Below are 57671 nucleotides of genomic sequence, written 5' to 3'. Positions count from 1 at the left end.
CGAGCAGGGTCCGCTGGCCAAGACCGAACTGATCCTGGTAGGCCGCCCGCACGCGGCTGGTGGTCTCGGCGTATTCACGCGCGGTCGGGGTTTGCTTGCGTGCATTGGTCATGGCGTTCCAGGCCAGGCTGAGGTTCTCGTTGAGGGTCCGCAGGGCATTGTTGCGGATGTCTATGGCCTGGTTGATCTTGTGCGCATCGGACTGCAGGCGCGCCTTGTCGCTGCCGCCACGGAACAGGTTGTAGCTGAACTCGACGCCGGCCTGCCAGTCGTTGTTGTCGTGGCCGCGCTGGCCGGCCGTGTTGTTGTTGGCGCCAGTCGCCAGCACAGCGTCCAGGCGCGGGTAGAAGGGGGACTTGGCCACTTCGTACTGCTGCTCGGCGGCCTGTACATCGGCCTGGGCCGACTTCAGGTAGGGGTTGTTCTCCAGCATGCCCTGGCGTGCATCGCCGAGGTTGGTTGGCATTTCGCCCTTGATGGTCACGGGGGTTTCCAGCTCGTCCGGCATGCGCCCGACCACGCTGAAGAAATTGGCTTCGGCGTCGGCCAGGTCGACTTCGGCGGTGTCCAGATTGTTCTCCGCCAGGGCCCGACGGGCGCGGGACTGGTCGAGGTCGGCAGTGCTGCCGACACCACGCTCGCTGCGCAGGCTGATCTGATCGTTGACCCGCAAGTGCGCCTGCAGGTTGTTTTTGGCCAGGGTCACCAGCTCACGGCGCTTGAGCACCTCCAGATACACCTCGATGGCGCGCAGGGCCACGCTCTCGGCTGTGGCCTGGGTGTAGTAGGCGCGGGAGTTCACCACCGCTTCGGTGCGGCCCACCTCGTTCGGGGTGTTGAAACCATCGAACAGCATCTGCCGCAGGCGCAGTTCCGACTGGGTGTAGTTCAGGGTTTCGGTGTTGTGGTTGCGCGTGCCGTCGGCGTTGAAGCCCCGGGTGTTGGTGTTATCCGAACGTTGCCGTCCGTAGCCGGCCAACAGGTCCACGGTGGGAAAGTATCCTCCGCGGGCGAACTTCACATCCTCATCGGCCGAGAGGCGGCTGTTGCGGCTGGCATGGATTTCCGGATGCTGGTCCACGGCGCTCTGAACGGCCTCCGCAATCGACATCGCCTGGGCATTAGCGCAGGCCATGGCCAATAGAATCGCACTGGTGATGGGGGTCAAAACGCGCATGGAGTACTTCTCCCTGGTCTCTAATAAGATCCTCGATCGCCAAAAAAATGACGAAAATTGAGGGTCAAACCGTTTCATGTTTGTAACAACAGAGCTAAGAACATTTAGCGGGCCAGCTAAGAAGATTTTTTCATAATTCTTATGCTGAAAAAAACTTATGCGCTCCAAGAAATCCGGGACATTGTTCTATGCAAGTCGTCCGTGGAAATGGCGCTAGGGTGCGATTTCTCGGGCATCGAAGAAAGTTCCAGCTTTTTTGCAGCATAGGGCACGGATGTAGCGGAGGGGATGGAGGCGAAGCGAAATTTGGCGACATTTTTTTGGCATAGTCCCAGAAGGCCATTACGCTTTGCCGCGTTCTCCGGGGATCACCGGGAAAGGCTTTGATTTCGTTGAAATCCGCGCTTCCCGCCAGGTAACCGGGGTAATCGCTTCGATGCGCCTGCATCGAGTGGTTCACGCAACAGCCTGCGCGCTTTGACCTGCGAAAAACACTTTGGCAGTGGAGGCGTGCGCTCATGGCTAAGTCAGTCGGTGTGGTCAGCAAGGTGGTCGGCCAGGTGTTTGCAGTGGGTGGCGACGGCACTCGTCGCCTGGTGGTCGAAGGCGACCGCCTGTTTGTCGGCGAGCAACTGGAGACGGGAGCCGCGGGAGCCGTGGCCGTGCGCTTGCACAACGGCGCCGAATTGACCCTGGGGCGTGGCAGTAGCTTGGAAATGACGCCTGACCTGCTCGCCAACCGCGCTGGACATGTGCAGACAACGGACACGGTGACCCCGAGCGAGGCTCAGCTCACCGATGTCGAGCGCTTGCAGCAAGCCATCGCCGCAGGTGCCGACCCGACCGAAGCAGGCGAGGCGCCGGCAGCTGGGCCTGGCGATGGCGGTGCGCCGGGAGCCTTGGGGGGAGGCCACAGCTTTGTGCTGTTGACCGAGGTGGCTGCCCGCGTCGATCCCGTGATCGGCTTTCCCACTGCAGGCTTCAATGGCATCCCTGAACTGGCGAACCGTTACCTGGGCGTGCCGGGCAACGGCAGCGGCAGCGAGGGTGTGTCTGTGTCTCCGCCGACAGTGGATCACCCAGTCAGCTTGCAGGGGTTGGAAGTCGCGCCCGCCGAGCTGATTCTCAACGAAGCCAACCTGGCCCAGGGCTCAGCCAGTGATCCGGCGGCCCTGACTCAAGTAGGCACCTTCACGGTCGTGGCTCCTGACGGGGTATTCAACCTGAACGTCGGCGGCATCAATGTGGTCACCGGCGGGGTCGTTACCGGGGTGGGGCAATCCATCACCACTGGGCTTGGCAATATTCTGACCATCACCGGTTACGATGCGGATACCGGGGTGGTCAGCTACAGCTACACCCTGACCGGCACCCAGGCGCACGCGACAGCCGGCGGAACCAACGAGTTGGCCGAGCACTTTGCTGTCCAGGTCAGCGACAGGGACGGTGATGTGGCCAGCGGTACGTTGGATGTCATCATCATCGACGATGTGCCTAAGGCTGTGGATGACACCAATGCCGTCACGGCCACCGAGCAGCAACTGACGTTGACCGGCAATGTCTTGGCCAACGACGTACAGGGCGCCGACCGTGTGCCCACCGGCCCGATCACGGCAGGGACCTTCGTCGGTACTTACGGCACCCTGGTCCTGGCGGCCGACGGGTCCTACACCTACACCCTCAACACCAACGATCCGGACTTCAAGAACCTGCACGGTGGCGGCAGTGGGGTGGAGCATTTCACCTACACCCTGAAGGACGCCGATGGCGATACCAGCACCGCGACACTGACGCTGAACATCAGCAACCTCGACGATCCGGTGACCCTTGATGGCCTGGATGTGAAGGGCGGTGAGCTGACCGTCTACGAGAAGCACCTGGGCGATGGCAGCAGCCCCGATCTGCCGGCCTTGACCCAGAACGGCACCTTCACGGTCACCGCGCCGGATGGCCTGCAGACCTTGACGGTTGGCGGTATCACGGTGGTCAGCGGCGGTGTGGCGGCAGGCTTCCCGCAATCCGTTACCACAGCGCTGGGCAATACCCTGACCATCACCGGCTACAACGCGACCACAGGTGTGGTGAGCTACAGCTACACCTTGACCGATAACGAAACGCACCCCAATGCCAATGGCGCCAACAGCCTGGGCGAAAGCTTCAATGTGGTTGCCACTGATACTGATGGCAGCAGTGCCAGTGGCAGTCTTGACGTCAACATTGTCGACGACGTGCCCAAGGCTGTGGATGACACCAATGCCGTCACGGCCACCGAGCAGCAACTGACGTTGACCGGCAATGTCCTGAGCAATGACGTACAAGGCGCCGACCGTGTGCCCACCGGCCCGATCACGGCAGGAACCTTCGTCGGTACATACGGCACCCTGGTCCTGGCGGCCGACGGGTCCTACACCTACACCCTCAACACCAACGATCCGGACTTCAAGAACCTGCACGGTGGCGGCAGTGGGGTGGAGCATTTCACCTACACCCTGAAGGACGCCGATGGCGATACCAGCACCGCGACACTGACGCTGAACATCAGCAACCTCGACGATCCGGTGACCCTTGATGGCCTGGATGTGAAGGGCGGTGAGCTGACCGTCTACGAGAAGCACCTGGGCGATGGCAGCAGCCCCGATCTGCCGGCCTTGACCCAGAACGGCACCTTCACGGTCACCGCGCCGGATGGCCTGCAGACCTTGACGGTTGGCGGTATCACGGTGGTCAGCGGCGGTGTGGCGGCAGGCTTCCCGCAATCCGTTACCACAGCGCTGGGCAATACCCTGACCATCACCGGCTACAACGCGACCACAGGTGTGGTGAGCTACAGCTACACCTTGACCGATAACGAAACGCACCCCAATGCCAATGGCGCCAACAGCCTGGGCGAAAGCTTCAATGTGGTTGCCACTGATACTGATGGCAGCAGTGCCAGTGGCAGTCTTGACGTCAATATTGTCGATGACGTGCCCCAGGCGTATGCCGACGAAGCCACTGTGGTCGAGGGGGGTACGGTCAGCGGTAACGTCCTTTACAACGATGTGCTCGGGGCAGATCAGGCCGGTACCAGTAATGTCGTGGTGGGGGCCCGTGCTGGCTCCGATACCTCGACCTCGGCCATTGGTTCGCTGAACACTGGCATCGCTGGGTTATACGGCACCTTGACGATCGATGCGGCGGGCAACGCGGTCTATCAGGCCAACCCGAACGCCGTGGCACCCCCGGGGGCCATCGATGTATTCGTCTACACCATCCGTGATACGGACGGCGATGAGAGCACCACGACCATCACGATCAACGTCAAGGACTGTTCGTTGATCGCAGGCCAGGACAGCGACGTCACCGTCTACGAAAAAGCCCTGGACCTGTACCAGGACGGCAACGACCTGGCGGCTGGCAACGTGACCGGCAGCGATCCGAGCTCGACCGGCGAAACCGCCTCCGGGACCCTGGTCGGTTCGGTCACCGGTGGTGTCGGTGCATTGACCTACAGCCTGGTTGGCAACGCCACGGGCCAGTACGGACAACTCCAGCTCAATGCCGACGGCACCTACACTTACACCCTGACTTCTGCGCCGAAGACCCCAGGCAGTGCCAACGATGGTGCCAACACCCTGACCGAGAGTTTCACCTACCTGGTCAAGGACTCATTGGGCAACTCGACCACCAGCACCATCGTCATCAACATCGTCGACGACGTACCGAAGGCCTATTCCGATGTGGCGACAGTCGTCGAAGGCGGAACTGTCAGCGGCAATGTGCTGGACAACGACATCATCGGTGCCGACGTGCCGAGCAACGGCAACGTGGTGGTCGGCGTGCGCGCCGGTTCGGACACCTCGACCTCGGCCATCGGTTCGCTCAACACCCAGGTCATTGGCCAGTATGGCTACCTGACCCTGGATGCCCAGGGCAATGCGGTCTACCACGCCAACCCCGACAGCGTCTCCCATGCCGGCGCCACCGACGTATTTGTCTATACCATCCGCGATGCTGACGGCGATGAGAGCACCACGACCATCACCATCAACGTAAAAGACTGTTCGTTGATCGCAGGCCAGGACAGCGACGTCACCGTCTACGAAAAAGCCTTGGACCTGTACCAGGACGGCGACGACCTGGCGGCTGGCAACGTGACTGGCAGCGATCCGAACTCGACCGGCGAAACCGCCTCCGGCACCTTGGTCGGCTCGGTCACCGGTGGTGTCGGTGCATTGACCTACAGCCTGGTTGGCAACGCCACGGGCCAGTACGGACAACTCCAGCTCAATGCTGACGGCACCTACACCTATACCCTGACTTCTGCGCCGAAAACCCCAGGCGGTGCCAACGATGGTGCCAACACCCTGACCGAGAGTTTCACCTACCTGGTCAAGGACTCATTGGGCAACTCCACCACCAGCACCATCGTCATCAACATCGTCGACGACGTACCGAAGGCCCATTGCGATGTGGCGACGGTGGTGGAGGGCGGAACCGTCAGCGGCAATGTACTGGACAACGACATCATCGGCGCCGACGTGCCGAGCAACGGCAACGTGGTGGTCGGCGTGCGCGCCGGTTCGGACACCTCGACCTCGGCCATCGGTTCGCTCAATACCCAGGTCATTGGCCAGTATGGCTACCTGACCCTGGATGCCCAGGGCAACGCGGTCTATCACGCCAACCCCGACAGCGTCTCCCATGCCGGCGCCACCGACGTATTTGTCTATACCATCCGCGATGCCGACGGCGATGAGAGCACCACGACCATCACCATCAACGTCAAGGACTGCTCGTTGGTCGCCGGACCGGACTGCGACATCACCGTCTACGAAAAAGCCCTGGACCTGTGCCAGGACGGCAACGACCTGGCGGCTGGCAACGTGACCGGCAGCGATCCGAGCTCGACCGGCGAAACCGCTTCCGGCACCTTGGTCGGCTCGGTCACCGGTGGTGTCGGTGCATTGACCTACAGCCTGGTCGGCAACGCCACGGGCCAGTATGGTCAGATCCAGCTCAATGCCGACGGCACCTACACCTACACCCTGACCTCTGCGCCGAAAACCCCAGGCGACAGCCAGGCCGAGAGCTTCACCTACAAAGCTACTGACTCGCTGGGCAACTCCACCACCAGCACCATCGTCATCAACATCGTCGACGACGTACCGAAGGCCCATTGCGATGTGGCGACGGTGGTGGAGGGCGGAACCGTCAGCGGCAACGTGCTGGACAACGACATCATCGGCGCCGACGTGCCGAGCAACGGCAACGTGGTGGTCGGCGTGCGCGCCGGTTCGGACACCTCGACCTCGGCCATCGGTTCACTCAACACCCAGGTCATTGGCCAGTATGGCTACCTGACCCTGGATGCCCAGGGCAATGCGGTTTATCACGCGAATCCCGACAGCGTCTCCCATGCCGGTGCCACCGACGTATTTGTCTATACCATCCGCGATGCCGACGGCGATGAGAGCACCACGACCATCACCATCAATGTGAAAGACTGTTCGTTGAGCGCCGGTAGGGACAGCGGCCGGCTCAGTGCCGAGCCCATCACATTCGACACCCTGTTTGCGGAAAATGGAGCGGGTTTCACGGTAGGTGGCCCGGTACCGACAGTGGCTTTCAACGGGACCGGCAGTAACAGTGTCAATCCGTTCAAGGACCTGCCACGCAGCGCGTTCGTCGGGGTTTCCGGCTCGATGAGCGCGGCCCTGTTCGTCGCTGGCTACCTGGGGGCGGTGAGCAACAGCAACGCCCATGATGATGTGCTGACAGTCGCCTTGCGCAAGGGCGAGACCCTGACCCTGGATCACAACCGTCTTGACGGCAATATGGTCATGGAGTGGAAGAGCGCGACCGGCACCTACCAGGGCATCGCTGAGGGCGGCAGCTTCACCGCCAGCCATGACGGGCTTTACAGCATCCACCTGATCAACGTCAGCGACAGTTCCGGCGACAACGCCCCGGAGAGTTACAACTTGAGCATGTCGATCAACTACGCCAACGCCGCGAGCGAGGTCGATAACGGCAGCTACGGCGTCCGTGACAGCCACGTCGGTGCTGGCTCCGGCAATGGCAGCACCAACCTCCAGGCTGCTGGTACCCTCAACGGTACTGCAGGCGACGATGTGCTGTTGGCGGGTGCTGGCGACGATACCCTCGAAGGGGGCGTTGGCCATGACGTGCTGATCGGCGGCGATGGAGATGACAGCCTATATGGTGGCGAGGGGGACGATCTGCTGATCGGTGGTGCTGGCAACGACCTGCTCGATGGCGGCGCGGGCATCGACACCGCCAGCTACGCTTCGGCCACCAGTGGCGTGACGGTCAACCTCAACACTGTTGGCCCGCAGAACACGGGGGGCGCCGGTACCGATACCCTGACAGGCATCGAGAACCTGATTGGCTCCAACTACGACGATACCCTGATTGGCAATGGCGGCGACAACCTGCTCAACGGCGGGTTGGGCAATGACATTCTCAATGGTGGAGGCGGCAATGACATCCTGATCGGTGGCCCAGGCAACAACACCCTGACCGGCGGCAGTGGCAACGACACCTTCGTCTGGCAGCAGGGCAATAGCGGACACGACCTGGTCACCGATTTCACACTAGGGAGCGACCGCCTGGATCTGTCGCAACTGCTCCAGGGCGAAAACGCCACGAGCGCATCGCTGGATGACTATCTGCACTTCAAGGTCACCGACAATGGCGTCAACGTGGTCTCGACCATCGAGGTCAGCGCGGTGGCAGGGTCCGCACCGACCCAGACCATCGATCTGGCGGGTATCGACCTGGCGCAGCACTATGGGGTGACAGCCGGTGCCGGGGGGCTGATTTCTGCGGGGCAGGATACGGCGACCATCATCAATGGCATGCTCAATGATCATTCATTGAAGGTGGATACGGTGTGACGGGTGGCGCGGTAAATCATGCGGCCGGCGTAGGCTCCTACACGGGTACCTGTGGGGAGCTGGCGAAGCCTGCGATTGGGCCGCATAGCAGCCCTGTTGGCCTTAACTGACTGGCATTGATCGCATGGCTCGGGTTTTTCGTGGATGAGGGTAGTGCACGCCTGTGCTACTGGCGGTTACTCGAGCCCGTGGCGTTGTTTCCAGTCTCCCGGGTGCACCACGTAGCCGAACAAGGCGTGCCCGCCATACACAAGCTCTGTGCCTTCGGGAATCCATAGCATCTGCCCAGGTTCGACCTGGTATAGCTGGCCATTGGCTTTGAGTTCGAAACAACCTTCGATCACGAAGATGACTTCGTCATACAAGAGGGTCCAGGCTACTTCGGCGCCTTCCCAGCGGGCGAAGCCGACCCCCAGGTGGGGCGACACTTCGTTGCTCAAGGCGCGTGCGACCGAGGCTTGCCCGGGAGGTCCTCCGCGATGGTTGAAATCCAGGTCGCGATGATCGACCAGCCGGACTGGCCCCTTGCTGCTGAGCGTGTGCGTCATAGCTCACTCCTGCTGTTCCAGGCCGCCCAGCGGATCCGTGTACGTACGCCCAGGCCGAGCAATGGCTCCGGCGGGTTGAGCGAGGGCATGCCGGTCACCGCGCGAATGTCTTGCAAGTGCTGCGAATCGGCGCCAACCGCCATGTCTGCCAGCAGGCTGCCGGAGATGGTGCCCCAGGCCGCCCCCACACCGTTGTCGCAGGCGGTCGAGAACACGCCGCTTTCCAGTTCGCCAAAGTAGTTGGTGAAGTTGCGCGAGATCGCGTAGGCACCACCCCAAGTGTGAGTGAAGGGCACATGGGCCAATTGCGGATAGCGGGCCAGCAGGACCTTTTGATGCGATGTGCGAATGCGCTGGCGAGTGGCCTCATTGACGCTGTTGCCATACCTCGGTACGTGTTTGTAGGTATTGCGGATAATCAGTCGGCGGTCTTGGGTCATGCGTACTGTGGTGCCTGCATGGTCGGCGGGGGTCAGGCCCCAGTCCGGTTGGATACCGGTGGCGTCCATTTCCTCCTGGGTCAGCGGGCGGGTCCAACTGGCGAAGGTCATCACCGGTAACAGGCGGTTGCGCAGGTAGCCGAATTCCTGGGTGAAGATACTGGTCGCCAGCAACAGACGTGGTGTGCGCACTTGGCCCTCGTCACCCTGGAGCAACCATTGACCCTGGGCATCGCGGTGCAACTGGTGGATCGGCGACTCCTCGAGCAGCTCGACATTGTTCGGCAGCGCAGTGCCCAGGCCGCGAACCAGCGCTGCAGGCTGCATCAGGTAGCAGCCGGGGGTGAAGATTGCCCGGCTGTAGTGACGGGTGCCGAGCACCGTTGCCAGCTCGTCGCGTTCGACGCAACGGAAGGGCTCGCCCAGTTCGCTCATCAAGCGCTCGAAATGCTGCAGGTAGGCCAGTCCGCGTGGTCCGACGGCACCTTGGTACTTGCCCGCATGGGACCACTGGCAATCGATCCGGTGTTGCTGGACCAAGCCTTGCAATTGCGCGATTGCGGCGCGGTTCAGGCCTAGCAGGCGTTGCTTGTGGGCAGGGTCAGGGTGTTCCAGGGCCATCTTGTGCGGTAGGTCGATGACGAAGCCGGAATTACGTCCTGAGGCGCCATAGCCCACGCGCTGGGCGTCGATCAGCAGGATCCGCGCGTGGGGCAGGTGCTCGGCCAGGCGGCGGGCGGCAGCGAGGCCGGCGAAACCCGCCCCGATCACGGCGTAGTCGGCCTGCTGCCGGCCTGTCAGGCGCCTGGCGGGAGCAGGTGGGGGCAAGGCGGCATACCAGCCGCAATCAGGGTCATCGTGTGGCAACTGAATCGCGTGGTTATTCATTGTCGTTTGTACTCAGGCCGCATGCGTTTGAGAGTTCTGGCAGCGCTGCAACCAGGCGCTACGTTTTTGTTGTGCCTGGCGGCCCAGCAGGACGAAGCCGCGCAATGCTCCGGCGCCGTCGTGGTATCCGGCATGCAGTCCATCGTCGGTCGTCTCGACGTGCCACGCGCCGGGACAATCGGCAGGCGCGGCCAGTAGGCAAAGCGGGGCGGCAGGTGTCTTGACCGTGACCGGCATCAGCGGATAGCGCACAGGTGTCGGTCTACCCACCAGTGTCTGCGCCAAGGCTTCGATCCCATGATTGATAGGTGCAAGATAGGGCAGCAGTTGACCGTCGACCTCGATGCAATCGCCCAAGGCAAACAGGCCTGCCTTGGAGGTTTGCAGGTACTCATCGACCTTGATCCCGCGCCCGCACTCCAGTCCGCAGGCTGCAGCCAGGTCCTGGTTGGGCCGCAACCCGACCGCCGAGAGCACCAGATCAGCGTTCAACTGTTCACCGTTGGCCAGGGTCAGCGCGAAACCTTCGGCGTCGCGCTCGATTCGGCTCAAGGTGGTCTGCAGGTGCCAGCCCACCCCGAGGTCACTGAGCGCCTGTTGCAAGTGCATTCCGGCAGGGCGTGGCAGCAGGCGCTCCATGGGCCATGCGCCGAGGCCAATGACTTGTACGTCGAAACCACTGCTGGCCAGGTCGTTGGCGAACTCGCAGCCGATCAGGCCATCACCCAGGATCGCGATGCGGCGTACATTCTCGAGCTGCGCACGGAACGTCTGATAGTCATCCAGATTGTTGACGCTGACCAATGCATCTGCGCACCCCTCGATGGGCAACCGGATCGGCGCCGCGCCATTGGCCAGCACCAGTTGGCCGTAGGCCATTTCGCCGATGTTGGTGTATAGCCGCCGGTTGTCGGCGTCGATGCGCTCGACCTGGCAATAGGGGTATACACGGATACCCAGGCGCTGCTCCATTGCCAGCGGGCTGTCGCTGACCAGGGCTTCGGCGTTTCGGCCTTGGGCCAGGGCGATGGACAGCGAAGGCTTGGAGTAGACATGTCCGGATTCGCGCGTCAGTACGCGTATCTCCAGCTCAGGGTCCTGCTTGCGCAAGGCTTGAGCCAGGCCATAGCCGGCATGGCCACTGCCGATGATCACCACCGGACCGGCCGGGCACGCGGGTGCAGTCGGCTGAGGCAGCGTGGCTACAGTGAGTGCGACAGTAGGTGCCACAGCGGTCGCTGGCTCGCTGATTTCGATCATCTCGAAATCAGCCTTGCCGACCTTGCAGTCGGGACACAGCCAGTCCTGTGGCACATCTTCCCAGCGTGTGCCCGGCGCGATACCGTCGTCAGGCCAGCCCAAGGCTTCGTCGTAGATCAGCCCACAAATGATGCAGAGCCATTTTTTCATGATCGTCGCCCCTCACTCGCCTTGGATACGCAGCGCCAGGTTTTTGGTGCGTACATAGCTGTACAACGCTTCCTGGCCCTTCTCACGACCGAAGCCGGACAGGCCTACGCCACCGAAGGGCGTCTCGATGCCGCCGGCGAACCACTCGTTGACGAACACTTGTCCGGCACGCAGGCGCCGTGAGCAGCGCAGGGCGCGGTTGAGGTCCTGGGTGAAGACGCCCGCCACCAGACCGAAGTCGGTGCCATTGGCAAGGGCGATAGCTTCTTCCTCAGTGTCGAATGGCAGGATCGCCAGCACTGGACCGAACACTTCGCTGCGAGCGATTTCCATGTCCGGGGTCACCCCGCTGAACACCGTCGGCTGCATGAAGTTGCCAGGCAACCCAGCGACCGCCTCGCCTCCGGCGACGGCGGTAGCACCCTGTTCCTGGGCTCGTTGACACATGGCCTGGATGCCTTGCAGTTGAGCGGAGGAGATCACCGGCGTCAGTTCGGCATCTTCGGCGCCGGCGCCGATACGCAGGCTGCGTGCCAAGGCAGCAACCTGCTCGACCACCTGGTCGTGGATGGAGCGCTGCACCAACAGGCGCGACATCGCCGAACAGACTTGCCCAGCATTGAAGAAGATGCCGCTGCGCACACTGGCCAGCAGTTGTTCGCGGTCAGCGTCGGCGAACACCAGCGCTGCCGACTTGCCACCCAGTTCCATGACGCTGGGAACAGCATTGTCCGCAGCCGCGCGTAGAATGCTCTGGCCGGTGGGCACGGAGCCGGTGAAGACGATCTGGTCCACTTGCTTGTGTGCCGCCAGGTAGGCTCCGACCTCACGGCCCCGGCCACACAGCAGGTTGACCGCGCCGCTTGGCAGTCCAGCGCGTTCGATGGCCTGCATCAGTACGCACAGGCCCAATGGCGAAAGCTCCGGCGACTTGATCACCACTGCGTTGCCGGCGGCCAGCGCCGGGGCGAGGGAGCGTGCGCAGATGGAGACGGGGAAGTTCCACGGCACGATCTGCAGCGAGACGCCCATTGGGTCATAGACGGTAAAGTCCATGTAGCCGTTGCCCAGGGGGATCGAAGTGCCTTCGATCTTGTCGGCCATGCCGGCGTAGTACTCGAAATAACGTGCTGCCTCGATGAATTCGTCCTGTGCATCACGCAGGGTCTTGCCATTCTCCGCGCACAAGATGCGCGCGCCTTCCTCAGCCACAAGGCGAATCTGTCGGGCGATCTCCAGCAGCCAGGCCACTCGCTGGGCGGGCCGTACCTGGGTCAGTTCACCGCTGTCGGCGCAGCGGCGGGCCGCCAGCAGCGCGCGTTCGGCGTCGGCAACGCTGGCCTGGGCCATGGTCGCCACGGGTTGGTTGTTGGCCGGGTCGAGGATGGTCAGGCGCTGGTCGCTGTCGATCCACTGTCCGTCGATGTGGTTAAGCCAGTGTGGGATATTCATCGGATTCTCTCCTGCTCAGGCTTGCGTGGCGCTGTCGAGCAACTGGCGTGCGGCCCACTTGTGGAAGTAATGGGTTGGCTGGTCCATTTCTGGCGAGAAGGCGCCACCGTTGTATCCCGGTGAGCTACGTCCTTGTTGCATGCCCTCGACCGAGGCGATGTCCTCGGCGAACACCACCCGCCAGGACTCCATGACGGCCTTGCGCGCAGCGTCGTAGCGAGGGTCCAGAGCCTCATCGCCGACATAGAACAGGCGCAGGTGCTCGATGGTTTTGCCCGGGGCAACCGGCTCGAGCATCATCGCGAAGGCGTGGTCGGCCTGGATGCCAAGCAGCACGTTGGGGAAGAAGGACACGTATTCGGCGTTGCGCATACGGTCGGCCGGCCAGGAGGGGAAGGTCGGCAGGTGCGTGCCAGCCACATCCGACAGGTTGTAGGCATGGCTGCCTTGGCCGGCGAATTGGTCGAACATGATGTTGTAGTGGTCTTCCAGACGCGAATAGCTGTTCAGGCTCGGGTGTACCCAGGGCAGGTGATAGGCTTCGCAGTAGTTCTCCACCGCCAGTTTCCAGTTGCACTTGACCTCGATGGCCATGGCGCCGCTGTTGGACTCGCGCCGCAGCGAGCCCATGCCGTCGAGGCCAAGGAACTGAGTCCAGCGTTCGGTCAGTGGTGCCAGCGCGTCTTCCAAGGCAGGCGCATCTCCGGACAGATTGATGAACACCATGTCCATCCAGATCGCGCTGCGCAGCGGCTTGAGGCCATGCTTCTCGCAGGCGAAGCGATCGTCCTTGTGCTGGTTGATACCCCCCACGTGCGGGGTACCGCGCAAGGCGCCGTTGAGGTCGTAGGTCCAGGAGTGATAGGGGCAGCGGATCATGCCCTGGATGGTCCCTGCTTGCTGTACCAGCTTGACGCCACGATGGCTGCAGACATTGTGGAACACCTGCACCAGGCCTTCGCGGTTGCGCATCATCAACAACGGCAGGCCCATGAAGTCGACGGGCTTGACGTAACCATTGACGGGCAGATCCGTCGCGAAGCCGATACAGGCCCAGTTCTTGCCCAGCACCTGATCGCGATCCAGCTCGAAATAGCGTTGCTCGGTATAGAAATCGTTGGTCAGCCCATGAGCTTGATCGATGGGGGCCAGGACGGTTTCCAGGGTGTGCACGGGGATGAGGTTGGCGATGCCCATTATTGTTGTCTCCAGATCGCACGGTTGATCGGCCTTGGCGGCCTTTGGCTGGGACGATTCTTTCGGTCTGGATGGGCGGGCGACAAACGATTTTTCAAACGCTATTAATGAGAAAAAGTCATTTATTACCAAGAGGCTTTTGCTGGTATGGCCCCGGGGAATAATGCTTTTCCGCTCATGCGTTTTCCTCATCAATTGATGAGATTAAATGGTTTGTTGCCGCCTGGGTGCTCACTCATTGTTGGCGCGCAATTCCGCATTGCAGATAACAAAAACCCCCGTTCGGCGCTGTACTACAACAACAAGGGAGATAGCCGATGCGTGCAAACAGTGGCCTGTTCAAGGGCCTCAATCCAACCGTGACCATGGTGTCGGTCGCGATAGTCGTTGTCTTCGTGCTGCTGTGCGCAGTCAAGGGCGACCAGGCTGCGCAAGTCTTCAAGACCGCTTCCGACGCCATTCTCGACAACTTCAAATGGTTCTACCTGGCCTTGGTCAGCAGTCTGCTCGTCGTTTTGCTGACGATCGCCAGCAGCCGCTACGGCACTCTCAAGCTGGGACGCGAGAACGACACGCCGGAGTTCAGCTTCGGTGCCTGGATCGCCATGTTGTTCAGTGCTGGCATGGGCATTGGCCTGATCTTCTGGTCGGTCGCAGAGCCTGTCCTGCACTACGCCAGCAATCCCTTCACACCAGGGCTCAGCGACGAGGCGGCCACCGTGGCCATGCGCCTCACCCTGTTCCACTGGGGCCTGCACCCTTGGGCGATCTTCACCATGATTGGCCTGGGCCTGGCGTACTTTGCCTACTGCAAGGGCTTGCCGCTGGCGCTGCGGTCGATCCTCTATCCGCTGATCGGCGAGCGTATCTATGGGCCTATCGGGCACGTGGTGGATATCCTCGGCGTGGCCATCACCGCGTTCGGGGTCTCACAGTCACTGGGGCTGGGCGTGGTGCAGATCAACACCGGACTGAACCAGGTATTCCAGGTGCCAGTGAGCATCAGCCTGCAATTGGCGATCATCGCTGTGGTCAGCGTGATCGCAGCGATATCCCTGGTAGCGGGTGTCTCCAGAGGCATGAAACGGCTTTCGACGCTGAACATGTGGCTCTCCTTCGCTTTGATGCTGGTGGTGCTATGGATTGGTCCGACCCGCTACATCCTCAACTTCGTGTTCGAGGCCGCCGGTGATTACGCCCAGCACATCGTTGGCCTGAGCTTCTGGACCGACACACAGGCAGACAGCCAGTGGCAAAAAAGCTGGACCGCCTTCTACTGGCCGTGGTGGATGACCTGGGGGCCCTTCGTCGGGCTGTTCATCGCGCGGATTTCCCGTGGCCGTACCATTCGTGAGCTGATCGTCGGTGCCTTGCTGGTACCGACCTTGGTGACCATCCTGTGGATGGCGGTGTTCGGCGGCGCGGCTCTCAAAGACGAACAGCAGGCACGTCAGGCCCATGCCCTGCAAGCGGTTGCCGAGCAGAGCGAAGCGGCCCCCTTCACCGGAGGCAGCATTCTCCAGGCCACGCAGAAAGAAACCACGGCAGCCATGTTCACATTGCTTGAGCGTCTCGACGGGCCGGCTGTGGGCGCACTGCTGTGCGTGATCGTGTGCTTGCTCCTGGCTGTGCATTTCGTTACTGCGGCGGATGCTGGAACCCAGGTGCTGTGCATGCTCAATTCGGTGGGCAGTATCAACCCACCCAACTGGATACGCGTGCTTTGGTGTTTCCTCGAAGGTGCCATCGCCGCCGGGCTGCTATTGGCCGGCGGACTGGCAGCGATCCAGATGGCCAGCATTGTCGTTGGTCTGCCCATTGCCTTGTACCTGCTGGTGACGGGCTACAGTCTGTTGCGTAGCCTGCGCGCCGATACCGTCGGCACCGCTCAGGAACTGCTGATACGTCCGACTGCCAACGACACCTTGATTGACGGTCGAAGCAGGGACCAGAGCAGCCTCTCGGCGCTGGCATCCACAAGAGAGCTGGCATGAATCCGTTGGAACAGCTGGATGTAGAACGCCGTCATCGCTCACTGGCCACGGCCCAGTGGCGTCCGATGAGTATTGACGGCAAGGTGCTTGAGGGCGTGCAGTGGGCGGCCCTGGCCAGCACGGCCAGTTGGCTCGGTTACTGGATGAAAATGACACCGGGCAGCAGCTCGGTTCCCCATCGGCATACGGCGCTGGAGTTGCTCTTGGTGCTTGAAGGGCAGGTCGCAGACAGCGATGGTCGGTGCTTCGAGGCGGGTGACAGCCTGGTCTATGCCGCAGGTTCCGAGCACTGGTTGCACTCGCCAGAGGGATGTGTGCTGCTGGTCGTCGAGTCCGCGCCAGCCGTCCTTGGCTGAGCGACGACCTCAGGCGTCGACTGTTTCTGGCACATGGGCCATCAACCATTGCCGGAAGCGGTTGACGCTTTGCCGGTTACCTGACCGCCCCAGGGGTTCGAGCAGGCAGAACTGCGCATCAGTGTGCAGTTGAGCCGTCATTGGCCGTACCAGCGCGCCGGTCTGCAGATGGTTGTCGACCAGGTTCGACCAAGCCAGGGCGATGCCCTGGCCGGCCAGCGCTGACTGGATCAGCATCGAATAGCTGTTGATGTTGATTCGCCGCCGGGGTTGCGGTGCCTGGTGACCCAGGCGCTGGAACCATTCCTGCCAGCCGATCCAATCGCTTTGCGGATCCTCCAGCCATAACCAGGTGCAATCCCCCAGGTGCGCCGGCTCACTGAGGTCGGGATGCTGCGCCAGGTAAGCTGGGCTACAGACTGGGAATATCTCTTCGCGGAACAGCGGCGTGACTTGCACGTTCTTGGGGGGAGTACTGCAGTAATACAGCGCCAGGTCGCAGTCCAGCCGTGAAAAATCGCTGATCTGGTCCGTCGCGATGATCCGCAGGTCGATTTCCTCGTTCTCTCGTTGGAAGACCGACACCTTCGGCAGCAACCACAAAGAGGCCATCGCCGTGCTGGTGATCACCGTCACTTGCTGGGCGCCGCGCCAGTGACGAATCCCTGCCGTGGCGTGGGCCACCTGTTGCAGCGATTCGCGTACGGTTACGTAGTACTGGCCGCCGGTGGTGGTGAGATTGATTTCCCGGGTGGTGCGGGCGAAAAGTGCTTTGCCGAGGTAATCCTCAAGCACGCGGATCTGGCGGCTGATCGCGCCTTGGGTAACGTTCAGCTCCTTTGCCGCCAGGGTGAAACTCAGGTGGCGGGCGGCAGCTTCGAACGCGACCAGGCTATTGAGCGGTGGCAGCGGTTGCAGTTTCATCAGGTTCGATCACTGTTGTTATTGGTCTGTGTGCACGCAGTCTGGCCCGCGACCGACGGGGCGGACCGAGGAAAGGGTAATCGAAAGGGGGGAGGGTAAGGGAAGTGAAATCGGTGGCGTTCCGTCGCCCGATCAGCCCGGCCGCTTCAAGGTCTTCTGCTTGAGGATATACAGCGTGACCAGCACCGCGCTGGTCAGCATGAACGCCCGCGCCCAGGGCAGTGGCACGAGGTAGCAGGACAGGCTGATGCTCGCCCACATCAGGCCGATGGCGTAGACCTTGCCCCTGAGCGGGATGCCGTCGCCGCTCAGGTAGTCACGGATCCATGGCCCCAGGCGCGGGTGGTTGACCAGCCAGTGGTGGAAGCGCGGTGAGCTGCGGGCGAAGCAGGCAGCCGCCAGGAGCAGGAATGGGGTGGTCGGCAGCACCGGCAGGAAGATCCCGAGCACCCCCAGCGCGACGCTGAGCCAGCCGATGGCCAGCAGCAGGTAGCGCATGCCGGGCTCAGTGGTGGCGCGGCTTGAGCAGTGCCGGTTTCTCGTCAGGGGCGTGCAGCAGCAGGTACAGGGCGGTCAGCGCTTCGGGGATCTGCACGATCATGTCGTCCTGCAGGTTGGCGTTGCTCGCGATGTCGGCGAACTCTGGTTGTTCGTCGAACAGGCCCGAGCCCACCATGATCGGCAGGAGCATCTCGCTGACTTCTTCCTCGGCGTTCTCGAACCAGGCCTCTTCACGCAGGAACACGCCTTCCATGAAGCCGATGCACCAGCCGCGCAGGTCGGAGTCGTCCGGCTCCTCGCCCAGGTCGAGGTCGCATGGCAGTTCGAATTCCTCGTCGCTGGCCAGTTGGCGGGCGATATGCGCCTTGAGCTGAGCCAGGGTAGTCTCGATGGCCAGGCGTTCGGTGTCGTCCTTGTAGTGCGGCTCTTCAGCGAACAGGGCGTCGATCCATTCGCGCTCTGGAACGTCCTCGGAACAGATCGACAGCGCGGTCAGGTAGCCATGGGCGGCAACGTAGTCCAGCGCTTCTTCGTGCAGCTCGTCAGCGTCGAGGAAGGCTTGCAGGCGGGTCAATTGCTCGGCGAAGGACATTACAGGGCTACCTTGGGGAATAAACGATAATGAATTCTAGCACCTTGCAGGCGGTTCGATGCAAAGGAACACGCCTATCGCAGAGCCCCCTGTACGGGGAGGGGCTAGGGTATAATCCCCGATTTTTCATCCAGGGGCGCTGTTGACCGGCCTCAGGTAAAAGCTGTTTACGCATTTGCGCGACGGCAGGCGTTTTTTTCGTCCAGCCTGTCTCCAGGATGGTACGGCGATTTTTGGAGTGTTTATGCTCGAACAGGCTCAGCGCGTCCTCAAGGACATCTTTGGCTACGACAGTTTCCGTGGACGCCAGGGGGCGATCATCGAATGCGTGGCCAGTGGTGGCGATGCGCTGGTGCTGATGCCCACTGGGGGCGGCAAGTCCCTGTGCTTCCAGGTGCCGGCGCTGTTGCGGCCAGGCCTGGCGGTGGTGGTATCGCCGTTGATCGCGCTGATGGACGACCAGGTCGCCACACTCGACGAACTGGGCGTGGCCGCCGCTTCGCTGAACTCGACTCTGAGCACCGAGCAACAGCGCGAGCTGGCCGGGCGCCTGCGCCGCGGTGAAGTGAAGATGCTCTACCTGGCCCCGGAGCGCTTGGTGCAGCCGCGTATGCTGGAGTTCCTGCGCACCCTGGATATCGCCTTGTTCGCCATCGATGAGGCCCATTGTGTGTCGCAGTGGGGCCATGACTTCCGTCCCGAATACCTGCAGCTTGGCCAACTGGCCGAACTGTTCCCCCATGTGCCGCGCATCGCCCTGACCGCCACGGCCGACATGCGCACCCGCGAGGAAATCGTCAACCGCTTGCACCTGCAGGGGGCCGAACGCTTCCTGTCGAGCTTCGACCGGCCGAACATCTTCTACCGTATCGTGCCCAAGGAGCAGCCACGCAAGCAGTTGCTGGCGTTCCTCGGCGAGCGCAGGGGTAACGCCGGCATCGTCTACTGCCTGTCGCGCAAGAAGGTCGACGAGACCGCCAGCTTCCTGTGCGAGCAGGGTTTTCCCGCTTTGCCCTATCACGCCGGCCTGGCCGCCGAGACCCGTGCCGCGAACCAGCGCCGCTTTCTCAATGAGGAAGGGCTGATCATGGTCGCGACCATCGCTTTCGGCATGGGGATCGACAAGCCGAACGTGCGCTTCGTCGCCCACCTGGACCTGCCCAAGTCGCTGGAGGCGTACTACCAGGAAACCGGGCGTGCCGGCCGTGATGGTTTGCCGGCCGATGCCTGGATGGCCTACGGCCTGCAGGACATGGTGATGCTCAAGCAAATGCTGCAGAACTCCGAGGGGGATGAGCGTCACAAGCGTGTCGAACAACACAAGCTCGACGCGATGCTGGCCCTGTGTGAGGAAACCCGTTGCCGCCGCCAGGCGCTGCTGGCCTATTTCGACGAAACCCTGGAGCAACCCTGCGGGCACTGCGACAACTGTGTCGATCAAGTGCAGACCTGGGACGCCACCGAGCCCGCGCGCCAGGCATTGTCGGCGGTGTACCGCACCGGCCAGCGCTACGGCGTGGGTCATTTGGTCGACGTGCTGCTGGGGCGCGACAACGAGAAGGTGCGCAGTTTCGGCCACGAGAAGCTTTCGGTGTTCGGTGTCGGCAAGGCGATGGCCGAAGGCGAGTGGCGTTCGCTGTTCCGTCAGTTGGTCGCCCGTGGGCTGGTGGATATCGACCTGGAAGGCTATGGCGGCCTGCGCCTGTCCGACACTTGCCGGCCGTTGCTGCGCGGCGAGGTCAACCTGCAACTGCGTCGCGACCTCAAACCGCAGACCACGGCCAAGGCCGGCTCCTCGGGCGGCAGCCCGGCCAGCCAGTTGGTGCGTGGCGAGGAGCGCGAACAGTGGGAAGCCCTGCGTGCCTTGCGGCGCAAGCTGGCCGAGGAGCACAGCGTGCCGCCTTATGTGATCTTCCCCGACTCGACCCTGTTGGAGATGCTGCGCAGCCAGCCGACCAGCCTCAGCGAGATGGGCCGGGTCAGCGGTGTCGGGGCGCGCAAGCTGGAGCGCTATGGCCAGGCTTTCCTCGAAGTCCTGGGAGGTGGTGGCGATACGCCGAAGGTGGTGGTCGACCTGCGCCACGAACTGGTCAGCCTGGCCCGCGCCGGCATGACTCCAGCGCAGGTCGCCGGCCAGCTCAATTGCAGCGAGAAAAATGTCTACAGCCTGCTGGCCGAGGCCATTGGCCGCCAGGAACTGAGCCTGGAGCAGGCCCTGGACCTGCCGGAAGACCTGCTCGCGGAGGTACAGGATGCCTTTCTCGACGGCGAAGGTGAGTTGCCGCCGGTGTCGGCCATAGCCGAGCAATTCGCCCAGCGAGTACCGGAAGGCGTGCTGTACTGCGTACGGGCAGCCTTGGCAGCGGAATTTGAGCTGTAAGTGACCTTTGTCATCATTTTTGACGATTATCGAACGCTGTCAGGCACTTGAGTCTTGCCTGTTCGGTCGGGCCATGATTAGCTGACTAATAATTAGTTCTGTTGATTGAGTTGCTTATGCCCCTGACTGACAACCAACACCTCTTTGGCATGCAGCTGGCCCAGATGTCCCGGGGCTGGCGTGCCGAGTTGGATCGCCGACTGGCCGGACTCAACCTGTCCCAGGCCCGCTGGCTGGTGCTGTTGCACCTGGCCCGCTTCGATGAGGCCCCGACCCAGCGCGAGCTGGCCCGGAGCGTCGGCGTTGAAGGCCCGACCCTGGCGCGCTTGCTCGACAGCCTTGAAACCCAGGGGCTGGTACGGCGCCAGGCGGTCCTGGAAGACCGGCGGGCCAAGAAGATCCTGCTCTGCCCACCGGCCAAGCCGTTGATCAGCCAGATCGAGACCATCGCCAACACCCTGCGCGCCGAGCTGTTCACCGGTGTCGACGAAGCCGACCTGGAAACCTGCATGCGCGTGCATCAAAAGATCCTCGCCAATCTCGAAAAGTCCTGACTTCAGCCATAAGCTGCAGAAAAGCGGATCAGAGCTCACAGCCTGATCCGCTTTTTCTTGCCGCTCAGAAAGTGTGGCCAAGGTTCAGGTACACCGCCTTCTGGTTTTCGCTGTTAGCACCGTAGCTTAGGTTCAGCGGGCCCAGTGGCGTTTCGACGCCGAGGAATATGCTTGCCGCGTTGATGTAGCCGCTATCGAATTCATTGTCGTTGTTCCAGGCGCGCCCGCGCTCCAGCGAGCCGCCCAGGTACAGCGGGAAGTCCAGTGGCAGGTAGGCCCGCGGTGTCAGGCGCCGGTAGTAGACCATGCGCAACAGGCTGATGTTCTGACCGGACACCGAGTCCTGGCGGAAGCCGGACAACTGCCGGGCGCCGCCCATCACGAAACTCGAGGTCACCACTTCCGCATCGTCCAGTGTCCGTCCGTAGCGGCCGCCCAGTACCCAGGTATTGGGGCCGCTGCTCATGGCCTTGTCCAAGTTGAACTCCCATTGCCGGTAACGCTGGTCCGAATCCAGGCCTGTCTCGTATTGGCGTAGGGTCAGGTTGATTTCTTCGCCGCTGTGCGGGAAGTAGACATTGTCCAGGGTGTCGAAGGAGTACTTCAGATCGTAGAAGCCCTCATTGAAGCTGACCTTGGGCAAGTCCTGATCGCCGATACGCACCTCGGCCTCGCCCCAGGCCTTGCCCACGCCCAGGCGTACTTCACCATAGGTGCCGATCTGCCGGCCTAGGTTGAGGCCGAAGCCATAGCGTTCCAGGCGGTATTCGGCGATGGGGTCGTTGTCCAGGGTGGCTTCGATGTTCTGCGAGCCGAGGTCCAGGTAGGGGGCGATGAAGTAGCGCGAGCCGGTGTCCAGCGGTTGGTAGAACTCGGTGTACAGCTCCTGTTGGTCACCGATCTGCACCCGCGTCAGCCATTCCGCGCCGAGCTTGTTGATGCCATTGACCCGGTAGCTGGCGCCCAGGTTGAAGGCACTGTCGCCGCGCATGTCGTCAGACAGGTTCAGGCCCAGGCGCAGGTAGTCGGTGCCACCGCGCTTGCCACGGGCGTTGATCACCAAGGTATTGTCGTCGTCTTTGTGCACCACGCGGTATTGCACACGGTCGAAGTAATCCAGGCCGTACAGGGTGCCCATGTCGGTCTGCAGGCGGTCGAGCTCCAATGGCTCGCCGATGGGTTGGCGGATGTAGTAGCGGATCACGTCATCGCTGACTTTGGAGTCGTTCTCTACCTTGATCGCGGTGATCACCGGGGTGCGCTGGCGTGGCGAACGGGCCACGGCCAGGTTGCTGTCGCCGTCGGGGCTGCGCAGTGCCGCCAGGCGTGCGTCAAGGGCAAGGGTGGCGCGGTAGCCGGCGTCGATCATCTCCTGGGCACGGCCGAAGTCGGTGACACCGAAGCTGGCCAGCGGCGGCTCGATGAGGATGTCGTCGTTACCCAGGGCAGCCAGTTGCTCTTCCGAGTTGCGCCGGGTCATGAGGGTGATCGACTGGTTGAGCACGTCGACCACAGTCGCCAACTGCTTGCGGTTGCGCAGCGGGGTGCCGATATCGACCACGATCGCCAGGTCCACGCCCATTTCGCGCACGACGTCCAGCGGGATGTTGTCGACCATGCCGCCATCGACCAGCAAGCGCCCGTCCAGCTCGACCGGGGCGAACACCGCCGGGATCGACATGCTGGCGCGGATCACCTGAGGCAGGTGGCCACGGCGGAAGACCACTTTCTCACCGCTGGCGATGTCGGTGGCGACAGCGCGGAAGGGGATCGGTAGCTTGTCGAAATCACGGGTATCGGCGGTGTGCGCGAGTTTGCTTTCCAGCAACAGTGCCAGGTTCTGGCCCTGGATCACGCCCAGCGGCAGGCCGAGGCTGCCGTCGTCACGGAAGCTGAGTTTCTGCTTGACCAGGAAGTCCCGGTCGTCCTGCTTGCGGCGAAAGGGCACGTCCTTGCGTGGCGGAGCATCCGACAGGGCCTGCTGCCAGTCGATGCTGAGCGCGAGTTTCTCCAGCTCTTCGACTTTGTAGCCCGAGGCGTACAGGCCTCCGATCACCGCGCCCATGCTGGTGCCGGCGATGGCGTCGACGTGTACTCCTTGTTCCTCCAGCGCCTTGAGCACACCGATGTGCGCCAGGCCGCGCGCGGCACCGCCTGACAGCACCAGGCCGACCTTGGGGCGGGCCTGTTCGGCGGCCAGTAGCGAAAAGGAACAGATCGTCAGCAACAGGCAGAACAGCAGGCGGCGCATCTTGACTCTCGGAGCGAAGGGTAAAGGCCGCTAGTATAAGCGCGCCTACCTGTCTGGAGACTTTTCCCAATGAGCCAAACCAAGCCTGAAATCGTCATCACGTATTGCACGCAGTGCCAATGGCTGTTGCGTGCCGCCTGGCTGGCCCAGGAACTGCTCAGCACCTTTGCCGATGATCTTGCCCGAGTGGCGCTGGAGCCGGCCAGCGGCGGGGCCTTCCGCATCACTTGCAATGGCGTGCAGATCTGGGAGCGCAAGGCTGATGGGGGCTTTCCCGAGGCTAAGGTGCTCAAGCAGCGGGTGCGTGATCAGATCGACCCGCAGCGCGACCTGGGGCATAACGACCGCTAGTGGCTACACGCCCTCGGCCACTGCCTTGGGTTTTTCCGCCTGGCTGGCGGCCATGCGGCTGGACAGCACGATGGCGAAGATGATCAGCACGCCCCCGAGCAGCATGCGCAGGGTCGGGGTCTCGGCGAAGATCAGCCAGGCTGCGGCGATACCGTAGATCGGCTCCATGGCGAACACCACCGCTGCGGTGCGTGCCTTGATCACCGCCAGGCTGGCAACGAACAGGCTGTGGGCCACGCCGGTGCAGAACACCCCTAGCAGCCCGATCCACAACCAGTCCATGGGCGCCACTGCCGCGAGGTCGGGGCCGGCCACCGGCAGTAGGCACAAACCGACGACGGCGTTCTGGCACAGCGCCGCCTGGACCGCCGGGATCCGTCCGGAGCCAGCGCGATTGGTCAGCGACAGCAGGGCGAACAGCAGGCCCGACAGCAGTGCCCAGAGCAGGCCGCCGGTGGCCTGGCTGGCCAGGTCGAAGTCGGGCGTGACCAGCACCAGGCCGATACTCACCAACAAGACCAGTACCGCTTCGTTGCGACGGATACGTTCACGGAACAGCAGGCCCTCGAGTATCACCGTGAAAGCCGGGAAGCTGGCGAAGCCCAGGGTGGCGATGGCCACGCCAGCGACCTTGACGGCAATGAAGAAGCTCACCCAATGGCCGGCCAGCAGGACGCCACCGAGCAGCAGGCGGCGCAGGTCCCGGCCCTGCAGTGGCTGCCAGGCCTGGCGCGTGACGCGGGCGAACAAGCCCAGGGCTACGACGGCAAAGGCGGCGCGGCCAAAGACGATGATCGAGGGGGTGGCGTTGGCCAGTTTGCCGAAGACGCCGGTCAGGCCGAAGAACAGCGCGCCGATATGCAGGGCGCCGAGGGCAGTGCGGTGATTCATGCTAATCCTTGTGAGCAAGACGGCCCGGCCAGCGGTCATGGTGGGTTCCGAGCTGGGCTGGGGCGCAGTGTACACCGAGGGCCGTACTCTTTAGCGCGATGTTTCCCGCAGGATCGCGCTTCTTGCCTCGACGTGTGCGTGCTACGGCGAGCGCGCAAGCCGCACTGCGCAGACACGAGATTGTCACCTCACCCTGCCAGTCTCCAGCAAACAGCGCCGGAGCCCGCCTATGACCCATGCCGAGTTCACCCGCCCCTCGCGCAAACAGCGCGTGCGTACCCTGTGGATTTCCGATGTGCACTTGGGCACCCGGGACTGCCAGGCCGAACACCTGTCGCGGTTCCTCAAGGGCTACCAGGCTGACCGTATCTACCTGGTCGGCGATATCATCGATGGCTGGAAGCTGCGCGGCGGTATCTACTGGCCCCAGGCGCACACCAATGTCATCCGCCGGCTGCTGACCATGAGCAAGCGCGGCACCGAGGTGATTTATGTCACCGGCAACCACGATGAGTTTCTGCGCCGCTATTCGAAACTGATCTTGGGCAACATCCAACTGGTGGACCAGGCCGAGCACCTGACCGCCGATGGCCGGCGCCTACTGGTGATCCATGGCGACCAGTTCGACGTGATTACGCGCTACCACCGCTGGCTGGCGTTCCTTGGCGACCGTGCTTATGAGGTGACCCTGGTGCTCAACCGTTGGCTCAATCACTGGCGGGCGCGCTACGGCTATGGCTACTGGTCGCTGTCGGCCTATCTCAAGCACAAGGTCAAGGGCGCGGTGAATTTCATCAGTGACTTCGAACAGGCGATCGCCCATGAATGCACCCGGCGTGGTTTTCACGGCGTAGTGTGCGGGCATATCCATCATGCCGAGATCCGCCAGGTGGGCGAGGTGGAATACCTCAATTGCGGGGATTGGGTCGAGTCCTGCACTGCATTGATCGAGCACTGGGATGGCAGCATCGAGCTCTACCGCCTGGCCGAGGCCCAGGCACGCGAGGCCCAGCGCATGGCCGAATTGCGCGAACCGGCCTGATCAGGCCATTTCTTCCAAGGCTGCCTTGTAGATCGACTGGCGTGGTTGGGCGAACAGGCGCTCGAGCAGGGGTTCGAAGAAGCTCAAGGGCAGGTTGTCATAGTCCGGATCGAAAGCGGCGGCATCGTATAGCGCACAGAACTCGATGGTTTGCTGATACTGCGGGTGATGGCGGAATTGCTCGCGCAGGTGCCGGTCCATGCCGAGATGATGGAAGAAATAGTAGCCCTGGAAAATCCCGTGCTTCTCCACCATCCACAGGTTCTCTGGGCTGACGAAGGGCCTCAGGATGGCGGCGGCTATGTCCGGGTGGTTGTAGCTGCCCAGGGTGTCTCCGATGTCATGCAGCAGGGCACAGACGACGTACTCTTCATCACGGCCATCGCGCCAGGCGCGGGTGGCGGTCTGTAGGGAGTGGCTCAGACGGTCGACGGGAAAACCGCCGAAGTCGCCGTCGAGCAGCCGCAAATGAGCCAGGATGCGGGACGGGAGCTGGCGCGCATAAGCCTTGAAGTCACTGGCGATGATCGCCCAGTCCAGTTCGGTGCCATCTTGCATATGGGTGAATCGGGCCTGCCTGTTCATGGGCTGCTCCTTTCCGGGCTTCTTACGCAGTTTTGGGCAAGCCGGACTCGCCGCGCAGTGGCCGCGTGGGACGCCTTTCTGGCCTTGCGGGCCGATTTACCGGGATGTATGGCGATGATTAGAAGCTGATCTTGCCGCGCAGGATGTCGCGGAACATAGCGAAGTCGCCAATCAGGCTGTACAGCGGATGGGTGAAGGTGGCCGGGCGGTTTTTCTCGAAGAAGAAATGGCCGACCCAGGCAAAACCGTAGCCCGCGACCGGTATCGCCAGTAGCAGCAGCCAGTTGGCGCTGGCGATGCTATACGCCAACAGGGCGATGACTAGGCTGGTGCCGACGAAGTGCAGGCGTCGGCACGTGGGATTGCGGTGTTCACCCAGGTAATACGGGTAGAACTCGGCAAAACTGCGAAATTGCCCTTTGCGGTTCATGGCTGCGCTCCCGGGGGTTCCTGATACTGAACAAAGGATACACGGCGTGGAGCCTGATTCGAGTCTAGAGTGAATAGCAGTCTGATCCAGTGACAATTGGCGCCAATTGAATATCCTTTGGAATCACCGCAGGAGCGGTCAGCAAAAGAAGCCTGTCATGAGCGAAAGAACCACGTCAGCAAGCTGGGCATCAGGGATCGTCAAGGCACTCGAGCTCGAAGGGCTCGATTGTCCTGCCATGTTCAAGCAACTCGGACTGGACTTCTCCGCATTGGACGACCCAGATGCCCGTTTCACCCAGGACTCCATGACCCGCCTCTGGCAACTGGCGGAGGAGCTCTCCGGGAACACGGCCATCGGCCTGAACATGGCGCGGGTGGTGCGCCCGGCCTCCTTTCATGTGGTCGGTTACGCGCTGATGTCCAGTCGTACCCTGGCCGAAGGTTTCCAGCGCTTGGTGCGTTACCAGCGCATCATCGCCGAGAGTTCGGACCTGAGCTTCCGTCTGGAGCCGGATGGCTACGCCCTGGTGCTCACCGTGCATGGCGACCACCTGCCGCCGACCCGGCACAGTGCCGAAGCCTCGCTGGCCTGCGCATTGTCGCTGTGCAGCTGGCTCAGTGGGCGCACGATCCAGCCGCGACGGGTGCTGATCCAAGGGCCTCAACCGAAGGATGTCCAGCCCTACAAGGTGGCTTTTCATGCGCCGTTGGTGTTCGGTGCGCCCCATGACGCGCTGGTCCTGGAGCGTAACGACATGGAGGCGGCGCTGCCGACCGCCAACGAAGCCATGGCGACCTTGCATGATCGTTTTGCCGGGGAATACTTGGCGCGTTTTTCGGAGAGCCGGGTGACCCATCGTGCGCGGCAGGTGCTATGCCGGATCCTGCCCCAAGGCGAGCCCAAGCGCGAAACGGTCGCCCAGGCCCTGCACCTCTCGCAGCGCACCCTGCAACGACGCCTGCAGGAGGAAGGCACCAGCTTCCAGACCCTGCTCGACGACACCCGCCGCGAGCTGGCCGAGCAGTATCTGGCGCAGCCCGGCATGACGTTGCTGGAAACCGCCTACCTGCTGGGTTTTGCCGACCCGAGCAACTTCTACCGGGCGTTCCGCCGCTGGTTCGACGCCACCCCGAGCGAATACCGGGCGCGCCTGGGTACGGCCGCCGAGGCGCTCAGTGACGCCAGAACGCCGGCATGCACAATACCAATACCGTGATGATCTCCAGGCGGCCGAGCAGCATGCCGCCTGCCAGGATCCATTTGGCCGCGTCCGGCAGGCTGGAGTAGTTACCGGCCGGGCCGATGACTGTGCCCAAGCCCGGACCGACACCTGATACCGTGGCGGCCGCACCGGTCAGGGCGGTCATCCAGTCGACCCCGATCAGCGATAGCAGCAGGGCGATGACGCAGATGGTGACGGCGAAGAAGAACGAGAACGTCAGGATCGAGCGCACGATCTCTTCGTCGAGGCGGTGACCGTTGTACTTCTGCTTGATCACTGCGCGTGGGTGGATCAGTTGGTTGAGGTTGGCCTTGAGCAGGATGTAGGCCACCTGGAAGCGGAAGATCTTGATGCCACCGGCCGTCGACCCCGAGCAGCCGCCGATGAAGCCCAGGTAGAAGAACATCATCAACGAGAAATTGCCCCAGAGGCTGTAGTCGTCCAGGGCGAAGCCGGTGGTGGTGATCACGGAGGTGACGTTCAACGCCACATGGCGGAAGGCGTCTAACCAGGGCACGTTGGTCGTGGCCCAGTACCAGGTGCCCAGGACGATCCAGGTGGCCACCAGCAGGCCGAGCAGGCCCTGGACCTGTTGGTCCTTGATCAGTGCCTTGCGGTTGCCGCGCAAGGTCGCAACGTACAGGGTGAAGGGCACGCTGCCGAGGATCATCACGACCACCGCGACCCAATGCACCGCCGGGGCATGCCACTTGGCCAGGGATTGGTCGGAGGTTGAGAAACCGCCGGTGGAAATCGCCGACATGGCGTGGTTGACGGCGTCGAACGGATTCATCCCGGCCCACCAGAAGGCCAGGCTGCCGAGCACGGTGATGCCGATGTACACCAGCACGATCGACTTGGCCACCATGTGCGAGCGGGGCATGACTTTCTCCGAACGGTCCGAGGACTCGGTCTGGAACAGGCGCATGCCACCGATGCGCAGCAGCGGCAGGATCGCCACCGCCATCGCGATGAAGCCGATGCCGCCGAGCCAGTGCAACATGGAGCGCCACATCAGGATGCCGGGGGACATGCTGTCCAGGCCACTGAGGACCGTGGCGCCGGTGGCCGTGATGCCAGACATGCTCTCGAAGAAGGCATTGGTGTAGCTGATGTGCTGGGTGAGCAGGAAGGGTAGGGCGGCGAACACACCCACTACCAGCCAACTGCTGACGGTCAGTAGGTACATGTCGCGTGGGCGCAGGTGCACATGCTCCGGACGCCCGGGGATGACCATGGACAGGCCGGCAATGAAGGTGATGAGGCTGGCCCAGAGGAAGGAGGGCAGGTCGCCCGTGCGTTCGAAGATCACCAGGGTCGCCATGGGCACGGCCATGCTGACCGCCAGGGTGATGAGGAAGATGCCGATGATGAAACCAATGATCCTTAAGGTCGGCAACGCCATGTGATCTGCTCTGACTCGAAACGGAAGGGCGCCATTCTACCTATGGACCTTGTGAAGTAAACGCTAGAATAGACGCACATTTACCTTCCTGGGGGTAGCCGATGGAGGCTCTCGATGCATTGCTCAACCGTGTTTCCGTACCACGCCTGACCGAACCCGCGCCCAACGCGGCCCAGCGCGAAGCGCTGTTCCAGGCTGCGCTGCGGGCACCGGACCATGGCCAGTTGCGCCCCTGGCGTTTCCTGACCGTCGAGGGCCAGGCCCGGGAGAAGCTTGGCGAACTCTTCGCCGAGGCGGTGCAGCTCAAGGGCGATGCCAGCCAGGCGGCCCTGGACAAGGCGCGGGCCATGCCTTTGCGCGCCCCCCTGCTGATCGTGGTGATCGCCCGTCTGCAGGGCCACTTCAAGGTGCCACAGTCCGAACAGCGCCTGGCCGCTGCTTGTGCGGCCCACGGTATCCTCATCGCGGCCCATGCCCAGGGTGTCGGCGCGGTCTGGCGCACCGGCGACATGGCCTATGACGCCCATGTGGCCCAGGGCCTGGGGCTGGCGGCGAACGAGGAATTGATCGCCTACTTGTATGTCGGTACGCCGCTGAACGAGCCGCGCACAGCCCCGGTGTTGGAGACGGCCGATTACGTCAGCACCTGGGGCGCCTGACCGCTAGCGGCCTGTGGGGTCGCTCGCCGTTTCCAGGCCGGAGCCGATTGTATGAATCGGGGGCCGCTTCAACTGCTCGCTGCCCCTGCCAGGGGCAGCTCCAGCCTGGCGACAAAGCCTCCCTGCGGGTGATTCTCCAATACCAGGCTCCCTCCATGGCGCTCCGCCGCGCGCCTTGCGATGGCGAGCCCCAGGCCATGGCCGGGCGCGCTTTGCCCCGGCGCCCGGAAGAACGGCTCTCCCAACTGTGCCAGATGCTCGGCAGCCACGCCGGGGCCATGGTCGCGCACGCTCAATAGAATCCGCTCCTGGTCCTGCTGGGCGCTGACTTCGATGGCCTGCCCGCCTGGGTTGAAGCGCAGGGCATTGCGCAACAGGTTGTCCACGGCACGCTCCAGCAAGGTCGGCCAACCTTGCAGCGTCAGTCCGGGCGAGGCTTCCAGACGGATGTCCTGGTCCGGGGCGCTGAGCAAGGCATCCTTGCGCACACTGCCCAGCAGGGCATTGAGGTCCACGGTTTCGGGATGGGCATGTTCGGCGTCGACCCGGGCCAGCGCGAGGATTTCACTGATCAGGTCTTCCAGGCGATCGCACTCGCGCGTCAGGCGTGGCCACAGCGCCTGGCGCTGCTCGGGCTCGGCGCGTTCGGCCAGTGCCAGGGCGATACGCAGGCGCGCCAGGGGTGAGCGCAGTTCATGGGAGACATCGCGCAACAGCTGGCGCTGGCTGCCGATCAGGCTCTGCAGGCGCGCGCCCATGCGGTTGAAATCGTTGGCGAGGACACCGAACTCGTCGCGGCGGGCAGCCAGGCGGGCCAGGCTGTTCTGCTGGTAGGTGGTCTGGCCGAGGTCATGAACGGCGCTGCGCAGCCGGCTGAGCGGGCGGGTGATGGACAGGGTCACCACCAGGCTGAACAGGGTCAGTACCACCAAGGCGATGCCTAGCGCGCTGAGGGGCCAGAGCAGGCTATCGCGGTGCCAGGCTGCCAACTCGGGATGGGGGATGCGGTAGATCAGCAGGTAGGTTTCGCCGCTGTCGGGGCTGGTGTATTCCTCGGTCAGGCGGCGCCAGGGCAGGCGGCGCTCGTCATTGTGCCGGCGCGCCTCGAAGACGGCGGCGCGACGCGGGAACGTGCCGGGGACCACGGCGTCGCCGCTGTCGTTGAGCACCTGTACATCGATGTTGAAGCGGTGCTTGCGCTGTTCCAGGAAGCGTTGGGCAGACTCCACACCCTGTTGCTCGTAGTGCTGGGTCCAGTTGCGCGCCAGGGTGTTGAGGCCCGGGTGGCGACTGAGGATCCAGGTGTCCTGGTTGAGCATGTGGCCGAGCAGGATCGACAGGCCGGCGACCAGGGCGATGGCCAGCCAGAAACTGGCCAGGATGCGCCAGAACAATGAACGCAAGACAAACACCTCCAACAGCGCCAAACAGAGAAAGCCCGGCCTGCTGAGAGCCGGCCGGGCATCGGGTTGACAGCTTACTGGGCCTTGGCGGCTTTTTCAGCCTTCCAGGTCTGGAATTCCTTCCATTCAGCCTTGCGCTCGCTGCGTTTCTTCTGCAGTTCGTCGAACTTCTTCTGCTGCTCTGGCTTGAGCAGGCCACGGATTTCACTCTGGGTCTTGTCGTGGCGGGCCTTGAGCTCATCCTTCAGGGCTTGCTGCTCGGAAGCCGGCAGCTTTTCCAGGTAGCGCTTGGTGATGTCGCGATGGGCCTTCATCTGCTCGCCCATCAGCTTGCCGATCTGCTGGCGCTGTTCACGGGTCAGGTCCAGCTGGGCGTAAGGCGCATTACCGCGGTGATGGGGGCCGTCATGGCGTGGGCCACCTTCTGGCATGGCCATGGCGACGGTCGGCAGGGCGGCGGCGAACATCAGAGCGATCAGGGTCTTGCGCATGGTGTCTCTCCTTTCATGGGCCGGTCGTTACCGGATGAGCTCAGTTTAGGGAGATCAAGGTCAAGGGCGGTCAGGTGAGGGTAAAGGCTGGGTAAAGATGAGTGGCCTGCGGGTTGACGTTACAGGGGGCAGACGCGGCGGCGGACCGCCGCTTCTGTAGGTCTCGTGTCGACTGCAGGAATAGCGTCTGCGATGCGATCACAGGCTGTAGTAGTAGCCCCGGCTGCGCAGGGCCACGATCCGTGGGCGTCCATCCGGGTGCGGGCCGATCTTCTTGCGTAGGTTGCTGACGTGCATGTCCAGGCTGCGGTCGTACAGGGTCAGCTTGCGGCCTAGGGCGATCTGCGCCAGTTCCTGCTTGTCCAGCGGCTCGCCCGGCTGGCGCAGCAGGGCTTCGAGGATGCGGCTTTCGGAAAGCGTCAGGCTCAACTCGCGTTCATCGAGGCTGACCACGCCCCGAGCAGGACTGAACACGAGGTCGCCGATCTCCAGTTGCGTGGAGGTCGCGGCCGGGTGGCTGCGGCGCAGCACCGCGCGCAGACGCGCGGTCAGTTCGCGGGGGTCGCAAGGTTTGGCCAGGTAGTCGTCGGCGCCCAGCTCAAGGCCCAGGATGCGGTCCAACGGCTCGCCGCGTGCCGACAGCATCAGCACCGGCAGGTCGGCATGCTCGCTGCGCAATTGCTTGAGCAACTCCAGGCCGCTGCCATCAGGCAGCATCACGTCCAGCACCACCGCCGCCGGCGCTTGGCTGGCCAGGGCCTGACGTGCGCTTTGGCCATCGTGACAGGCCCGCACCACAAAACCTTCCTGGGTCAGCCAGCTGCCGAGCAGCTCGCAGAGTTCCTGGTCATCATCAATCAGTAACAGCTCGCTCATGACTCACTCAATTCAACCATTGCCGGCGTCTTCTGTGTCCGCCACTGGCAAAGATACCGCAGAGTGCCGCAAACAGTGCAACGGCAGAACCGATCAGGAACCATTGTTGCTGGTCGGTAAGCAGGCGTTGTGGCTCACTGGCCTGCATTTCCTTGATCGCCAGCTTCAGGCGCTGGTTCTCCTGGCGCAAGCGTACGAGCTGGGCGCTTTCGCGCTCGCTGTCGGCATTGTGCAGTTGGCGCGCCAGTGCTTCGCGCTGGCGTTCGCTTTCCTGCAGGCGCTGCTGCAGTTCGGTGATCTGGGCGCCGGCACTGAGCGAAAGCGGCTCTTCGGCCCACGTCAGGGGGGACAGCGACAACAGGCAAAGCAGCAGGGACATCGGACCTTGACGCATTGGAACTCCTGATTCCTATCGATTCAGCAGGTTGTCGGCCGACGAACGGGAAAAATGAGCGCTGACGTCAGAAGTCGGCGGCACCGGAGAGTGCCGCTGGGGAGGGGGCTCAGGGCAGGACTTGCTTGAACGGCTTGACCACGACCTGGTCGTACACGCCTGCGGCAACGTAGGGGTCGGCATCGGCCCAGGCCTGGGCGGCAGCCAGCGAGTCGAATTCGGCGACGATCAGGCTGCCACTGAAGCCTGCTGCACCTGGGTCATTGCTGTCGATGGCCGGGTGTGGGCCGGCCAGGACCACGCGGCCCTCGGCCTTGAGCTGCTGCAGGCGCTCCAGGTGCGCCGGGCGGGCGGCCAGGCGTTTTTCCAGGGAGTCGGCTACGTCACTGGCGATGATGGCGTAAAGCATGTCAATCCTCGTGCTTCGGAGTGGAGGGCGGGGTGGTGGGATCGTTGTCATGCAGGTGGCGCGACAGGTACACGCCCTGGGCCACCAGGAAGATCACGGTCATGCCAAGGCTGCCGAACACCTTGAAGTCGACCCAGATGCTCTGGAAGGTGAAGGCGACGAACAGGTTGGCCGCGCCGCAGATCAGGAAGAAGCCGATCCAGGCCAGGTTCAGGCGAATCCAGATGGGTTCCGGCAGGGTCAGGGCATGGCCCATGATGCGCTTGATCAGCACACGGTCGCCGATGAAGTGGCTGGCCGCGAAGCCCAGGGCGAACAACCAGTTGACCACCGGGGCCTTCCATTTGAGGAAGGTCTCGCTGTGGAAGGCCAGGGTCAGGCCACCGAACACCAGGCAGGCGATCAAGGTCAGCCACTGGCCCTTTTCCAGCTTGCGCTGGCGCAGGAACAGCGCGCCATAGACCACCAGCGAACTGATAATCAGCACTGCCGTGGCGCTGTAGATACCGCCGAGTTCAAAGCTTTGGCCGGCGAATTCGACCGGGCGCGGGTCCAGTTTGTAGACGATGAAGAACAGCAGCAGCGGGATGAAATCGATGAATTGTTTCACAGTGGCAGCCAGAAGCGGGATGTGACGGCATAATAACAAACATCAATCCCGGCGAAAGCGCTCCCCCATGAATGTTGATCTGCACTGTCACAGCACCGCGTCCGACGGCGCCCTGTCGCCCACGGTACTGGTCGCCCGGGCCCATGAGCACGGGGTGCAGACGCTGGCCCTGACCGACCACGACACCATCGAGGGCCTCGAAGAAGCGCGTCAGGCTTGCCAGGCGCAGGGCATGCGCTGGATCAGCGGAGTGGAGCTGTCGTGCACCTGGGGCGGTGCCACTATCCACGTGCTGGGCTACGACTTTCCCCTTGATGCGGCACCGTTGCTCAAGGCCATCGAGGCCTTGCACCGGGGCCGTTGGCTGCGTGCCGAGGAAATCGACCGGCGGCTGGCGCTCAAGGGCATGTCCGGCGCGCTGGAGGGCGCGCGGGCGATCCAGCAAGCCCTGGGTGACAGCGGCAATGCCCCGGCGCGGCCGCATTTCGCCGAGTTCCTGGTGCGGGCCGGGTACGTCAAGGATCGCGCCGAAGCGTTCCGCAAATGGCTGGGCGCCGGCAAGCTGGGCGACGTCAAGCTGCACTGGCCGACTCTTGAAGAGACTGTCGCGACCCTGCGCCAGTCGAACGCCTGGGTGAGCCTGGCACATCCGATGCACTACGAACTCACCCGCAGCAAGCGCCGCCGGCTGATTGCCGACTATATTCAAGCGGGTGGCCAGGCATTGGAGGTGGTCAACGGAATGATGCCGGCCGAGCAGGTGGGCACGATGTCCATCCTCACCCGTGAGTTCGGTCTGCTGGCCAGCGCCGGCAGTGATTTCCATGGCCCCGGCACCTGGGGCGAGATCGGTGCCTACCGGCCATTGCCCGAGGACTTGCCACCGTTGTGGCGCCGATTCAGCCATGAGCACCCTACTGCGGTTTGAACAGGAAGAGAACGTGAGCCAATTTTTCCAGATTCATGCGGAAAACCCGCAACCGCGGCTGATCAAGCAAGCGGTGGATATCATCCGCAAGGGCGGGGTGGTGGTCTATCCGACCGATTCGGCCTATGCCCTGGGCTGCCAGATTGGTGACAAGGGAGCGGTGGAGAAGGTCAGGCGCTTGCGCCAGCTGGACAAACACCACAACTTCACCCTGATGTGCTGCGACATGTCGCAGCTGGGCCTGTACGCCAAGGTCGACACCGGCACCTTCCGCCTGCTCAAGGCCCATATCCCGGGCCCTTATACCTTCATCCTCAACGGCACTCGCGAAGTCCCGCGTCTGTTGCTGCACGAGAAACGCCGTACCATCGGCATCCGCGTGCCCGACCATCCGATTACCTTGGCGTTGCTGGAGGAACTCGGCGAACCGCTGATGAGCGTCAGCCTGATCCTGCCGGGCGACGAGGAACCGATGACCGACCCCTACGACATCCGCCAGCGCCTGGAGCACCATGTCGATCTGATCATCGACGGCGGTTTCGGTGACCTCAAGGCCTCTACCGTGATCAATCTGGCCGACGACGAGCCGGAGGTGATCCGCGTCGGTTGTGGCGATCCTGCGCCGTTTCTGGCCGAGGCGTGAGCACAATGGAGGAGCCGCAGGCGCCGGTCAGTGAAGCCGAGGCGCCGCAGCAGCTGCCGCTGGTGCTGGTCTATGGCGAGGCGCTGACCGAGCTGCCGGTCGACCTGTACATCCCGCCTGACGCCCTGGAAGTCTTCCTCGAAGCCTTCGAGGGCCCGCTGGACCTGCTGCTGTACCTGATCCGCAAACAGAACATCGACATCCTCGACATCCCGGTGGCGGAAATCACTCGCCAGTACATGGGCTATGTGGAGTTGATGAAGAGCGTGCGCCTGGAGCTGGCCGCCGAATACCTGGTGATGGCCGCGATGCTTGCCGAGATCAAGTCACGCATGCTGCTGCCACGTTCGGTGGAAGTCGAGGAAGAAGAGGGCGACCCCCGCGCCGAACTGATCCGCCGGCTGCAGGAGTACGAGCGCTTCAAGGCTGCGGCGGAGGGTATCGACGAACTGAGTCGGGTCGGTCGCGAGATCATCGTGCCGCGCCTGGAGGCGCCCCAGGCCAAGGTGCGCAAGCTGCTGCCCCAGGTCAGTCTGGAGGAGTTGCTGGTGTCCATGGCCGAGGTGATGCGCCGTGGTGACCTGTTCGAAAGCCATCAAGTCAGCCGCGAGGCGCTGTCGACCCGCGAGCGCATGAGCGAAGTGCTCGAACGGCTCAAGGGCGGTGGCTTCGTGCCCTTCGTAGAGCTCTTTGCCGCCGAGGAGGGCAAGCTTGGCGTAGTGGTCACCTTCATGGCCGTTCTCGAGTTGGTGAAGGAATCCCTGATCGAACTGGTGCAGAATGAGCCCTTTGCTCCGATCCATGTCCGCGCCCGGGCAGAATGACGCAACGAGTACCGGTACCCCATGAACCTGAATGAACCACGTGACCTGGCGTCGCTGATCGAGGCTTTCCTGCTGGCCTCGGGCAAGCCGCAATCCCTCGAGCGCCTCTACGAACTGTTCGAGGAGGCCGAGCGCCCGGCGCCAGCGGTGTTCAAGAAGGCCCTCGAGGTGCTGGGTAAGTCCTGCAATGGTCGGGCGTTCGAACTCAAGGAGGTTGCCACCGGTTATCGCCTGCAGATTCGCGAGGACTATGCGCCATGGGTCGGACGCTTGTGGGAAGAGCGCCCGCAGCGCTATTCCCGCGCCTTGCTCGAAACCATGGCGCTGATCGCCTACCGCCAGCCCATCACCCGCGGTGAGATCGAGGACGTGCGCGGCGTGGCGGTCAACAGCAACATCATCAAGACCCTGATGGAGCGTGAGTGGATCCGCATCGTCGGCTACCGCGAAGTGCCCGGCAAACCGGCGATGTTCGCCACCACCAAGGCCTTCCTCGATCACTTCAACCTCAAGAGCCTCGACGAGCTGCCGCCCTTGGCCGAACTGCGTGAGATGGAGCCGGCGCCGTTGTTGGACGTGGACGACGCCCCGGTGCCTGCGCACCTGCAGGCCCTGGCCGACGCCAGCCTGGAGGTCGACGAGGAGCAACCTCCTGTCGAGCCTCGCGAGGAAACCAGCTTCCGCAGCCTGCTGGTGGAGCTCGATGCCATGGAAGAAGGGCTCAAGACCGATTTCGACGACTTGCGTGACGAGGCTTCTGACCTGGACGAAGGCGTCTCGGAAGTCGAAATTCCGCAAAAGTGACGGTATGGCCACCGGGCGGAAAGTCCCGGCGCGCTGAGTAAAAGCCGCTAGTCTCAGGTGCGTTCGCCCGATGATCGGCGTATGATGCGCGACCTTTTGGCGCGTCCGCCGCCAGATACAGATTCCATTCCTACACCGGGAGGTGCCCAGATGAGTGACAAAGACCTGCAAGAAACCCAGCCCTTGCCGCCAGCCGGCGAAAAACTGCAGAAGGTCCTGGCGCGTATCGGCGTCGGCTCGCGCCGTGACGTCGAAGCCTGGATCAGCCAGGGCCGGATCAAGGTCAACGGCGTCGAGGCTACCCTTGGCCAGCGCGTCGACCTGCATGATGCCATCGCCGTCGATGGCAAGCTGATCAAGCGTGAGGAAGCCGCCGAAACCGTGCGCCGCGTGATCATGTACAACAAGCCCGATGGCGAGATCTGCACCCGCGACGACCCCGAAGGTCGCCCGACCGTATTCGACCGCCTGCCGCGTCCGAAAGAAGGCCGCTGGATCAACATCGGCCGTCTGGACATCAACACCACCGGCCTGCTGATGTTCACCACCGACGGTGAGCTGGCCAACCGCCTGATGCACCCCTCCTATGAGATGGACCGCGAGTACGCGGTGCGCGTGCGTGGTGAAGTGGACGAGGACATGCTCACCCGCTTGAAGGACGGCGTGATGCTCGAAGACGGCCCGGCGCGCTTCACCGATATCCAGGAAGCTCCCGGTGGCGAAGGCTTCAACCACTGGTACCACTGCGTGGTGATGGAAGGCCGCAACCGTGAGGTCCGCCGTCTGTGGGAGTCCCAGGGGCTGGTGGTCAGCCGCTTGAAGCGTGTGCGTTTCGGCCCGGTGTTCCTCAACTCCGACCTGCCCATGGGCCGTTGGCGCGAGATGACTCAGGGCGAGATCGATATCCTCGCTGCTGAAGTCGGCTTGCCGCCAGTGGCGCTGCCGTCGATGAACCTCAAGGCCAAGGACAAGCTCGAACGCATGCAGCGCAAATCGACTCGTCCCATGGGCCGTGGCGAACGCGTGCGCACCTTGCGTCCTGCCGCCGAGGCGGGCAGCGAGCGTCCGGCCCGCCAGCCACGGGAGGAAGCGCCACGCAAGGGCGGCCGTGGCAGCACCGTGGCCGAGCGTCCGAGCGATATGAAGAAGCGTCCGGGCAAACCCGCTGGCAAGCACCCCAGTGGCAGCCGCGGCAAGCCGCGTCCCTGAGTAGGTGATGTGGTAAAGGAGCCAGCCTTCGGGCTAATGCTGTTCACTTAAGACATCTGTCGTATGGTTTGGGGCCGCTGCGCGCCCATCGCGACACAAGGCCGCTCCCACTTGCAAACCCTCTGTGGGAGCGGCCTTGTGTCGCGATGGGCTGCGTAGCGGCCCCACCTGAAGGCACTCCAGCTTAAGTGAACAGCATTAGCCTTCGGGCTGGCTTTTTTATGGTTAGCGGGTGCATGCCGAGAGTTCCCCGGCTTCCTCAAGATCCCGCGCCGCCCGCGCGGCGCATCGCGACACAAGGCCGCTCCCACATCGATTGCAACGTGCCATGGCCTGATAGACCGAAGTCTCAGCCTTTGTTCGTACGACAAAAATATCGAGGTGGCCGCAACAGGCCTCATGCCATCTTTCGCCTTGCGCCAAGGCTGACAACACCTATCTCACAGGCCATGGTGTGGGAGCGGCCTTGTGTCGCGATGCGGGATCTCAAAGGCGCGAAAAGACTCAAGGCATGCACCTGACTCTCATCATGCAAACCCAACGGAACAGCTGGGTAGTTTCCTTTTCCGACAAAGACTTAGGTGTGGCTTGGCAAGTTTTTAGACCGGTCTGTAAAAAAATTGTTACGAAAATGCAGCGGTTTCATGCTGGAGTCTGGCTTTTTCTGCTGCTGTAAACAGAACTTTCCGCATCCCGCGTTGCAGAGCCCGCGACGGCTCGTCGACCCCCTTGCCCAAACCCCCGCGCCACGCTGATATGTGCCTCATTGCCGTGCGCAACAGCCCAGGCCACAGAGCCGGGTGTCGATAACAACAAATGGAGGCGCCATGTACGCCGATCACTTCCCCAGGCTTGGCCTTTTCCTCAGGACCGGTGCGTCTCGTCGTCAGACAAATACGCAACGCGTTGACTCCTGCGCGTCTGCAGGGGTATACAATGCGCCGCGTTTTACCTGTGACTCCAATGCGTACCGCGCACTCTTGTTGACTCCCGGTTGATTCGTCCTGGGCCCGCGCCCTGGCGAACCCTCCCAAGTCCGAGAAACCAAGGTAACCACACCTTGCCCATTCCGCTGCGCCACGAGCGCGGTGGGTCCGATCCCGTCACAGATAAAAACAAGCAGGTGACTCCGTTCATGAGTGGACAAAACACGCATTCAGGCGAGCTCAAGCGTGGCCTGAAAAATCGCCATATCCAGTTGATTGCCCTGGGTGGGGCAATCGGTACCGGGTTGTTTCTGGGGTCGGCCGGCGTGATGAAGTCCGCCGGCCCGTCGATGATCCTGGGCTATGCCATCAGTGGTTTCATCGCCTTCATGATCATGCGCCAACTCGGCGAGATGATCGTCGAAGAGCCGGTGGCCGGTTCCTTCAGCCATTTCGCGCACAAGTACTGGGGTGGCTTTGCCGGCTTCCTGTCTGGCTGGAACTGTTGGGTGCTGTACATCCTGGTGGGCATGTCCGAGCTGTCCGCAGTGGGCAAGTACGTGCACTACTGGTGGCCGGAAATCCCGACCTGGGTCACGGCCGCCGCGTTCTTCCTTCTGATCAACGGCATCAACCTGATGAACGTCAAGGTGTTCGGCGAGGCCGAGTTCTGGTTCGCGATCATCAAGGTCCTGGCCATCGTCGGCATGATCGGCTTGGGCGCCTACCTGCTGACCAGCGGTAGCGGCGGCCCGCAGGCGTCGGTGACCAACCTGTGGGAGCACGGTGGCTTTTTCCCTAACGGCGTGAGCGGCTTGGTGATGGCCCTGGCGATCATCATGTTCTCCTTCGGTGGCCTGGAAATGCTCGGTTTCACCGCTGCCGAGGCCGACAAGCCCAGGACCGTGATCCCCAAGGCGATCAATCAGGTCATCTACCGCATCCTGATCTTCTACATCGGTGCCCTGGTGGTGCTGCTGTCGCTGACGCCGTGGGACGCCCTGGTCGCCAGCATCGATGCCTCCGGCGGTAGCTACGGCAGCAGCCCGTTCGTCCAGGTGTTCTCCCTGCTGGGCAGTGACGTGGCCGCCCACCTGTTGAACTTCGTGGTCTTGACTGCGGCGCTGTCGGTGTACAACAGCGGCACCTATTGCAATGCGCGCATGCTCTACGGCATGGCCGAGCAGGGCGATGCCCCGGCCAGCCTGGCGAAGATCGACAAGCGTGGCGTACCGGTGCGTTCGATCCTGGTGTCGGCGGCGGTGACCCTGGTGGCAGTGCTGCTCAACTACTTCATTCCGCAGCACGCCCTGGAGCTGTTGATGTCGCTGGTGGTCGCGGCCTTGGTGATCAACTGGGCGATGATCAGCTACTCGCACCTCAAGTTCCGCCAGCACCTGGACCGCACTGGCCAGAAGCCGCTGTTCAAGGCCCTGTGGTACCCCTATGGCAACTACCTGTGCCTGGCCTTCGTGGTGCTGATCCTCGGCATCATGCTGCAGATCCCGGGTATCCAGGTCTCGGTCTACGCAATCCCGGTCTGGCTGGTGGTGATGTATGTGGCCTACGTGCTCAAGAGCAAGCGTAGTGTTCAGACCAACGATGCTGCCAGCTCGGTAGCCAAGTAATACCTGAGGTTTGACCCGAAAGCCCGATGCCAGGTGACTGGTATCGGGCTTTTTGTTGTCTGCTTCGCTCCATTCGCGAGCAAGCCTACTCCCGTATCTATAGCGTCAGCCGCAAAAATTAAGGCATGCAGGGATCCTGTGGGAGCGGGCTTGCCCGCGAATGGGCCAGAATGGTCAATCGGGCGCTCAGATCTGTTCCAGCAACCAGCTGCGAAACGCTCGCAACGACGGCAGCGCCTCGTTGCGCGGCGGGTAGATCAGGTAGTAGCTGCGCTGGCTGGCAAAGGGCAGGCCGGGGCTGAAGAGTTCGCCGCTGGCCAGTTCTTCCTCCACCAGGATGCGTGGCACCAGGCCGATGCCGATGCCGGCGCGCACCGCTTGGATCAGGTGCGAGGTCAGCTCGAAGCTTGGCCCCAGGCGCATGGCTCGGTGCGGGAGGGTGTGGTGGGAAAACCACTCGCCCCAGGCGTGGGGGTTGTTGGCGACATTGAGCAGGACCTGTTTGCTGATCTGCACAGGGCTCCAATGTTCGGGGGCGCTGGCCGCGTCCGGTGGCAGGATGACCACCAGTTCCTCCGCATGCAGGCGGTGGCAGATCAATCCCGGCAGGTCGTTGTTGGCCACACCGATGGCAGCGTCGATTTCGCTGGTGTCGAAGTTGATGGCCTCGATGCGCGAATGGATATGCACCAGCATGCCCGGGTGGGCGCCATAGAAGGCATGCAGGCGCGGCAGCAACCATTTCGAGCCGAAGGTGGGCAGGGTGGCCAGGCGCAGGGTACCGACGCCGGACTGGTAGGCCAAGGCCTGCAGGGTGGCGCTGCGGATGCGGCCGAGGGCCTCGCTCAGCTCGCGCTGGTACAGGCGGCCGACATCGGTCAACTGCACTTGGCGCCCTTCGCGGCGGAACAGCGTCAGGCCCAGTTGTTGCTCCAGGGCCTGGACTTGGCGGCTGACCGCGCTCTGGGTCAGGGCCAGTTCGGCGGCGGCGCGGGTGTAGCTTTCATGCCTGGCGGCGGCCTCGAAAGCCAGCAGCAGCGACATCGACGGAGTCAGGTGGCGGTAATTCATTCATAAAAGTCATCGATAGCGGCAGGATTATCCGTTTGCCCCTGGTCGGAAAGTACAGGAACATTGGCCTATTCGTCATCCTGTGCCTGAGGTACTCATGCCGGGGAGACAGGTTTCCGTGAATTAGCCCATAAAAGAGGCCATCCTCCGATGATCGCCCAGCTGCCGACCAGTGCGCCTGCCGCCAACTACCCCGAATTCCTTGATGCCCTGCGTGCCGGCGGCTTCCGGGGCCAGCTCAGCGTCGACTACGGCACCCGTACCGTGCTGGCCACCGACAACTCCATCTACCAGCGCATGCCGCAGGCCGCGGTGTTTCCGCTGGACGCCGACGATGTGGCGCGTATCGCCACGCTGATGGCCGAACCGCGTTTCCGCCAGATCAAGCTGACCCCGCGTGGCGGCGGCACCGGCACCAACGGTCAATCGCTGACCGACGGCATTGTCGTCGACCTCTCGCGGCACATGAACAAGATCCTCGAGATCAATGTCGAGGAGCGCTGGGTGCGGGTCCAGGCTGGGGTGGTCAAGGATCAGCTCAACGCCGCGCTCAAGCCCCACGGGCTGTTCTTCGCTCCTGAGCTGTCCACCTCCAACCGGGCTACGGTCGGCGGCATGATCAACACCGATGCCAGCGGCCAAGGCAGTTGCACCTACGGCAAGACCCGCGACCACGTGCTAGAGCTGCACAGTGTACTGCTCGGTGGCGAGCGCCTGCACAGCTTGCCGATCGACGATCAGGCCCTGGAGCAGGCCTGCGCCGCGCCGGGCCGTGTCGGCGAGGTATACCGCATGGCCCGGGAGATCCAGGAGACCCAGGCCGAGCTGATCGAAACCACCTTTCCCAAGCTCAACCGCTGCCTGACCGGTTATGACCTGGCGCACCTGCGCGATGATCAAGGCCGCTTCAACCTCAACAGCGTCCTGTGCGGTGCCGAGGGTTCCCTGGGCTATGTGGTTGAGGCCAAGCTCAACGTATTGCTGATTCCCAAGTACGCGGTGTTGGTCAATGTCCGCTATGGCAGCTTCATGGATGCCCTGCGCGATGCCAATGCGCTGATGGCGCACAAGCCGCTGTCGATCGAGACGGTCGACTCCAAGGTGCTGATGCTGGCCATGAAGGACATCGTTTGGCACAGCGTCGCGGAGTACTTCCCGGCCGACGCCGAGCGTCCGACCCTGGGCATCAACCTGGTGGAGTTCTGCGGCGACGAGCCACAGGAGGTGAATGCGCGGGTCCATGCTTTCGTCGAGCACCTGCGGGCCGATACCAGCGTCGAGCGCCTGGGCCACACCCTGGCTGAAGGCGCCGAGGCCGTTACCCGCGTCTACACCATGCGCAAGCGCTCTGTTGGCCTGCTCGGCAACGTTGAAGGTGAAGTGCGGCCGCAGCCGTTCGTCGAGGACACTGCGGTGCCGCCGGAGCAACTGGCCGACTACATCGCCGATTTCCGTGACTTGCTCGACAGCTACGGGCTGGCCTACGGCATGTTCGGCCATGTCGATGCCGGTGTGTTGCACGTACGTCCGGCACTGGACATGAAGGACCCGGCCCAGGCCGCCCTGGTCAAGCCGATCTCCGATGCGGTGGCGGCGTTGACCCAGCGCTATGGTGGCCTGCTCTGGGGCGAGCATGGCAAAGGCCTGCGTTCGGAGTACGTGCCGGAGTATTTCGGTGCGCTGTACCCGGCGTTGCAGCGCCTTAAAGGCGCTTTCGATCCGCACAACCAGCTCAACCCAGGCAAGATCTGCACCCCGCCGGACAGCACCGAAGGCTTGATCAAGGTCAACGAGGTGACCCTGCGTGGCGATCTCGATCGGACGATCGACGAGCGCGTCTGGCAGAGCTTTGGCAGTGCCGTGCATTGCAACGGCAACGGCGCCTGCTACAACTACGACCCCAATGACGCCATGTGCCCATCGTGGAAGGCCACCCGCGAACGCCAGCACTCACCCAAAGGCCGCGCTTCGCTGATCCGCGAGTGGCTGCGCCTGCAGGGGGCGGCCAGCGTCGACGTGCTGGCTGCGGCACGGCAGAAGCGGTCGTGGATCAAGGGCCTGCCGGGGCGCCTGCGCAACAACCGCGCGCGTCAGCAGGGGCAGGAGGACTTCTCCCATGAGGTCTATGACGCCATGTCCGGCTGCCTGGCGTGCAAGTCTTGTGCAGGGCAGTGCCCGATCAAGGTCAATGTGCCGGAGTTCCGTTCGCGTTTCCTGGAGCTGTACCACGGCCGCTACCAGCGCCCGCTGCGTGACTACCTGATCGGCTCGCTGGAGTTCACCATCCCTTACCTGGCTTACGCGCCTGGGCTGTACAACGCGGTGATGGGTTCGAAATGGGTGAGCAAGTTGCTGGCAGAGCAGGTGGGCATGGTCGACAGCCCGTTGATCAGCCGCTTCAACCTGCAGTCCACCCTGACCCGCTGCCGTGTCGGCGTGGCCAGTGTGCCAGCCCTGCGCGAACTGACCCCAGCCCAGCGCGAACGCAGCATCGTACTGGTCCAGGACGCTTTCACCCGCTACTTCGAAACTCCGTTGCTGGCGTCGTTCATCGAGTTGGCGCACCGCTTGGGGCATCGTGTGTTCCTGGCCCCCTACAGTGCCAACGGTAAGCCGTTGCATGTGCAGGGTTTCCTCGGCGCGTTCGCCAAGGCGGCGGTGCGCAATGCCAGCCAGCTCAAGACCCTGGCCGAATGCGGCGTGCCGCTGGTGGGCCTGGACCCGGCCATGACCCTGGTGTACCGCCAGGAGTATCAGAAGGTCCCGGGGCTGGAGGGATGCCCGAAGGTCCTGCTGCCTCAAGAGTGGCTGATGGACGTGCTGCCCGAACAGGCCGCAACCGATGCTGGTAGCTTCCGCCTGATGGCCCACTGTACGGAGAAGACCAATGTGCCAGCCAGCACGAAACAGTGGGAGCAGGTGTTCGCCCGCTTGGGCCTGAAGCTGGTCACCGAGGCCACCGGTTGTTGCGGCATGTCTGGCACCTATGGCCACGAAGCACGCAACCAGGACACCTCGCGGACCATCTTCGAGCAGTCCTGGGCGACCAAGCTGGACAAGGAAGGGGAGGCGTTGGCGACCGGATACTCCTGCCGTAGCCAGGTCAAGCGCATGGCTGACCGTCAACTGCGTCACCCGTTGGAAGTGGTGTTGCAGTACGCCCGGCGCTAGCGGTAAGCAGGGCTGCTGTGCAGCCCATTCGCGGCGAAGGGGGTCTTAGGCTTTGCGCAGGCGCCGCGCCTGGCGGTACAGGTAGAGGCTGAGCACCAGGCCGCAGCAGGACGCTGCGGCGGCGAACAGGAAGATCGAGCCGAAGCCGAAGCCCGAGGCCACCGCGCCCACCAGCGGGCCGCTGATTCCCAGCGAGAGGTCGATGAACAGTGAATAGGCCCCCACCGCCGCGCCACGGTTGGCCGCCGACACCTGATTTACCGCCTCCACGCCCAGCGCCGGGAACACCAGCGAGAAACCGAACCCGCTCAGCGCTGCGCCGGCCAGGGCTATCTCGGCGCTGGGCGCGAGCCACAGCATGAGCAGGCCGAGGGTCTCCACCGCCAGGCAGACGATGGCCACACGAAAGCCACCGATGCGGTTGATCAGGTTGCCGAACAACAGTCGCGCGCTGATGAAGCTGGCGCCGAACAGGCTTAGGCACAGGGCCGCGTTATTCCAGTCGCGGCTGGCGTAGTAGAGGGTGATGAAGGTGGCGATGGTGCCGAAGCCGATCGAGCCCAAGGCCAGCCCTGAGCCGTGCGGGAATACCTTGCCCAGCACCCTCAGGAAGGGCAGGCGCACACCGGCGACGACCGGCGCGGCCTGTTTGCGCCACGCCAGCAGCAGGCCGATGAGCGCCAGCAGGATGATGCTGGCGCCCATGCTCCACAGCCCCAGTTGCTTGACCATCAGCACGCCCAGCGGCGCACCGATAGCCAGTGCGCCATAGCTGGCGATGCCATTCCAGGAGATGACCTTGGCCGTGTGGGCTGCGCCGACGTGGCCGATGCCCCAGCCGATCGAGCCCGAGCCCACCAGGCTTTCGGCGCTGCCCAGCACCAGGCGCCCGATCAACAGGCAGGTCAGGCTCAGCCAGGGCAGGTGGGTCAGGCCGCTGCACAAGAGCATGAACACGCCGCTCAGGCCGCAGCCGGCCAGGCCGTAGAGCACTGCCTTCTTGCTGCCGAGGTTATCGATGATGCGGCTGGAGTAGGGGCGGCTGAGCAGGGTGGCGAGGTACTGGACGCTGATCACCAGGCCCGCGACCACGGCGCTGAACCCCAGGTCGCCGTGCACATAGCCAGGCAGCACCGCCAGGGGAATGCCGATGTTCAGGTAGCCAATGAAGGTGAAGAGGACGATGGAGACGACTTGCAGGGTGACCGCAAGAGGGCGCGGTGTGTCGGGCATGGAGGCCTTCGTAGCAGGGATTCTTGACGGTGTGAAAACGTGATGACGGGGGTAGCCCGCAGGTCAGCCGTTTTCACACAGTCGTAGGGTTGCGCAGTTATTCCTGGTCGGCGCTGGAGGGTTCGTCGCCGTCCTGCTCCACAGCCGGAACAGGTTCGGCAGTGTGAGCGGCAACAGTTTGCTCTTCAGGGTTCAGGCTTGGGAAGGGAAGATTCGGGATTTCATGCATCTCGTCGTTCCTCGCAAGTGTGAGTGAAAAGGCTGCGCTAGGCGCGTGAGGGTTCCAAAAGCCTGGGCAGGATACAGGAGTCTGGATGACAGTATGAATTTTTTCCCGGTCGTCGGTCGGGTTTGTGGGCGGATACCGGACGGTGCTGCGCGGCATGAGGCGCGTTGCCTTGCCTCAATGCCGCTCAGTCGGGCAAGTAGGGCTGCGTCGCCGCCTACCTGCCCACGATCTACCTTTGCTCAGTGTGCAGCGCAGACGTCGGCGATCGCCGCCGCCAGTGTTGCCAGACGTTCGGCGTCGGCTCCGGCGATGTTCGCCCGGCCGGTTCCGACCATGTACACACTGTGCTTCTCCCGCAGCAGGCGGACTTGCTCCTGGCTCAGGCCGGTGTAGGAGAACATGCCGCGTTGCGCGGCGATGTGCGCGAAGCGCTGGCTCAGGCCGTGCGGTTTGAGGGCGGCGACCAGGCCAAGGCGCAGTTCGGCTATGCGCTGGCGCATGGCCTCGACTTCCTCGACCCACAGGCGCTTGAGGTCCGCATCACCGAGGATCTGGGCAACCACCGCGGCGCCGTGGTCGGGCGGTGTCGACCAGAGGTTGCGCGCCAACAGGGCCAGTTGGCTGCGGACATCCTGCAGATTTTCGGCATCGTGGCTGCAGACCAGCAGGGCGCCGGTGCGGTCGCGGTAGAGGCCGAAGTTCTTCGAGCAGGAGCTGGTGATCAGCAGCTCTGGCAGTTCGGCGGCGAACAGGCGCACTGCCCAGGCATCTTCCTCCAGGCCATCACCGAAACCTTGGTAGGCGAAGTCGATCAGCGGCAGCAGGTGGCGTCGGCGCACCACCTCCAGCACGGCTCGCCAGTCGTCCTGGCCAAGGTCGAAACCGGTCGGGTTGTGGCAGCAGGCGTGCAGCAGCACGACATCGCCTTCCGGAGCCTGTTCCAGGGCTTGCAGCATGCCGGCGACGTCCAGGCGGTTGTCCACCCCGACGTAGGGGTAGTGGGACACCTTTAGACCGGCGCCGGCGAAGATCGTCTCGTGAATCGGCCAGGTCGGGTCGCTCAGCCAGATCCCGCGCCCAGGCAGGCAATGGACGATGAACTCGGCGGCCAGGCGCAGTGCACCGGTGCCGCCCGGGGTCTGGGTGGCGCCTGCGCGCTGCTCGGTGAGCGGCGGCGAACCGCTGCCCAGTACCAGTTCACTGATCAGTCGTCCAAACGCCGGGTCGCCGTGGCCGCCGATATAGCTCTTGCTGGCCTGTTGTTGCACCAGGCGCTGCTCGGCCTGCTTGACGGCGGCCGGGATCGGGGTCAAGCCACGGGCATCCTTGAACACGCCGACACCGAGGTCGAACTTGTCTGGGTTGCTGTCGCGGGCGTAGGCCTCCATCAGGCCGAGGATCGGGTCGCCAGGGACCCGGCCGATAGCCGCGAAATGCATCACTTGCGGCCTTCTGCGGCTTCGGCGACCTTGTCGGTGCGCGCGGCCATGATGAAGTCGTTGCGGTGCAGGCCTTTGATCGAGTGGCTCCACCAGGTGACGGTGACCTTGCCCCATTCGGTCAGCAGGCCAGGGTGGTGGCCTTCGGCCTCGGCGATTTCACCAACGGCGTTGGTGAATGCCAGGGCATGCTTGAAGTTCTTGAACAGGAAGATGCGCTCGAGCTCCATGTGGCCGTCGCGGACTTCGATGTTCCAGTCCGGGATTTCCCGGATCAGTTCGGCCAGTTCTTCGTCGGTGACCTTCGGCGCGTCGGCACGGCAGGCTTCGCAATGGGCTTGGTTCAAGGCATTCATAGGATATTCCGCAAGTCTGTTGTTATTGATCGGGCAAGGCGGCTCAGGCGGCCGCCTTCGGTGGAAACTTCGGCGCGTGCAGCCCCAACTGCATGCCCTGGTGCACCAGGGCCATGATGTCTTCGTGGGCCAGGTCGAACAGGCGCTTGAGGTTCGGCAGGACGAAGTACAGGGGTTGCAGGATATCGATGCGGTACGGCGTGCGCATGGCTTCGAGCGGGTCGAAGGCTTGGTGTTCTGGCTCGCTGGACAGACTGTAGACGGTTTCCTTCGGCGAGGAGAGGATGCCGCCGCCATAGATTTTGCGGCCCTGGGCGGTTTCCACTAGACCGAACTCGATGGTCATCCAGTACAAGCGCGCCAGATAGACGCGTTCTTCCTTGGTGGCCTGGAGGCCGAGCTTGCCGTAGGTATGGGTGAATTCGGCGAACCAGGGGTTGGTCAGCAGCGGGCAGTGGCCGAAGATCTCGTGGAAAATATCCGGTTCCTGCAGATAGTCGAGCTCCTCCACCGTGCGGATGAAGGTAGCGACCGGGAAGCGTTTGCTGGCCAGTAGTTCGAAAAAGGTCTGGAAGGGAATCAGCGCCGGGACCCGGGCAACCTGCCAGCCGGTGGTGGCGCCCAGTACCTTGTTGATTTCACCCAGTTGGGGAATGCGGTCGTGAGGCAGCTTGAGCTGCTCGATGCCGTCCAGGTATTCCTGGCATGCGCGGCCTTCGATCACTTTCAGCTGACGGGTGATCAGGGTGTTCCACACCGCATGTTCCTGCTGCGGGTAGTCGATAAAACCTTGCGCATCGGGCTCGCGTGCCACGTATTGCGTCTGTTTCATGCTGCTCTCCTGGTGAGGGCTTTCTTGTTATGTTTCGGCATACCCTAGGAATATCCCTTCATTGCCCCCTTTGCACGGGGTAGAGCATGACGCTGAGCTGGCCTTTCATCCTGTTTTCGTAACGAAAATTTTACAAAATGACTGTTCTCCCGGAAAATCAAGGGCGAACAGCTGAGCGCTCAGGCGATTTTGTCAGCTTATCTTTACGACTTTTCCGCGCGCCGACCAAATAAGCGGCCGCCTCGGGACCTCCTCATGCGTATCAAAGTGCACTGCCAGAACCGCATCGGCATCTTGCGGGACATCCTCAACCTGCTGGTCGAATATGGCATCAACGTGCTGCGGGGCGAGGTGGGCGGTGACCATGGCAACGCGATCTATCTGCACTGCCCGAACCTGGTCAACCTGCAGTTCCAGGCGCTGCGGCCGAAGTTCGAATCAATCGCCGGGGTGTTCGGGGTCAAGCGCGTTGGCCTGATGCCCAGCGAGCGCCGACATATGGAGCTCAACGCGCTGTTGGGCGCGCTGGAGTTTCCGGTGCTGTCGATCGACATGGGCGGCAGCATCGTCGCTGCCAACCGTGCCGCTGCGCAGTTGTTGGGTGTGCGGGTGGACGAGGTGCCGGGTATCCCTTTGGCGCGTTATGTCGAGGATTTCGACCTGCCGGAGCTGGTGCGGGCCAACAAGTCACGGATCAATGGCTTGCGCATCAAGGTCAAGGGTGATGTCTTCCTTGCCGACATCGCGCCGCTGCAATCCGAGCACGACGACAGCGAGGCATTGGCCGGCGCCGTGCTGACGCTGCACCGCGCCGACCGTATCGGCGAACGTATCTACAACGTGCGCAAGCAGGAACTACGCGGTTTCGACAGCATCTTCCAGAGCTCGCGGGTGATGACCGCTGTGGTGCGCGAGGCGCGACGGATGGCACCACTGGACGCGCCATTGCTGATCGAGGGTGAAACCGGCACCGGCAAGGAGCTACTGGCCCGCGCTTGCCACCTGGCCAGTCCGCGTGGCCAGGCGCCACTGATGGCGCTCAATTGTGCGGGCCTGCCGGAGTCCATGGCCGAGACCGAGCTGTTCGGCTACGGCCCGGGTGCCTTCGAGGGGGCGCGAAGCGAGGGCAAGCTGGGCCTGCTGGAGCTGACTGCGGGAGGGACGCTGTTCCTCGATGGGGTGGGGGAGATGAGCCCGCGGCTGCAGGTCAAGTTGCTGCGCTTCCTGCAGGATGGCTGCTTCCGCCGGGTGGGCAGCGATGAGGAGGTCTACTTGGACGTGCGGGTGATCTGCGCAACCCAGGTCGACCTGTCCGAGTTGTGCGCCCGTGGCGAGTTCCGCCAGGACCTCTACCACCGCTTGAACGTGCTCTCGCTGCACATTCCACCGCTGCGTGAGTGCATGGACGGGCTGGACGGGTTGGTGCAGCACTTTCTCGATCAGGCCAGCCGGCAGATCGGCTGCCCTATGCCGCGCCTGGCGCCCACGGCCATGGAAAAACTCAGCCAATACCACTGGCCAGGCAATGTGCGTCAATTGGAAAACGTATTGTTCCAGGCGGTGTCGCTGTGCGAAGGCGGGGTGGTGAAAGGCGAACATATCCGGCTGCCGGATTATGGTGCGCATCACCCTTTGGGTGATTTTTCCCTGGAGGGTGATCTTTCGGAGATTGTTGGACGTTTTGAAAAGGCGGTGCTGGAAAGTTTGATAAGCGAATATCCGAGCAGCCGGGCGTTGGGCAAACGCCTGGGCGTATCCCATACGACAATAGCCAATAAGTTGCGCGAGTATTCGCTTAACAAGTCGGCGGATTGAAATATCAAGGTGTGTGGTGATGGTGCCGTTTGTTCAAGTAGTTGAACTTTCGGCGCCGCGTGCCTCGGTATGTTCGAGGCACGACGGACGTTACGACCGGGGTCAGCCGTTGGAGCAGCCGTTACCCATCACGCGGTATTCGAGAATGTGCTTCTGGCCCTTGGAGTCCTCGTAGGTCATGCGGGCTGGCACGACTTCGCAAACGTTCGGGACTTCGCTCATGGAGAGGACGCGGGCGATGTCCAGGTGCTGCGAGTAACTGTACTGTTCAACCGGAATCTGCTCGGCATCTTGTGTAACTTCGTCGGCCATTGCCGCGCTGCAAAGACCGCCAAGTACCAATACCAGTAAAGCTTTCATTTTCAATTTACCTGTCTAAGGTCGTGAAGGAGTGCGCGGCGCTTGTGGCGCCACGGTGCATCTGGAGTTTCAACTATCGGGGGTTATCTGCGGATTAACATGCCTTCGTGGGGGCTGTTACCAAAAGTTAATCGCCTTGCCGTTGCTGGCGGAAGGAAGTTTATGCCTCGCTAATTGAGGGAAACAGAGTGGGTTTTGATAAAGTTTTTTTGCCTTTTGACTGAATCTGTAACAATCCGTCTGGCAAGGCGCTTCGATTTCCCTTTCCAGGCCTTGCAGGCCCTGAGTTAGAGCGCTCGGGCAGGGCGGTGCGGAAAAAAGAGGGGACTGCTACTACCATCGTCGAATGGTCTTTGCCGCTCTGGTACAGTTACAAACGGTTCCATACAAAAACAACTATTACACCGAGGTAACACAGATGAGTGCGGCTCCACTGTATCCCGTTCGTCCTGAGGTTGCGGCCAAGACCCTGACCGACGAGGCCACCTACAAGGCCATGTACCAGCAATCGGTGATCAACCCGGATGGCTTCTGGCGCGAGCAGGCTCAGCGCCTGGACTGGATCAAGCCGTTCACCAAGGTCAAGCAGACGTCCTTCGATGACCATCACGTCGATATCAAGTGGTTCGCCGACGGCACCCTGAACGTTTCCTACAACTGCCTGGACCGTCACCTGGAAGAGCGTGGCGACCAGGTGGCAATCATCTGGGAGGGCGACGACCCTTCCGAGCACCGCAACATCACCTACCGCGAGCTGCACGAGCAAGTGTGCAAGTTTGCTAACGCCCTGCGCGGCCAAGATGTGCACCGTGGCGATGTGGTGACCATCTACATGCCGATGATCCCTGAGGCCGTGGTGGCCATGCTCGCCTGTGCTCGCATCGGCGCGATCCACTCGGTGGTGTTCGGCGGCTTCTCGCCGGAGGCCCTTGCCGGGCGCATCATCGACTGCGAGTCCAAGGTCGTGATCACCGCCGACGAAGGCCTGCGTGGCGGCCGTCGTACACCGCTCAAGGCCAACGTCGACCTGGCCCTGACCAACCCTGAAACCAGCAGCGTGCAGAAGATCATCGTGTGCAAGCGCACCGGTGGCGAGATCGCTTGGCACCAGCACCGCGACATCTGGTACGAAGACCTGATGAAGGTCGCCTCCAGTCACTGCGCACCGAAGGAAATGGGCGCCGAGGAAGCGCTGTTCATCCTCTATACCTCCGGCTCCACCGGCAAGCCCAAGGGCGTGCTGCACACCACTGGCGGCTACTTGGTCTATGCCGCGCTGACCCACGAGCGGGTGTTCGACTACCGTCCGGGGGAAATCTATTGGTGCACCGCCGACGTCGGCTGGGTCACCGGCCACAGCTACATCGTCTATGGCCCGCTGGCCAATGGCGCCACCACGCTGCTGTTCGAAGGCGTGCCGAACTACCCGGATATCACCCGCGTGTCGAAGATCATCGACAAGCACAAGGTCAACATCCTCTACACCGCCCCGACTGCGATCCGCGCAATGATGGCCGAGGGGCAGGCCGCCGTGGCCGGTGCCGATGGCTCCAGCCTGCGCCTGTTGGGTTCGGTGGGCGAGCCGATCAACCCGGAAGCCTGGAACTGGTACCACCAGACCGTCGGCAAGGAACGCTGCCCGATCGTCGACACCTGGTGGCAGACCGAAACCGGCGGCATCCTGATCAGCCCGCTGCCGGGCGCCACGGCGCTCAAGCCGGGTTCGGCGACCCGTCCGTTCTTCGGCGTGGTGCCGGCGCTGGTGGATAACCTGGGCAACCTGATCGAGGGTGCCGCCGAAGGCAACCTGGTGATTCTCGATTCCTGGCCGGGCCAGTCGCGTTCGCTGTACGGCGACCACGACCGTTTCGTCGACACCTACTTCAAGACCTTCCGGGGCATGTACTTCACCGGTGACGGCGCGCGCCGCGACGAGGACGGCTACTACTGGATCACCGGTCGCGTGGATGATGTGCTCAATGTCTCCGGCCACCGCATGGGCACCGCCGAGATCGAGAGCGCCATGGTCGCCCACTCGAAAGTCGCCGAAGCGGCGGTGGTGGGTGTGCCGCACGACATCAAGGGGCAGGGCATCTATGTCTATGTCACCCTCAATGCCGGCGTGGAGGCGAGCGAAGCCTTGCGTCTGGAGTTGAAGAACTGGGTGCGCAAGGAGATCGGGCCGATCGCCTCGCCAGATGTCATCCAGTGGGCGCCGGGCCTGCCCAAGACTCGCTCGGGCAAGATCATGCGGCGTATCCTGCGCAAGATCGCCACAGCCGAGTACGATGCTCTGGGTGATATCTCGACCCTGGCCGACCCGGGTGTGGTGCAGCACCTGATCGACACCCACAAGACCATGAACGTGGCTTGAGCCGGGCAGGCTCGGCTCATGTGATCGGCGCGATACCGGCAGGAGCCAGCGTTAGCTGGCTACTGCATCCCGACAAGAACCCCGCCACTGCATCCGGCGGGGTTTTTGCATTCTGTTACTTCGACATTCATCGGTAACCTTTCTGTGTCACCGATGACGCTCGCAAACGGGGCATAGGGAAACGCTTGTGTCTGAATGTGGTGCGTTTTGAGGGCCGATTTCGTCACTGCGCCACGCTGTGCTTGCCGGATTACAAGGCTTTGCCAATAATAGGCCCAGTTATTGCTTGATCAGCAGGTTGTTTTTCTTTTGCTCTTGCATATTGTGCGTGAGCTGTCAATATCGCCGGCCGCGGTTTCAGGCGCTTCTGTAAGTAGTTGTCGCTTTGAAGAAATATCGACTTCCAAGCTGTGGTTAAAATGCCACTCACTCGCTCGTGGTCTGCGACCTTGGTCGAAACCCTGCGGCTCGCGTTGTACCCATTCGCATATCGGGCAGTAGTACTTCCTGCCTTGTGTTGCCCTATACCGATGGAGTTACCAGATGAAGAAACTCGCACTGCTTGGCGCGCTGGCGCTGTCTGTGTTTTCCCTGGCATCGCTGGCCGATGAGAAACCGCTGAAAATCGGTATCGAGGCCGCCTACCCACCTTTCGCCTTCAAGCAGCCTGACGGCAGCATCGCCGGCTTCGACTACGACATCGGCAACGCCCTGTGCGAAGAGATGAAAGCCAAGTGCACCTGGGTCGAGCAGGAGTTCGATGGTCTGATCCCGGCGCTGAAAGTGCGCAAGATCGACGCCATCCTGTCGTCCATGTCGATCACCGAGGACCGCAAGAAGTCGGTTGATTTCACCAAGCGCTACTACCTGACTCCGGCGCGCCTGGTCATGAAGGAAGGCGTTACGGTCAGCGACAGCCTGGACGAACTGAGCGGCAAGAAGATAGGCGTACAGCGTGGCTCGATCCACGACCGCTTCGCCAAGGAAGTCCTGGCACCCAAGGGCGCCACTGTCGTGCCATACGGCACCCAGAACGAAATCTACCTGGATGTCGCCGCCGGCCGCCTCGACGGCACCGTCGCCGATGCCACCCTGCTTGAAGACGGTTTCCTCAAGACCGACGCCGGCAAGGGTTATGCTTTCGTAGGCCCGGCCTTTACCGATGCGAAGTACTTCGGTGACGGCATTGGTATCGCTGTACGCAAGGGCGACCAAGCCAATGTCGACCGCATCAATGCGGCCATCGACGGGATCCGCGCCAATGGCAAGTACAAAGAGATCCAGGATAAGTACTTCAACTTCGACATCTACGGCCCTGACGCGCAGTAAGCAGTAAATCGTCGGGTTTCACCTGTGTAATGGTGCAAACAGCAGAGGCTCTGAGGTTTGCACCATTTTTTCATTCCCAAGGTCGAGGACCTCATCATGTTGAAAGGCTACGGGGCAGTCATCCTCGACGGGGCGTGGCTGACGCTGCAACTCGCCCTGTCGTCCATGGCCCTGGCCATCGTGCTCGGTCTGATCGGTGTGGCGCTGCGCTTGTCGCCGGTGCGCTGGCTGGCCTGGCTGGGCGATATGTACGCCACGGTGATCCGTGGCATTCCGGACTTGGTGCTGATCCTGCTGATCTTCTACGGCGGCCAGGATGTGCTCAATCGCGTCGCGCCACTGTTCGGTTATGACGACTACATCGACCTAAACCCGCTCATGGCCGGTATCGGCACCCTGGGCTTCATCTTCGGTGCGTATCTCTCGGAAACCTTCCGCGGCGCCTTCATGGCCATCCCCAAAGGGCAGGCCGAGGCCGGCATGGCCTATGGCATGAGTGGCATGCAGGTGTTCTTCCGCATCATGGTGCCGCAGATGATCCGCCTGGCGATCCCGGGCTTCACCAACAACTGGCTGGTCCTGACCAAGGCGACGGCGCTGATCTCGGTGGTCGGCCTGCAGGACATGATGTTCAAGGCCAAGCAGGCGGCTGATGCCACCCGCGAGCCTTTCACCTTCTTCCTGGCGGTGGCGGGCCTGTACCTGGTGATCACCAGTGTCTCGCTGCTGGCCTTGCGTTACCTCGAGAAGCGCTATTCGGTTGGCGTAAAGGCGGCTGAGCTATGATCTTCGATTACAACGTGGTCTGGGAGGCGCTTCCGCTGTACTTCGGCGGGCTGCTGACCACCCTCAAGCTGCTGGCATTCTCGCTGTTCTTCGGCCTGCTGGCGGCCATTCCTCTGGGTCTGATGCGTGTTTCCAAGCAACCGCTGGTGAACCTGACGGCGTGGCTCTACACCTATGTGATCCGCGGCACACCGATGCTGGTGCAGCTGTTCCTGATCTACTACGGCCTGGCCCAGTTCGAGTTCGTTCGCCAGAGCTTCCTCTGGCCTTGGCTGTCCAGCGCCACCTTCTGTGCCTGCCTGGCTTTCGCGATCAATACCAGCGCCTACACCGCCGAGATCATCGCCGGCAGCCTCAAGGCGACGCCCCATGGCGAGATCGAAGCAGCCAAGGCGGTGGGCATGTCGCGCATCAAGATGTACCGCCGCATCCTGCTGCCTTCGGCCCTGCGCCGGGCGCTGCCGCAGTACAGCAACGAGGTGATCATGATGCTGCAAACCACCAGCCTGGCGTCGATCGTCACCTTGATCGATATCACGGGTGCGGCGCGCACGGTCAATGCCCAGTACTACCTGCCTTTCGAGGCCTATATCACGGCGGGCGTGTTCTACCTGTGCCTGACCTTCATCCTGGTGCGCCTGTTCAAGATGGCTGAGCGCCGTTGGCTTGGCTACCTGGCGCCGCGCAAGTCCTGATGGCGGCGGCACTACTTTCGCGCCGGGCTCCGGCTCAAGACTGATCGCTTTGTGAGAACCGACAGCATGTACAAACTCCAAGTCCAAGACCTGCATAAACGCTATGGCAGTCACGAAGTACTCAAGGGTGTCTCCCTGGCGGCCAAGGCTGGCGACGTGATCAGCATCATCGGCTCCAGCGGGTCGGGCAAGTCGACCTTCCTGCGCTGCATCAACCTGCTCGAGCAGCCCCATGCCGGCAGGATCCTGCTCAACAACGAAGAGCTCAAGTTGGTGGCGAACAAGGATGGCGCGCTCAAGGCCGCCGATCCCAAGCAACTGCAGCGCATGCGTTCGCGCCTGTCGATGGTGTTCCAGCATTTCAATCTGTGGTCGCACATGACCGCGCTGGAAAACATCATCGAGGCACCGGTGCATGTGCTGGGCATGAGCAAGAAGGACGCGCTGGAAAAGGCCGAGCACTACCTGGCCAAGGTGGGGGTCGCGCACCGCAAGGATGCCTATCCCGGGCATATGTCCGGTGGCGAGCAGCAGCGCGTGGCGATTGCCCGGGCCCTGGCCATGGAGCCGGAGGTGATGCTGTTCGACGAGCCGACCTCGGCGCTCGACCCCGAGCTGGTGGGTGATGTGCTCAAAGTCATGCAGGCGCTCGCCCTGGAGGGCCGCACCATGGTCGTGGTCACCC

General features: G+C 62.7%; 49 protein-coding genes and 1 pseudogene (2 of these 50 cut by a window edge). 22 read left to right on the top strand and 28 right to left on the bottom strand.

The window, feature by feature from the left end:
* Nucleotides 1-1177, bottom strand: the 5' portion of a protein-coding gene (locus ACYU03_RS18550; protein WP_461886089.1) for a TolC family outer membrane protein. The gene continues 197 nt to the left of window position 1, outside the view; 1177 of the gene's 1374 nt are visible here — the first part of the coding sequence; its start codon is at nt 1175-1177; its stop codon lies off the left edge, out of view.
* A gap of 518 nt (nt 1178-1695) precedes the next feature.
* Here ACYU03_RS18550 and ACYU03_RS18545 point away from each other — a divergent pair.
* Nucleotides 1696-8076 (top strand): retention module-containing protein, encoded by a 6381-nt coding sequence (locus ACYU03_RS18545; RefSeq protein ID WP_461886088.1) that lies wholly within the window; start codon nt 1696-1698, stop codon nt 8074-8076.
* 176 nt (nt 8077-8252) lie between these two features.
* Here ACYU03_RS18545 and ACYU03_RS18540 read toward each other — a convergent pair whose 3' ends face one another.
* The 6 genes and pseudogenes from ACYU03_RS18540 to ACYU03_RS18515 all read right to left on the bottom strand — a co-directional run bounded on the left by ACYU03_RS18540 (nt 8253) and on the right by ACYU03_RS18515 (nt 14011).
* Nucleotides 8253-8624, bottom strand: a complete 372-nt coding sequence (locus tag ACYU03_RS18540) for an ethanolamine utilization protein EutQ (RefSeq protein WP_461886087.1) — start codon at nt 8622-8624, stop codon at nt 8253-8255.
* On the bottom strand, nt 8621-9952 hold the full coding sequence (locus tag ACYU03_RS18535; RefSeq protein WP_461886086.1) for an NAD(P)/FAD-dependent oxidoreductase: 1332 nt from the start codon (nt 9950-9952) through the stop codon (nt 8621-8623). Before ACYU03_RS18535 ends, ACYU03_RS18540 begins: the two co-directional genes overlap by 4 nt.
* A 12-nt stretch (nt 9953-9964) precedes the next feature.
* A complete protein-coding gene (locus ACYU03_RS18530; RefSeq protein ID WP_461891496.1) occupies nt 9965-11212 on the bottom strand; it encodes an FAD-dependent oxidoreductase in 1248 nt (415 codons plus the stop codon).
* Nucleotides 11201-11362: pseudogene (locus tag ACYU03_RS18525) on the bottom strand (rubredoxin); the annotation flags it as partial. The gene ACYU03_RS18530 and the pseudogene ACYU03_RS18525, both read right to left, overlap by 12 nt.
* A 12-nt stretch (nt 11363-11374) precedes the next feature.
* Nucleotides 11375-12814 (bottom strand): aldehyde dehydrogenase family protein, encoded by a 1440-nt coding sequence (locus ACYU03_RS18520; RefSeq protein ID WP_461886085.1) that lies wholly within the window; start codon nt 12812-12814, stop codon nt 11375-11377.
* Between the two features lie 15 nt (nt 12815-12829).
* Nucleotides 12830-14011 (bottom strand): aromatic ring-hydroxylating oxygenase subunit alpha, encoded by a 1182-nt coding sequence (locus ACYU03_RS18515; protein WP_461886084.1) that lies wholly within the window; start codon nt 14009-14011, stop codon nt 12830-12832.
* A gap of 317 nt (nt 14012-14328) precedes the next feature.
* On the opposite strand from ACYU03_RS18515, the gene ACYU03_RS18510 reads away from it, so the two are divergent.
* Complete coding sequence (locus ACYU03_RS18510) at nt 14329-16005, top strand: BCCT family transporter (protein WP_461886083.1); 1677 nt, start codon at nt 14329-14331, stop codon at nt 16003-16005.
* Nucleotides 16002-16361: a cupin domain-containing protein gene (locus tag ACYU03_RS18505; RefSeq protein ID WP_461886082.1), complete on the top strand. Its 360-nt coding sequence runs from the start codon at nt 16002-16004 to the stop codon at nt 16359-16361. Before ACYU03_RS18510 ends, ACYU03_RS18505 begins: the two co-directional genes overlap by 4 nt.
* Before the next feature lie 9 nt (nt 16362-16370).
* On the opposite strand, the gene ACYU03_RS18500 is transcribed toward ACYU03_RS18505, so the two are convergent.
* The 3 genes from ACYU03_RS18500 to ACYU03_RS18490 all read right to left on the bottom strand — a co-directional run bounded on the left by ACYU03_RS18500 (nt 16371) and on the right by ACYU03_RS18490 (nt 18378).
* Complete coding sequence (locus ACYU03_RS18500) at nt 16371-17285, bottom strand: LysR substrate-binding domain-containing protein (RefSeq protein ID WP_461886081.1); 915 nt, start codon at nt 17283-17285, stop codon at nt 16371-16373.
* A gap of 132 nt (nt 17286-17417) precedes the next feature.
* Nucleotides 17418-17783, bottom strand: coding sequence for a YbaN family protein (locus ACYU03_RS18495; protein ID WP_461886080.1), 366 nt, complete (start codon nt 17781-17783; stop codon nt 17418-17420).
* Between the two features lie 7 nt (nt 17784-17790).
* Nucleotides 17791-18378 carry a UPF0149 family protein gene (locus tag ACYU03_RS18490; RefSeq protein WP_461886079.1) on the bottom strand — a complete coding sequence of 196 codons (588 nt, stop codon included), beginning with the start codon at nt 18376-18378 and terminating at the stop codon, nt 17791-17793.
* A 244-nt stretch (nt 18379-18622) separates the two neighbouring features.
* Between ACYU03_RS18490 and recQ the strand changes: the two genes are divergently transcribed.
* The gene (gene recQ, locus ACYU03_RS18485; RefSeq protein WP_461886078.1) at nt 18623-20758 is read left to right on the top strand and encodes a DNA helicase RecQ; all 2136 of its coding nucleotides are present in this window, start codon (nt 18623-18625) and stop codon (nt 20756-20758) included.
* 116 nt (nt 20759-20874) lie between these two features.
* Nucleotides 20875-21312 carry a MarR family transcriptional regulator gene (locus ACYU03_RS18480; RefSeq protein WP_461886077.1) on the top strand — a complete coding sequence of 146 codons (438 nt, stop codon included), beginning with the start codon at nt 20875-20877 and terminating at the stop codon, nt 21310-21312.
* Between the two features lie 64 nt (nt 21313-21376).
* Here the strand turns inward: ACYU03_RS18480 and ACYU03_RS18475 are convergent, their stop codons facing one another.
* A complete protein-coding gene (locus ACYU03_RS18475; protein WP_461886076.1) occupies nt 21377-23563 on the bottom strand; it encodes a patatin-like phospholipase family protein in 2187 nt (728 codons plus the stop codon).
* 69 nt (nt 23564-23632) lie between these two features.
* Here ACYU03_RS18475 and ACYU03_RS18470 point away from each other — a divergent pair, with 69 nt between their 5' ends.
* Nucleotides 23633-23914, top strand: coding sequence for an Rdx family protein (locus tag ACYU03_RS18470; protein ID WP_461886075.1), 282 nt, complete (start codon nt 23633-23635; stop codon nt 23912-23914).
* 3 nt (nt 23915-23917) lie between these two features.
* On the opposite strand, the gene ACYU03_RS18465 is transcribed toward ACYU03_RS18470, so the two are convergent.
* Nucleotides 23918-24805, bottom strand: coding sequence for a DMT family transporter (locus ACYU03_RS18465; protein WP_461886074.1), 888 nt, complete (start codon nt 24803-24805; stop codon nt 23918-23920).
* 229 nt (nt 24806-25034) lie between these two features.
* Here ACYU03_RS18465 and ACYU03_RS18460 point away from each other — a divergent pair, with 229 nt between their 5' ends.
* The gene (locus tag ACYU03_RS18460) at nt 25035-25847 is read left to right on the top strand and encodes a UDP-2,3-diacylglucosamine diphosphatase (protein ID WP_461886073.1); all 813 of its coding nucleotides are present in this window, start codon (nt 25035-25037) and stop codon (nt 25845-25847) included.
* Here ACYU03_RS18460 and ACYU03_RS18455 read toward each other — a convergent pair whose 3' ends face one another.
* Both ACYU03_RS18455 and ACYU03_RS18450 read right to left on the bottom strand, forming a co-directional pair.
* Nucleotides 25848-26432 (bottom strand): HD domain-containing protein, encoded by a 585-nt coding sequence (locus tag ACYU03_RS18455; RefSeq protein WP_461886072.1) that lies wholly within the window; start codon nt 26430-26432, stop codon nt 25848-25850.
* A 118-nt stretch (nt 26433-26550) separates the two neighbouring features.
* Nucleotides 26551-26862, bottom strand: a complete 312-nt coding sequence (locus tag ACYU03_RS18450) for an Mpo1-like protein (protein ID WP_461886071.1) — start codon at nt 26860-26862, stop codon at nt 26551-26553.
* 157 nt (nt 26863-27019) lie between these two features.
* On the opposite strand from ACYU03_RS18450, the gene ACYU03_RS18445 reads away from it, so the two are divergent.
* Nucleotides 27020-28081: an AraC family transcriptional regulator gene (locus tag ACYU03_RS18445; protein WP_461886070.1), complete on the top strand. Its 1062-nt coding sequence runs from the start codon at nt 27020-27022 to the stop codon at nt 28079-28081.
* Here ACYU03_RS18445 and ACYU03_RS18440 read toward each other — a convergent pair.
* A complete protein-coding gene (locus ACYU03_RS18440; protein ID WP_461886069.1) occupies nt 28038-29492 on the bottom strand; it encodes a TrkH family potassium uptake protein in 1455 nt (484 codons plus the stop codon). The genes ACYU03_RS18445 and ACYU03_RS18440 overlap by 44 nt on opposite strands.
* Nucleotides 29493-29593: 101 nt before the next feature.
* On the opposite strand from ACYU03_RS18440, the gene ACYU03_RS18435 reads away from it, so the two are divergent.
* Nucleotides 29594-30151 carry a nitroreductase family protein gene (locus tag ACYU03_RS18435; protein WP_461886068.1) on the top strand — a complete coding sequence of 186 codons (558 nt, stop codon included), beginning with the start codon at nt 29594-29596 and terminating at the stop codon, nt 30149-30151.
* Between the two features lie 68 nt (nt 30152-30219).
* Here ACYU03_RS18435 and ACYU03_RS18430 read toward each other — a convergent pair whose 3' ends face one another.
* From ACYU03_RS18430 to ACYU03_RS18405, 6 genes are all read right to left on the bottom strand, one after another.
* Complete coding sequence (locus tag ACYU03_RS18430; protein WP_461886067.1) at nt 30220-31554, bottom strand: sensor histidine kinase; 1335 nt, start codon at nt 31552-31554, stop codon at nt 30220-30222.
* Between the two features lie 74 nt (nt 31555-31628).
* On the bottom strand, nt 31629-32045 hold the full coding sequence (locus ACYU03_RS18425) for a Spy/CpxP family protein refolding chaperone (RefSeq protein WP_461886066.1): 417 nt from the start codon (nt 32043-32045) through the stop codon (nt 31629-31631).
* Between the two features lie 198 nt (nt 32046-32243).
* Entirely contained in the window at nt 32244-32921 is a 678-nt protein-coding gene (locus tag ACYU03_RS18420; protein WP_461886065.1) for a response regulator transcription factor, read from the bottom strand.
* 7 nt (nt 32922-32928) lie between these two features.
* Nucleotides 32929-33315 (bottom strand): translation initiation factor 2, encoded by a 387-nt coding sequence (locus tag ACYU03_RS18415; RefSeq protein ID WP_461886064.1) that lies wholly within the window; start codon nt 33313-33315, stop codon nt 32929-32931.
* 109 nt (nt 33316-33424) lie between these two features.
* Entirely contained in the window at nt 33425-33724 is a 300-nt protein-coding gene (locus tag ACYU03_RS18410) for a YciI family protein (protein ID WP_461886063.1), read from the bottom strand.
* A gap of 1 nt (nt 33725) precedes the next feature.
* Nucleotides 33726-34334, bottom strand: a complete 609-nt coding sequence (locus ACYU03_RS18405; RefSeq protein WP_461886062.1) for a septation protein A — start codon at nt 34332-34334, stop codon at nt 33726-33728.
* A gap of 67 nt (nt 34335-34401) precedes the next feature.
* Between ACYU03_RS18405 and ACYU03_RS18400 the strand changes: the two genes are divergently transcribed.
* From ACYU03_RS18400 to ACYU03_RS18375, 6 genes are all read left to right on the top strand, one after another.
* Nucleotides 34402-35262, top strand: a complete 861-nt coding sequence (locus tag ACYU03_RS18400) for a PHP domain-containing protein (RefSeq protein WP_461886061.1) — start codon at nt 34402-34404, stop codon at nt 35260-35262.
* Nucleotides 35263-35275: 13 nt separating this feature from the next.
* A complete protein-coding gene (locus ACYU03_RS18395) occupies nt 35276-35905 on the top strand; it encodes an L-threonylcarbamoyladenylate synthase (RefSeq protein ID WP_461886060.1) in 630 nt (209 codons plus the stop codon).
* Nucleotides 35906-36030: 125 nt separating this feature from the next.
* Complete coding sequence (locus ACYU03_RS18390; protein WP_461891495.1) at nt 36031-36729, top strand: segregation and condensation protein A; 699 nt, start codon at nt 36031-36033, stop codon at nt 36727-36729.
* Between the two features lie 21 nt (nt 36730-36750).
* Nucleotides 36751-37533 (top strand): SMC-Scp complex subunit ScpB, encoded by a 783-nt coding sequence (scpB, locus tag ACYU03_RS18385; RefSeq protein WP_461886059.1) that lies wholly within the window; start codon nt 36751-36753, stop codon nt 37531-37533.
* A 150-nt stretch (nt 37534-37683) separates the two neighbouring features.
* Nucleotides 37684-38742 (top strand): 23S rRNA pseudouridine(2605) synthase RluB, encoded by a 1059-nt coding sequence (gene rluB / locus ACYU03_RS18380; RefSeq protein WP_461886058.1) that lies wholly within the window; start codon nt 37684-37686, stop codon nt 38740-38742.
* A 1135-nt stretch (nt 38743-39877) separates the two neighbouring features.
* Nucleotides 39878-41296 carry an amino acid permease gene (locus ACYU03_RS18375; protein ID WP_461886057.1) on the top strand — a complete coding sequence of 473 codons (1419 nt, stop codon included), beginning with the start codon at nt 39878-39880 and terminating at the stop codon, nt 41294-41296.
* 186 nt (nt 41297-41482) lie between these two features.
* On the opposite strand, the gene ACYU03_RS18370 is transcribed toward ACYU03_RS18375, so the two are convergent.
* On the bottom strand, nt 41483-42367 hold the full coding sequence (locus ACYU03_RS18370; protein ID WP_461886056.1) for a LysR substrate-binding domain-containing protein: 885 nt from the start codon (nt 42365-42367) through the stop codon (nt 41483-41485).
* Nucleotides 42368-42517: 150 nt separating this feature from the next.
* On the opposite strand from ACYU03_RS18370, the gene ydiJ reads away from it, so the two are divergent.
* On the top strand, nt 42518-45538 hold the full coding sequence (ydiJ, locus tag ACYU03_RS18365) for a D-2-hydroxyglutarate dehydrogenase YdiJ (protein WP_461886055.1): 3021 nt from the start codon (nt 42518-42520) through the stop codon (nt 45536-45538).
* A gap of 45 nt (nt 45539-45583) precedes the next feature.
* On the opposite strand, the gene ACYU03_RS18360 is transcribed toward ydiJ, so the two are convergent.
* From ACYU03_RS18360 to phhA, 5 genes are all read right to left on the bottom strand, one after another.
* The gene (locus ACYU03_RS18360; protein ID WP_461886054.1) at nt 45584-46771 is read right to left on the bottom strand and encodes an MFS transporter; all 1188 of its coding nucleotides are present in this window, start codon (nt 46769-46771) and stop codon (nt 45584-45586) included.
* Nucleotides 46772-46868: 97 nt separating this feature from the next.
* Nucleotides 46869-47000, bottom strand: coding sequence for a hypothetical protein (locus ACYU03_RS18355; RefSeq protein WP_461886053.1), 132 nt, complete (start codon nt 46998-47000; stop codon nt 46869-46871).
* Nucleotides 47001-47239: 239 nt separating this feature from the next.
* Nucleotides 47240-48439, bottom strand: coding sequence for an amino acid aminotransferase (locus ACYU03_RS18350; protein WP_461886052.1), 1200 nt, complete (start codon nt 48437-48439; stop codon nt 47240-47242).
* Nucleotides 48439-48795, bottom strand: coding sequence for a 4a-hydroxytetrahydrobiopterin dehydratase (locus ACYU03_RS18345; RefSeq protein ID WP_461886051.1), 357 nt, complete (start codon nt 48793-48795; stop codon nt 48439-48441). Before ACYU03_RS18345 ends, ACYU03_RS18350 begins: the two co-directional genes overlap by 1 nt.
* A gap of 43 nt (nt 48796-48838) precedes the next feature.
* Nucleotides 48839-49627, bottom strand: coding sequence for a phenylalanine 4-monooxygenase (gene phhA, locus ACYU03_RS18340; RefSeq protein WP_461886050.1), 789 nt, complete (start codon nt 49625-49627; stop codon nt 48839-48841).
* A 255-nt stretch (nt 49628-49882) separates the two neighbouring features.
* Between phhA and ACYU03_RS18335 the strand changes: the two genes are divergently transcribed.
* Nucleotides 49883-51442 carry a sigma-54-dependent transcriptional regulator gene (locus ACYU03_RS18335; protein WP_461886049.1) on the top strand — a complete coding sequence of 520 codons (1560 nt, stop codon included), beginning with the start codon at nt 49883-49885 and terminating at the stop codon, nt 51440-51442.
* A 102-nt stretch (nt 51443-51544) separates the two neighbouring features.
* On the opposite strand, the gene ACYU03_RS18330 is transcribed toward ACYU03_RS18335, so the two are convergent.
* Nucleotides 51545-51802: a DUF2790 domain-containing protein gene (locus tag ACYU03_RS18330; protein WP_461886048.1), complete on the bottom strand. Its 258-nt coding sequence runs from the start codon at nt 51800-51802 to the stop codon at nt 51545-51547.
* 418 nt (nt 51803-52220) lie between these two features.
* Between ACYU03_RS18330 and acs the strand changes: the two genes are divergently transcribed.
* The 5 genes from acs to ACYU03_RS18305 form a co-directional block, all read left to right on the top strand.
* The gene (acs, locus tag ACYU03_RS18325; RefSeq protein WP_461886047.1) at nt 52221-54176 is read left to right on the top strand and encodes an acetate--CoA ligase; all 1956 of its coding nucleotides are present in this window, start codon (nt 52221-52223) and stop codon (nt 54174-54176) included.
* A gap of 543 nt (nt 54177-54719) precedes the next feature.
* Nucleotides 54720-55505: an ABC transporter substrate-binding protein gene (locus ACYU03_RS18320; protein ID WP_461886046.1), complete on the top strand. Its 786-nt coding sequence runs from the start codon at nt 54720-54722 to the stop codon at nt 55503-55505.
* A 96-nt stretch (nt 55506-55601) separates the two neighbouring features.
* Nucleotides 55602-56291: an ABC transporter permease gene (locus tag ACYU03_RS18315; protein WP_461886045.1), complete on the top strand. Its 690-nt coding sequence runs from the start codon at nt 55602-55604 to the stop codon at nt 56289-56291.
* Nucleotides 56288-56986 carry an ABC transporter permease gene (locus tag ACYU03_RS18310; RefSeq protein WP_461886044.1) on the top strand — a complete coding sequence of 233 codons (699 nt, stop codon included), beginning with the start codon at nt 56288-56290 and terminating at the stop codon, nt 56984-56986. The genes ACYU03_RS18315 and ACYU03_RS18310 overlap by 4 nt, the downstream gene beginning before the upstream one ends.
* A 66-nt stretch (nt 56987-57052) precedes the next feature.
* Nucleotides 57053-57671, top strand: partial view of an ABC transporter ATP-binding protein gene (locus tag ACYU03_RS18305; protein WP_461886043.1) — the 5' portion only. Its footprint extends 146 nt past the window's final position; only the first 619 of its 765 coding nucleotides appear in the window; it begins with the start codon at nt 57053-57055; its stop codon lies off the right edge, out of view.

The organism is Pseudomonas sp. X10, from assembly GCF_054889225.1.
This window is presented reverse-complemented; position numbering and strand designations above follow the sequence as displayed.

Excerpts from the sequence above, each read along its gene's own strand:
- ACYU03_RS18320 (WP_461886046.1), top strand. The coding sequence starts at position 54,720 with ATGAAGAAACTCGCACTGCTTGGCGCGCTGGCGCTGTCTGTGTTTTCC.
- ACYU03_RS18515 (WP_461886084.1), bottom strand. The coding sequence starts at position 14,011 with ATGGGCATCGCCAACCTCATCCCCGTGCACACCCTGGAAACCGTCCTG.
- ACYU03_RS18310 (WP_461886044.1), top strand. The coding sequence starts at position 56,288 with ATGATCTTCGATTACAACGTGGTCTGGGAGGCGCTTCCGCTGTACTTC.
- ACYU03_RS18470 (WP_461886075.1), top strand. The coding sequence starts at position 23,633 with ATGAGCCAAACCAAGCCTGAAATCGTCATCACGTATTGCACGCAGTGC.
- ACYU03_RS18505 (WP_461886082.1), top strand. The coding sequence starts at position 16,002 with ATGAATCCGTTGGAACAGCTGGATGTAGAACGCCGTCATCGCTCACTG.
- phhA (WP_461886050.1), bottom strand. The coding sequence starts at position 49,627 with ATGAAACAGACGCAATACGTGGCACGCGAGCCCGATGCGCAAGGTTTT.
- ACYU03_RS18330 (WP_461886048.1), bottom strand. The coding sequence starts at position 51,802 with ATGAAAGCTTTACTGGTATTGGTACTTGGCGGTCTTTGCAGCGCGGCA.
- ACYU03_RS18450 (WP_461886071.1), bottom strand. The coding sequence starts at position 26,862 with ATGAACCGCAAAGGGCAATTTCGCAGTTTTGCCGAGTTCTACCCGTAT.
- acs (WP_461886047.1), top strand. The coding sequence starts at position 52,221 with ATGAGTGCGGCTCCACTGTATCCCGTTCGTCCTGAGGTTGCGGCCAAG.
- ACYU03_RS18480 (WP_461886077.1), top strand. The coding sequence starts at position 20,875 with ATGCCCCTGACTGACAACCAACACCTCTTTGGCATGCAGCTGGCCCAG.
- ACYU03_RS18410 (WP_461886063.1), bottom strand. The coding sequence starts at position 33,724 with ATGCTTTACGCCATCATCGCCAGTGACGTAGCCGACTCCCTGGAAAAA.
- ACYU03_RS18370 (WP_461886056.1), bottom strand. The coding sequence starts at position 42,367 with ATGAATTACCGCCACCTGACTCCGTCGATGTCGCTGCTGCTGGCTTTC.
- recQ (WP_461886078.1), top strand. The coding sequence starts at position 18,623 with ATGCTCGAACAGGCTCAGCGCGTCCTCAAGGACATCTTTGGCTACGAC.
- ACYU03_RS18455 (WP_461886072.1), bottom strand. The coding sequence starts at position 26,432 with ATGAACAGGCAGGCCCGATTCACCCATATGCAAGATGGCACCGAACTG.
- ACYU03_RS18420 (WP_461886065.1), bottom strand. The coding sequence starts at position 32,921 with ATGAGCGAGCTGTTACTGATTGATGATGACCAGGAACTCTGCGAGCTG.
- rluB (WP_461886058.1), top strand. The coding sequence starts at position 37,684 with ATGAGTGACAAAGACCTGCAAGAAACCCAGCCCTTGCCGCCAGCCGGC.
- ACYU03_RS18510 (WP_461886083.1), top strand. The coding sequence starts at position 14,329 with ATGCGTGCAAACAGTGGCCTGTTCAAGGGCCTCAATCCAACCGTGACC.
- ACYU03_RS18535 (WP_461886086.1), bottom strand. The coding sequence starts at position 9,952 with ATGAATAACCACGCGATTCAGTTGCCACACGATGACCCTGATTGCGGC.
- ACYU03_RS18530 (WP_461891496.1), bottom strand. The coding sequence starts at position 11,212 with ATGATCGAAATCAGCGAGCCAGCGACCGCTGTGGCACCTACTGTCGCA.
- ACYU03_RS18475 (WP_461886076.1), bottom strand. The coding sequence starts at position 23,563 with ATGCGCCGCCTGCTGTTCTGCCTGTTGCTGACGATCTGTTCCTTTTCG.
- ACYU03_RS18520 (WP_461886085.1), bottom strand. The coding sequence starts at position 12,814 with ATGAATATCCCACACTGGCTTAACCACATCGACGGACAGTGGATCGAC.
- ACYU03_RS18440 (WP_461886069.1), bottom strand. The coding sequence starts at position 29,492 with ATGGCGTTGCCGACCTTAAGGATCATTGGTTTCATCATCGGCATCTTC.
- ACYU03_RS18315 (WP_461886045.1), top strand. The coding sequence starts at position 55,602 with ATGTTGAAAGGCTACGGGGCAGTCATCCTCGACGGGGCGTGGCTGACG.
- ACYU03_RS18355 (WP_461886053.1), bottom strand. The coding sequence starts at position 47,000 with ATGCATGAAATCCCGAATCTTCCCTTCCCAAGCCTGAACCCTGAAGAG.
- ACYU03_RS18540 (WP_461886087.1), bottom strand. The coding sequence starts at position 8,624 with ATGACGCACACGCTCAGCAGCAAGGGGCCAGTCCGGCTGGTCGATCAT.
- ACYU03_RS18545 (WP_461886088.1), top strand. The coding sequence starts at position 1,696 with ATGGCTAAGTCAGTCGGTGTGGTCAGCAAGGTGGTCGGCCAGGTGTTT.
- ACYU03_RS18415 (WP_461886064.1), bottom strand. The coding sequence starts at position 33,315 with ATGCGTCAAGGTCCGATGTCCCTGCTGCTTTGCCTGTTGTCGCTGTCC.
- ACYU03_RS18490 (WP_461886079.1), bottom strand. The coding sequence starts at position 18,378 with ATGTCCTTCGCCGAGCAATTGACCCGCCTGCAAGCCTTCCTCGACGCT.
- scpB (WP_461886059.1), top strand. The coding sequence starts at position 36,751 with ATGAACCTGAATGAACCACGTGACCTGGCGTCGCTGATCGAGGCTTTC.
- ACYU03_RS18465 (WP_461886074.1), bottom strand. The coding sequence starts at position 24,805 with ATGAATCACCGCACTGCCCTCGGCGCCCTGCATATCGGCGCGCTGTTC.
- ACYU03_RS18335 (WP_461886049.1), top strand. The coding sequence starts at position 49,883 with ATGCGTATCAAAGTGCACTGCCAGAACCGCATCGGCATCTTGCGGGAC.
- ACYU03_RS18400 (WP_461886061.1), top strand. The coding sequence starts at position 34,402 with ATGAATGTTGATCTGCACTGTCACAGCACCGCGTCCGACGGCGCCCTG.
- ACYU03_RS18460 (WP_461886073.1), top strand. The coding sequence starts at position 25,035 with ATGACCCATGCCGAGTTCACCCGCCCCTCGCGCAAACAGCGCGTGCGT.
- ACYU03_RS18360 (WP_461886054.1), bottom strand. The coding sequence starts at position 46,771 with ATGCCCGACACACCGCGCCCTCTTGCGGTCACCCTGCAAGTCGTCTCC.
- ACYU03_RS18445 (WP_461886070.1), top strand. The coding sequence starts at position 27,020 with ATGAGCGAAAGAACCACGTCAGCAAGCTGGGCATCAGGGATCGTCAAG.
- ACYU03_RS18350 (WP_461886052.1), bottom strand. The coding sequence starts at position 48,439 with ATGCATTTCGCGGCTATCGGCCGGGTCCCTGGCGACCCGATCCTCGGC.
- ACYU03_RS18495 (WP_461886080.1), bottom strand. The coding sequence starts at position 17,783 with ATGCGCTACCTGCTGCTGGCCATCGGCTGGCTCAGCGTCGCGCTGGGG.
- ACYU03_RS18375 (WP_461886057.1), top strand. The coding sequence starts at position 39,878 with ATGAGTGGACAAAACACGCATTCAGGCGAGCTCAAGCGTGGCCTGAAA.
- ydiJ (WP_461886055.1), top strand. The coding sequence starts at position 42,518 with ATGATCGCCCAGCTGCCGACCAGTGCGCCTGCCGCCAACTACCCCGAA.
- ACYU03_RS18425 (WP_461886066.1), bottom strand. The coding sequence starts at position 32,045 with ATGCGCAAGACCCTGATCGCTCTGATGTTCGCCGCCGCCCTGCCGACC.
- ACYU03_RS18500 (WP_461886081.1), bottom strand. The coding sequence starts at position 17,285 with ATGAAACTGCAACCGCTGCCACCGCTCAATAGCCTGGTCGCGTTCGAA.
- ACYU03_RS18345 (WP_461886051.1), bottom strand. The coding sequence starts at position 48,795 with ATGAATGCCTTGAACCAAGCCCATTGCGAAGCCTGCCGTGCCGACGCG.
- ACYU03_RS18435 (WP_461886068.1), top strand. The coding sequence starts at position 29,594 with ATGGAGGCTCTCGATGCATTGCTCAACCGTGTTTCCGTACCACGCCTG.